Below are 57,529 nucleotides of genomic sequence, written 5' to 3'. Positions count from 1 at the left end.
CTCTCGCGAAGGCGATCGTCCGCGCCGCCGCCGCGAAGAACCTGTCCGTTCCGGAGAGCCGCGACTTCACGTCGTCACCGGCGGTCGGGGTCACGGCGACCGTCGAAGGGACGACTGTGCGCGTCGGCGGCCCGCATCTGCTCGCCGAGGAGCACGCGGATGAGCTCGCCGTCGCCGAGGGGTGGCGCGGGGACGGGGCCATCATCCTGCACGTGGTTCAGGACGGTCACGTCATCGGGGCGTTGAAACTCGCCGACGAGGTGCGGCCGGAGTCCCGCGAGGCCGTCGACGCACTGCACGCACTCGGTGTGCAGGTCGTCATGATCACGGGCGACGCCGAGGCCGTCGCGCAGACGGTCGCGGCAGATCTCGGTATCGACCGATTCTTCGCCGGCGTGCGCCCCGAGGACAAGGCAGCGAAGGTGCAGGAGCTGCAGCACGAGGGGCGCAAGGTCGCGATGGTCGGTGACGGCGTCAACGATGCACCCGCGCTCGCGCAGGCCGACGTGGGTCTGGCGATCGGTGCCGGCACCGATGTCGCGATCGCCTCGGCCGGGGTGATCCTCGCCGGCGACGACCCGCGTTCCGTGCTCTCGGTGATCGAACTCTCACGCGCCGCATACCGCAAGATGAAGCAGAATCTGTGGTGGGCGGCGGGGTACAACCTGCTCTCGGTGCCGCTCGCGGCCGGCGTTCTGGCACCCATCGGCTTCGTGCTGCCGATGTCGGTCGGAGCGGTCCTGATGTCGCTGTCGACCATCGTCGTGGCGCTCAACGCCCAGCTGCTGCGGCGCCTGGACCTGCGCCCGGAGGTGACGACCCGCGCCATCCTCGATCGGTGACGCGGGCACGATACGAGTCTTACCGACCTCCTCGGAGCAGGGTGAGAATGAGATAGGCGCCTCCGATCGTGACGGTCACCGCGCCGACGGGGAGTTGGGTCGGAGCGAAGGTGTGTGCTGCGATCCAGTCCGCACCGCTGAGGAGCAGCGCGCCCGTCAACGCAGAGGCGAGCACGGGGCGTTCGCGCGGGAGCGTCGCTCGGGCGAGGTGCGGTGCGGCGAGGGCGATGAACATGATCGGGCCCGCCGAGGCCGTGGTGATGGCCGTGAAGGCGACGGCGCCGACGATGAGGGCGAAGCGGCTCGTGCGGACTCGCAGTCCCAGAGCGGTGGCGAGATCGTCTCCGAGCGCCAGGAAGCGTAATCGGGTGGCGGCGACGACCACGGGTAGCGCGAGGAGCGCGAGCGCCGCCAGCGCTGGAGCGAGGTTGACCCAGCGTGTGTTGTCGAGCGTGCCTGCCGCCCACAATGAGCCCGCCGTGGCAGTCGCCGTGTCGGTCTTGTAGACGAGCCAGGTGTTGACCGAGGCGAGAAGAGCGCTGACGGCGATACCGGTGAGGATGAATGTGCGCCCCGCCATTCCCGAGCGGGCGGTGAGCGCGATGACGACAGCAGCCGTCGCCAGCCCTCCGAGAAGCGAGGCCGCAGCGAGCGGAAGGAACCCCACGGCAGGGACGGCGAGAAGCGTGAGGAGAACGCCGGAGTAGGCGCCCGTGTTGAATCCGATCACATCGGGGCTGCCGAGAGGGTTGCGGGTCAGGCTCTGGAAGATGGCTCCAGCGGCGCCCAGCGCAGCCCCGAAGGCGATCCCAGCTATGGCGCGGGGGAGACGCCACGACAGGACGACGGTCGTGGTGAAGTCCGACGCCCGACCTGAGAGAACTGCCCAGACCTCGGCAGGTGAGAGCAGGAGGTCGCCGGCGAGCAGGGAAGCGACGAGGATGCCCAGGAGTACGGCGAACGCGACGCTCCAACGGAAGAACGGCGATGTGAAGGCCGGACGTCGGACGACGGACAGCGGCGCGGTGTCGGTCGTCGTCATCGGCCTCTCCTGATCAACATCAGCAGGACGGGGGCGCCGAGGGCGGCGGTGACGACGCCCACGGGGATCTCTCCCGGCCAGAGCGCCACGCGCGCGATGACGTCGGCGCCGAGAAGGAGCACGGGCCCTGCCACGGCGCTGGCGAGCAGGATGCGTCTGGTGTCCGGGCCGGTGAAGGGGCGGACGAGGTGCGGGATCATGAGGCCTGCGAATCCGATCGGGCCGGCGATCGCGGTTGCGGCACCGACCAGCAGTGCGGCGGCGACCGCCACTCCGGCACGCGTGCGAAGCGGGTGCGAGCCGAGGCCACGAGCGGCATCGTCTCCGAGGGCGAGTGCGTTCAGCGGTCGGGTGAGCAGCAGCGAGAGGATGAGGGCTCCCCCGATCAGGGGGAGGACCGCGCTCACCACGTCGGCATCCGGGGTTGCGAGGGAGCCGGCCGACCAGGCACGCATCGCATCGAGCGCCCGAGGGTTGAGCAGCGTGATGCTCGTCTGGATGCCGCCGACGGACATGCTGAAGGCGACACCGGCGAGGATGAGCCGCGAGTCGTTCCCGCTGCCGCGCAGACCGAGCGTCAGCACGAGTACGGTCATGACGGCGGCGCCGATCACCGATGCTGTGGCCACTCCCAAGGCGCTGCGCACGCCCAGCCAGCTGAGGGCGATGGTCACGGCGAACGCCGCTCCCGAGCTGACCCCCAGGAGGCCGGGATCGGCGAGCGGGTTCCTTGTCATGCCCTGCATGAGTGCGCCGGCCCAGGCGAGGGTGATGCCCACGAGCACCGCGGCGAACGTGCGGGGAACCCGCACATCTCGCAGGAGGGTGAGAAGGTCGGGGTCGCCCTCACCGCCGAGGAGCGCGAGGAGCGCGGTGGGCGAGACCGGGCGTGAGCCGATCAGGATGCTGGCGACGAGCAGCGCGCAGAGCAGGACGAGCAGGACCAGACCGACCACCGGGAGGCGTCGCGGACCTCGGAGTCGGGTGACGTCGGCATCCGCACGCACCTCCCGGAGGCTGGTCGTCACGGCGCGGGGATGAGCGCGAGGCCCGGACGGAGCTTGTCGAGCAGCCACGGCACGGCCGCGATGTTCGGGTCCTGCAGAGCGGTCGCGGTCTCGAGGTCGACGGGCACGTACCGGGTGCCCATGATGGCCTGAGAAGACACGACCGGGTCCTTCTCGAACGATTCCTGGAGCGCGCCGGACTGGTAGGTCATGAACAGCACTCCCGCATCGTCGAACAGCGGAGCCTGCTCGAAGCTGACGTCGACGGCACCGGGGACTGAGCCCGTGCCCTGGAGATCGGCGACGGCCGGAAGCGCGACGAGCCCGAGTCGTTGCATGAAGCGGGCGGTGACGTTCCGCTCGTCGACGAGCATCACCACGACGCCGTCACGTGCCTGCCCGTACAGGAACGTTCCACCGTCGAGGTGGGGCAGTTCCGTCGTGAGGTCGGCGATCGCCTCGTCGGCGCGGGCGATGAGCTTCTCGGCAGCCTCCGTCTCGCCGAGCGCGGTGGCGATGCGGCGTGCGGAGTCCTCGCTCGTCGCCGCGTAGAGCTGCTCCTCGAAGGTGATCACGGGGGCGATGTCGCTCAGCTGGTCGTAGAGCGCCTCGTCCAGGGTGAAGCCCGCTGTGGCCAGGATGAGATCGGGCCGTGCCGCGGCGACCTGCTCGACGTTGATGCTCATCGGGTTGACCCAGGTCGTGTCGTTGGCGAGCGCGTCGACGTAGGGCAGGTTGGGATCGTCCCCCTCTCCGGCGATGACCGAGAACGACTCCGGTGCGAGGACGACGTTCGCTCCGAGCGCCGAGGCGAGAGCGACATCGGCGTACCCGAGCGTGGCGACGCGGGTGGGCTTGTCGTCGATGGTCGCGTCGCCGAAGGCGTTGTGGATCGTGACGGGGAAGGATGCATCCGTCGAACCGGCGGCGGGCTTCGTCGTGCTGTCGGTCGGCGTGCCCGCGCACCCGGAGAGAAGTGAGAGTCCGGTGGCGATGGCGATCATCGGCACGAATGCGCGCCGGTGCGGACGGGAAACAGGCATGGAGGTCTCCTTGTGTTCGGGTGGGGGAGCGTTCGGGGTCGGAAAGTCAGGAGGCGGGAAGGAGCGCCGCGGCGGTGGTGAAGACCGTCGTCGGTGTCGCCGCAGCATCGAGCTCGGGCCAGCGATCCGAGAGCGAGGCCACGAGTGGCAGGGCGCCGACCACCGGCTCCGTCGGGAGCGTTCCGGTGCCTTCTCGCTGTCCTCGCGCTGATGTCATGGTCGCCTGGCCGAGGACCGTGGCGAACATCATCCGGTAGAAGACGAAGCCCGCGGTGTCGTCGAGCCCGGCATCACGCGCGCAGGTGAGGAATCCCTCGGGGAACTGCAACCCGGCGGGACTGGCCAGGCGCCCTGTGGAGATCAGCCGGATCATCCACGGGTGAGTGACGAGGAAGTCATGCAGGCAGAGGGCGAGCGCGGCGGCCGTGTCGCGCGGTGTCTCACCAGGAGCGGGGATGACGATCTCCTCTGACACCTTCTCGACGAGCGCGAGCAGCAGCGCATCCCGGTCGGTGAAATGGCGGTACAGGGCCATCGGGGTGACGCCGAGACGGGCTGCGAGGGGACGCATCGCGACAGCGGACTCGCCGTCGGCGACGATCAGTTCGAGTGCCGTCGTCACGATCTGCTCGCGATCGATCTTGCTCATGTCTTCCTCCTGAGGATAGGCATGCCTAAGTATACGCGTATACTTTTTGCGTGAGCAAGTCATCCCGCCCTCGTGATTCCCTCCTCGGTTCCGAACTGTCTCCTGCCATGCCCGCACTCTCCGCGGCCGTCCTCCTCGCCGTCCTCGCGGGTGTCGGGCAGCTCGCAGCCCTGTGGTGCATCATCCGGGCGCTCGGCGACTCAGGCGGAGGATGGGTGTTCGTCGCCTGCGGGGCGTGGGTGGCGACGGCGGCGCTCGCCGCCGTGGCATCCTGGCTCGCGCACGCGGCGGAGGCGCAGTTCGAGGCGCGGGTGCGACGTCGTGTGGCCGGGCACATCCTGCGTCTCCCCGCCGACCGGCTCAGCGTCTACTCGGCCGACCGACTGCGTCGCCTCGTCTCAGAGGATGTCGCTGCGCTGCACCACATGATCGCCCACCTGCCCTCCGAGCTCGCGACGCTCGTGGTCGTCCCCGTCGTCGCCACGGTGATGCTGGTGACCATCGCCGGACCGATGGCGCTGCTCGCCCTGCTCCCCGGATTGCTCGCCGGAATCGTGTATCTGAGCGTGATACCGCGGCTCTCGGCCAGACACGGAGCGCAGCGCGCGCGAGTGATGACGGAGATCACGAGCGCGGTCGACGACTATGCGCGGGGGATCGAGGTGCTGCGTCTGAGCGGCTCCGTATCCGGGGCGTTGTCGGAGTACACGGCCGCGACCGACAGGTTCTCGCACGGCATGGTCCTGTGGGTGCGACGGATCGCCACTCCCGCAGCGATCGCGGTCGGGTTGCTGCAGGCCGCGGCGAGCTTCGCCATCGCGTACGCCGTGGGTGCGGAGTGGGATGCGTCTCGACTCGCCGCGGTCGTGCTTCTGAGCCTCGCCCTCGTGGCCCCGGCCCTCCGGCTCGGTCACGGTCTGGACTACGTCTCCGCCGGACGGGCCGCTGTCGATCGGATCGAGGAGCTGTTGCGCGAGAGGCCGATCGGGGCGGGAGCGTGCCCTGCCCCGACGACGGCTGTAGAGGTGGAAATCGATCACGCCAGCGTCGTCGTCGAAGGACGCGCGGTGCTCGATACGATCTCGTTCCGCGCGTCGCCCCGGTCGGTGACGGTGGTCACGGGAGAGAGCGGGGCGGGGAAGTCCACGCTCCTGCGATCGATCGCCGGTCTCCAACCTCTCACCACCGGTGCTGTCCGCCTCGGCGGCGTGCCGGTGGAGAGTATCCGTGAAGACGCGCGTCCTCACGCAGCGCTGCTCGTTCCTCAGGGTGGTGATGTGCTCGCCGGCACCGTCAGGGAGAACCTGCAGCTCGTCGCGTCCGCCGATGACGAGGATCTTCGGGGTGCCCTCGATCAGGTCGGGCTCATGGTTCCGCTCGATGCCGAGGCTCCCGCACTCTCCGGCGGGGAGCGACAGCGGATCGGGTTGGCTCGTGCCCTCCTCGCCCCCGCGCCGGTGATCCTCCTGGATGAGCCGACGAGCGCTCTCGACCGCCGATCCACCGATCGCTTCTGGGGCCGGATGCAGCGGGTCGCACACGACGAGGGGAAGACCGTGATCGTGGTGACGCACGACCCCGAGCTCGCCGCACGCGCCGACCTCCACATCACCGTGGCACGCGCCGAGCGTGCACAGGAAGGAATCGAACGATGACCGCACGCATTCCCTCGGGCGTTCCGATGGTCTCCGCGTTCCCCGCGTCCGCGCGACGACTCCTCCTCTCGGTCGGTCTCGGGTGGGTGCTGGTCGGCGCGGTCGAGGCCGTCGCATACACCGGTCTGGCGCTCGCCATCGTGAACCGGGGCGGACCGCAGGGGGTGCTGGCACTCGCAGCCGCCTCGCTCGTCATCACGGTTCTTTGCTCGCGTGCGGGCTACCTCGCGGGGGCCCGGCTCGCGGGGGACCTCTACCGTGCACTCGGCACGGCGCTGTCGCGGACCAAGCTCGCCTGGTTCACCCCCGAGCATCGCGCGCTCGTCACCCATGCCGCCGGCGTCGGGATCCCGTCACTGATGGGGGTGCCCGCTCATCAACTTCAGACACTCATCCTCGCGCCGATCGTGCCCCTTCTGCTCGTCGTGGGTATAGCCGTGGTGAGCGGGCCGGCACCGGCATCGACGGCTGCGGCGCTGCTCGCCGCTGCGCTGAGCGCACAAGTGCTCGCACAACGGCGGCTCGCGAGAGCGGATGCTGCCCGGCACATAGCTGATCGACGAGCGACCGCCGCGACGCTCGAGCTCGTGGACCACCTCGAGCTTCTGCAGACCGTGGCCGGTCCGGTCGGCGCTGCGGCCCGCACGGAGGAGCACTGGCTGATCCAGGAGGCCGCGATGCGACGCACGAATCGGGCTGCGGTCCCGGCGACACTGGTGTCCGGACTCGCCAGCGCGCTCCCTCTGGGCGGCATCCTGCTGTTCCTCGCTGCGACCGGAGGATTCGCGGACCCGCTCGCGGCTCTCGCGCTGATCGTCCTCGTCGGCAGGGCGAGCGCGCCGCTCGATGAACTCGCCCTCGCCGGCATCGCCGTGAGCGAGCTGCGGGCGACCACCGCCGGGTATCGGGACGTGGTCACCGCTCCGACACTGTCCGTCCCCGATACCAGCGCCGCGCTGACGCCGCGGAACAACCGGATCGAACTCCGCTCCGTGGCGATGCCCCCCGCGATCGAGAGCATCACCGCGACCATCTCCGAGCGCAGTCGCACCCACATCGCGGGCCCCTCGGGTTCGGGGAAGAGCACGCTGCTCGGACTGCTCCTGCGTTTCGATGACCCGGACTTCGGTGAGATCGTGCTCGGCGGGGTTCCACTCACGGCGCTCACGGAAGAAGAACTCGCTTCGCGCGTCGCTTACGTCCCGCAGGATCCGGTGGTCTTCACCGGCACCATCGCGTCGAACATCCGCATCGGCCGTCCGGATGCCACCGACGAGCAGGTCTTCGCCGCGGCGCAGCAGGCAGGACTGGGTGCGGTGCTAGTGCGGGATCCGTCCGGCGTCTATCAGTCGGTCGGCAGACGCGGTGCGGCATTGTCGGGAGGCGAGCGCCAACGACTCGCAATCGCCCGTGCTCTCATCAAGGACGCGTCGGTGATCGTGTTGGATGAGGCGACCTCGGCGCTCGACGAGACGACGGAACGCCTCGTCGTCGCCGCGGTCACGGGCGCCGACGCCACGATCGTCTTCGTCACGCACCGCTCGCCGGATATCTGGGCGCCCGACCAGAGCATCGTGCTGGGCGAGGACCGCGGGTGACGCGCCCATGCTGAGGCGCCGGTTCCCCCCGGGGCCGGGGTCGTCGGCGGCGGCGAAGCACCGCTGAGCCGCTGGTCTCTGGGGGTGACCCGAGCATGGGAGCGGTGGCTCGTCAGTCCGCGCGCTGCGGAGCCACCGCCTCGGTCCTCGTGCTCGGGCGGGCCGGCGCTGCGGGAAGCACCGTGGAGGGGCCGCTCAGGGCGCGGAGCGCGTAGAGGATCGTCGCGAGATCGACGAGCTCCTGGACGAGCGCACCGACGACGGCGGGGATGAGTCCGGTCATCGCCACGATCATGAGTCCGATGCTCAGTCCTATGCCGATCCAGATCGCGGTGAGCGCGACCCGCAGGGTGTGACGGCCGATCGCGACGGCGTCGACGAGCTTCGCCAGCGAGTCGACGAGGATCACGACATCAGCGGCGTCCCCGGCCGCGGTCGCGCCCTTCGCCCCCATGGCCACGCCGATGTCGGCGGCGGCGAGCACGGGGGCGTCGTTGACGCCGTCGCCGACCATCATGACCGGGCGCGGTTGCAGCTCAGCGGCGAGCGCGACCTTCTCTGGCGGGAGCAGCTCGGCGTGGATCTCGGAGATGCCCACCTGGTGGGCCACCGACTCCGCCGTCGGGCCGACGTCGCCCGTGAGCATGACCACGCGGTCCACCTCGTGCGTGCGCAGCCACGAGACGACGGCCGCGGCTTCGGGCCTCGGGTGGTCGGCGAGCACCAGCACCCCGGCGAAGCGTCCGTCCACCGCGACGTAGGCCGCGGCCTGGCTCAGCTCCAGCGTCGCCCGCACGGTGTCGGGCGCGAGTGCGGCCACGTAGGCCGGTTTGCCGACCACGACCGATCGGCCGTCGATCTCGGCGACGACGCCGTTCGTGGCCTCCTCCCGGGCTTCGGAAGCACTGCGGAGCGCGAGTCCGCGCGCGTGCGCAGCGCGACGGATGCCTTCGGCGAGCACGTGCGTCGAGTACTGCTCCGCAGAGGCGGCGAGCTGCAGGATCTCATCCTCGTCGAAGCCCTCCGCCGGGCGGACGGCGACGAGTTCCGGTCGTCCCTGCGTGAGCGTGCCGGTCTTGTCGAACGCGGCCGAGCGCACGCGGGCGATCTGTTCGATCACGGCGCCACCCTTCATGATCACCCCGGTCTTCGCCGCGCGGGAGAGGCCGCCGAGGAACGCGACCGGTGCGGCGATCAGGAGTGGGCACGGCGTGGCGAGCACGAGTACCTCGGCGAAGCGCGTCGCATCCCCGGAAAGGGCCCAGGCGGTTCCGGCCAGCACGAGCGAGACCGCGGTGAACGGGATGGCGAAGCGGTCCGCGAGTCGTACGACGGGGGCATGGGAGTCTTCCGCCGCATGCACGAGCGCGACGATCTGCTGGTACTGACTGTTCGAACTCGTGCGCACGGCTCTGATCCGCACGGCCCGACTTCCGTTGATAGCGCCGGAGAGCACCTCGCCCCCGGACTCGCGGGTCACGGGCATGCTCTCGCCGGTCAGCGAGGACTCATCGAAAGTCCCGGTCTCGGTGAGCAGCTCGCCGTCGACGGGCACGATCTCCGCCGGACGCACGAGCAGAACGTCGCCGATGGCCACCTCGTCGACGGGCAGATCCCTGACCTCATCCGAATCCGCGGACTGCGGGCGCAGGAGCACGTGCGCGATGCGCGGAGAGCGATCCAGCAGGGCGGACAGGTCACGCGTCGCGCGGCGGCCGGCGAAGTCCTCGAGAGCCTCTCCGCCGGAGAGCATCAGCACGATGATGAGCGAGGCGATGTACTCCCCGACGGCGAGAGTCGCCACCATCGCCACCACGGCGAGGATGTCGAGCCCGACGTGACCGCGGAGCACATCGCGGACCATCCCGACGAGGGTCCAGACGACGAACGCCGCCACGTAGCCGGTGGCGATCCATCGACCGGCGACCGTGGCGTCGACGGCGTGGAGGACCAGCACGCCGACGAACACGAGAACGGTGGTGGTGATGGCCGGATAGCGCCACAGCAGGCGGAGAAACCTCATGCCCCAGCTTCCCGCGAATCGGTACGCAGTACCAGCGGGAGACGGCGTGCCCCGAAGGGACCCGCGGCGCGACGATGGTCCCGCTAGACCTTTGCTGCCGTGCTCTCATGCTCGCGGCGTCCCCGTGCGTTGCGTCGGGCGAGGATCACTCCACCCAGGATCGCGGCGACGAAGGATCCGACGAGCACCCCGATCTTCACATGCTCGTCCGCCACGGAACTCGACCCGTAGGCGAGTTCTCCCACGAGCAGGGAGACGGTGAAGCCGATTCCGGCGAGGAAGGCCATACCGGTCAGATCCGGCCAGCGCAGCGTCTCGTCGAGCCGCAGTGCGGGGAATCGGCTCAGCAGGAAGGTCGTGACAAGGATGCCGATCGGCTTGCCGGCGACGAGTCCGACGACGATCCCGATCGTGATCGGGTCGGAGAACGCGGAGACGAGTCCGTCCCACCCGCCGACCGTGACGCCGGCGGCGAAGAAAGCGAAGACGGGAACGGCGAACAGCGTGGCCACGACGCTCCAGCGGTCGGCGAAGTGGGCGGCCATGCCGTCGTAGACGGGGAGGCCCTCATCGTCGCTGCCGGTGCGGACCCTGGCGCGTTCGGTCGCCGTGACGGGGACGACGAAACCGAGCAGCACACCCGCGACGGTCGCGTGCACACCGGATGCGTGGATGCACACCCACACGGCGATGGCGAGCGGGAGCAGCAGCCACCATGCGCGGACACCCTTCGCGACGAGCGCGGCGAACCCGGCCAGCGGCAGCAGGGCGAGGATCAGCCACGGGAAGCTGATCGAGTCGGTGTAGAACGTCGCGATGATGGTGATCGCGATCAGGTCGTCGATGATCGCCAGGGTCAGCAGGAACACACGCAGCGCCGGGGGGAGGAACTTGCCGACCACGGCGATCACCGCGACCGCGAACGCGATGTCGGTCGCGGTGGGGATCGCCCACCCGCGCAGCGCATCGGCTCCGCTGCCCGCGTTGATCAGGACGAAGATGAGCGCGGGCACCACGACGCCGCCCACGGCTGCGGCGATCGGCAGGGCGGCCCGGCGCGGGTCGCGCAGCCGCCCGGCGACGAACTCCTCCTTCAGCTCGAGGCCGACGACGAAGAAGAAGATCGCCAGAAGCCCATCGGCCGCCCACGCGCCGATGCTGAGCTCGAGGTGCAGCTCGGGGATGCCGAACGTGAAGTCGCGCACGGACTCGTACCAGGAGGCGGCAGGACTGTTGGCCAGGATCAGGGCCGCGAACGTCGCCGCCAGCAGGAGGGAGCCGCCCAGGACGTCGCTGCGGGCGTTGGAGCGGATGCCTTGCCACAGCGCATGCGGGGCGAGGGAGAAACGGGCAGGTGATGAATTCGGGGACACGGAAAGACCTCACGCGAGAAGGGGTGAATGGCGCAGAAGACCACCGCCCCGTTCGAGGCGTGGTCTAGTTCCGTGGCGGCGGGCAGCCGGCGATCTCGCCGTGCGAGAGCGTGCCCCACACACTGGTCCACCCGTTCGTGCCCGGGTGCAGGATGACCCGCATCCATTCCCTCATCGGGGTCGCCGAGCGAAGACGGTGCGGGGCACGCGTCGAGCCGGCGATCGAGAGGAGGGGCACGCGTCCAGCCTAGCCGTGCGCTGCTGAGATCTATCTGCGCTCCGCGGAGACCACACCTACCCGAATCCCATTTAGCTAACTAAGCTAGCGATCATGGAACGGTACGTGCGCCTGCGGTGGCTCGGGCTCGTCTTCATCAGCATCGCGGTCTCGCTGATCATCGTCGACTCGACGATCGTCAACGTGGCGATCCCTGCGATCGTGGAGGACCTCGGCATCACCTCGACCGAGGTGCAGTGGGTGCAGGAGTCGTACACCCTCGTCTTCGCCTCCCTGCTGCTCGTGTTCGGCAGCCTCGCCGATCGCTTCGGCCGGCGGCGGGTGATGCTCATCGGCGTCGTCGTGTTCGCCCTGTCGTCGGTGTTCGCTGCGCTGTCGCCGGACGGGGGGATGCTGATCCTCGCGCGTCTGGCCCAGGGCGTCGGTGGAGCGATGATCCTGCCCACGACGCTCTCGATCATCAATGCGACCTTCCGAGGACGCGAGCGAGGGATCGCCTTCGCCGTGTGGGGGTCGACGATCGGTGGTATGGCTGCTGTCGGCCCTCTCCTGGGCGGGTGGCTCACGACTGCGTATTCGTGGCGGTGGGCGTTCGGGATCAACATCCCCCTCGGCATCATCATCGTGATCGGCGTGCTGCTGACGGTGGCGGAATCTCGCAGCGATCGCATCAGCAGAGTCGATGTCGTCGGTGCCGCGCTCTCCATCGTGGCGATGGGGAGCCTCGTGTTCGGCCTCATCGAGGGGCGGACATACGGCTGGTGGCTCATCGATACGCGTCCGCAGATCGGCGACTGGGCGTGGCCGTGGGAGCTGTCGCCGATACCCCTGCTCTTCGCGGTCGCCGTCATCGCCGTCATCGGGTTCATCCTCTGGGGCCGCTACCGCGAGCGCACGGGAAAGTCGACGCTGCTGGCGCTGCGGCTGTTCTCGATCTCCTCCTTCCGCAACGGCAACATCGCGGCGGCCGTGGTGTCGTTGGGCGAGTTCGGCATCATCCTCGCACTCCCGCTCTGGCTGCAGTTCGTCCTCGGATTCGAAGCGGTGCAGACCGGGTTGCTCCTGCTGGCGCTGGCGGGTGGCTCGTTCCTCGCCAGCGGTGTCGCCGGCGCCGCGAGCGGGAAGATCGCTCCGGTGTGGGTGGTACGTGTGGGCCTCATTGCAGAGATCGTCGGTGTCGCGGGGGTGGGGTTCGTGATCGGGCCCGACGCCTCGTGGGGACCGCTCATCCCGTTCCTGTTCGTCTACGGGCTCGGCGTGGGCCTTGCCACCGCCCAGCTGACAGGAGTCGTGCTCGCCGAGGTCCCGGTCGCGGACAGTGGGGCCGCATCCGGCACGCAGTCCACCTCGAGGCAGATCGGCGCCGCTCTCGGCGTCGCGTTGCTCGGCACGGTGCTGTTCACCAGCACGGCTGGAATCCTCGCTTCCTCGCTCGACGAGCGGGGCGTGCCCGCCGCGCAGCGTGACCAGATCGTCTCGGCCGTCGTGGACAGCGCGGGAGCGGCGATCAGCGGGCTCGAGGCGAACGCTGCGACGGCCGACGCGGCTGAGGATGCGAAGGCGGCCTTCTCCGAGGGCACGCGCTATGCGGCGTGGACGGCCGCGGGGTTCCTCGCGCTCGGGCTGCTGGCGACCGTGTCCCTCGGATCGGCCACGGTGCGCGCCCGCCCCGAAGAGGCCGAGGTCTGAGGGACGCGACGGAGTTTCCTCTCCGTTCGACTTCGGGCGCTACATTCCATGCAGGTGCATTCCGACGTGTGCGCCGGTGAGGAAGCCATGGTCATCTCCCGCCCTGATCTCAGCGTGCTCGCTCGTGTGCGTGCCTCGTCGTCCCTGCTCGGGCCCAGTGAGTCGCGAGTCGCGGCGCTGATACTGGAGCGGCCGGCGGAGGTCGTCATGTGGTCGACGGCCGAACTCGCCCAGGCCGCGGGAACGTCGACGGCAACCGTGATCCGCGCATGCCAGAGCCTGGGCTTCCGAGGTTTCCAGCACCTCCGTCTGGAACTCGCTCGCTCGACGCCCCTGCGTCCCCGGGAAGACGATGTCACCTCCGACACCTTCGATGACGCCGTGGAAGCGGTGCGCCTCGCCCAAGACAGCGTGAATCCGGTGCTCCTTCAGGAGGCCGCGACGGCGCTGCGTCATGCCCGCCGCGTGGTGCTGGTCAGCAACGGGTTCTCCGGGCCGCCGCTGCAGGACTTCGCGATGCGTCTCAGCATCCTGGGGCGTCCGGTGGAGGCGCCCGTCGACCCGCTCGCCCAGCAGTTCGCCGTCAACAGCCTGACCGAGGACGACCTGTGCTTCGGGCTGAGCTACTCCGGTGCGAACGTCCAGACGCTCCGTGCCTGCGCTGCCGCTGCGGACCGCGGAGCACGCGTCGCCGTCGTCACCAGCTTCGCTCGTTCGCCCATCGGGCGCACCGCCGACATCGTCGTCGCGACGGGCCCTGCAGCCCTGACGCACGATGTCGACCCTTTCCTCGCGCGAATCGGACACACCGTCGTGCTGCATGCGCTGCACTCGGCCCTCGCCAGCGATGTGGCCCCGTCGGACGCTGCGGGTATGCGTCACGTCGTCGCTGAAGCGATCGCCGAGGAGTAGCGCACCCGACCGTTCACCTCCCGGCCAGCCGGGCGTCATCGCCGGGTCAGCAGACGGTGACGTACCCCGACTGTAATGACGTTTCGTGTGGTTCGAAATACATGTAACGGCGGGACGGTCTCATGCTGGCGATTGATGTGGACGGGCTCTTCAACGTCCGGGCGAGTGACACCAGGAGGCCATGGCTGGTCCGCTCCGGTGCGCCCGAAGCGCTGAGCGAAGCGGGGGAGAAGCTCCTGATCGCGCTCGGGGTGAGTGTGATCGTCGACCTGCGCGAGCCCGCGGAGAGCGAAGCCGTCGTCCACGGCATCCCTTCGGCGTCCGTCCCGGTCTACGGCACCGAGCCCCCGGCGACGGGCACCCTCGAGGAGATCTACGAGGGGTTGCTGCGAAGCCGAGGGCGCGCGCTGACCGCGGCGGTCGGAGCCATAGCGGATGCGGAGGGCGCAGCCCTGGTTCACTGCACCGCAGGCAAGGACCGCACCGGCCTCGTCGTCGCGCTGGCGCGCTTCGCCGCGGGGGCGAGCGAGGGCGACGTGGTCGCGGACTACGTGCTCTCCGCACCACAGGTGCGTCCGGTGCGAGGGGAGCATGCCGAGCGCATCGCCGCCTCTGTCGAAGCCCGGGAACGCGCCGATGTTCTGCGCCTGCACCTGGAGAGCCCCCCGGAGGCCATCGTGCACGCGCTGGCGGTCATCCGCGAGTTCGGCGGGGCGGAGGAGTACCTCCGCGCACACGGTCTCCGTTCCGATCAGCTCGCGGCGCTGCGCCGCAAGGAAGGGGTGTCGGCATGAGTCGCGCGACCGGTCGGTTGACGGTGCTGCACCTCAGCGATGTCCATGCCATGAGCAGCGGCCTTCTGTACGACACCGTGGACGGGTTCGCTCGCCTGCGCGCCGTCGGCGCGTACCTGCGCGACGCCGGGATCACACCGGAGGCGGTCGTGGTCACCGGCGACCTGGTGCAGCGGGGGAACGCGGATGCCTATCCGGCACTGCGCGAGGCGTTCGACGAGCTCGCTGAGATCGCCGGTGTCCCGGTGCTCACCGCGCTCGGCAATCACGATGAGCCGGAGGCCGCGCGGGTGCTGCGCGGCCACGAGCAGACCCACCACAGAGTGCACATCGTCGACGAGCTCCGCTTCATCATCCTGGATTCGTCTCGCGGCGAGCTCGGAGTCGACCAGCGGGCGTGGCTCCGCGACGTGCTGCGCACTCCGCACGGCCTCGGCACGGTCGTCGCTGTTCACCATGCGCCGCTGGGCTCTCCGCTGCCGACACTGGCGAAGGCGGGGCTGCGGGACGCGGACGACTTCCTCGACGCCATGGCCGGCTCGGACGTGCGGGCGGTTCTGGCCGGGCACTTCCATCACCCGCTGTCCGCGACCCTGCGCGGCATCCCCGTCTTCGTCGGTCCCTCGCTGGCCTATCACCAGGTGATGGACGCCGGCCCGAACCGCGTCAGCGGCCATGACCTGGCGATGTTCTCCCTCGTGCATCTGCTGCCGGGCGGCGTCGCCGTCACCAACGTCGGGCTCGACTCGCCCGCACCGATCTTCTCCTCCGTCATCTCCACCTGAACCCTGATTGGACACCATGTCATTCCTCCGCAAGACCGCTCCCGTGGCACTGTTCGGCGTCGCCGCACTCGCCCTCGCCAGCTGCTCCTCGACGCCGGCTCCCGCCGCGACGCCCGAGGAGTCCGCCGCAGCCCTGGAGCCGGCGACCATCACGCTGTACACCTCCGAGCCGCAGGAGAAGGCCGATGAACTTGTCGCCGCCTTCAACGAGGTCCACCCCGAGATCACCGTCGAGGTGTTCCGCGCCGGCACCGGCGACCTGACCACTCGAGTCGCGACCGAGCAGGAGTCCGGTGGTATCCAGGCCGACGTGTTCCTCGCCGCCGACGCCGGCACCTTCGAGGGGTACGCCGCCGACGACCTTCTGCTGAAGTACACGCCGACGGACGTAGACGCCCTGAATCCCGACGTCGTCGACCCCGAGGGCTTCTACACCGGCACCAGGATCATCCCGACCGTCATCGCGTACAACACCGGCATCATCACCGAGGCACCCGAGTCGTGGAAGGACCTCACCGACGCCGAGTACGCCGACAAGATCGTGATGCCGAACCCCGACGTGTCCGGGGCAGCGGCGTACAACGCCGCCGTGTGGCTGGACGACGACCAACTGGGTGAGAAGTGGATGACGGCCCTGGCCGAGAACCGCCCGGTCATCGCCGACAGCAACGGCCCCGTGTCTCAGGCCGTCGCCACGGGCGCGCAGCCCGTCGGCATCGTGGTGGACTACCTGGTCCGCGAGCTCGCCGCACAGGGGTCGCCCATCGCCGTGTCGTACCCGAGCGAGGGCGTGCCGTACGTGTCCCAGCCGGTCGGTATCTTCGCCGACACCGACGAAGAGGCAGCATCCAAGGCCTTCGTCGACTTCCTGGTGAGCGCCGCCGGCCAGGAGCTCGCCGTCGAGCAGTCGTACCTGCCGGTGCGCTCCGACGTCGGCACGCCCGAGGGCGCCCCGTCGATGGACGACATCGAGATCCTCTCCCCGGACCTCGAGACCATCCGCAGCACGCAGGACGCTGCGGTCGAGACCTTCCGCTCGCTGTTCCTCTAAATGACCGAGATCTCCACTCTCGCCGCGGGTCCGGCATCGCGCCGGGCCCGCGGTGGCGGGCGCCGGAGGCTCGACGGCGTCAGCATCCTCACCCTCGTCCTGTGGCTGGCGTGCGGCGCGTTCATCCTGCTCCCCATCGGCGCGATCCTCGTGCTGGCGAGCCGCGGGCAGCAGGCGGAGGTGCTCCTCCAGGGCGACGTCCTCGAAGCCGGAGCGAACAGCCTGCTCTCCGCCGGAGTGTCGGCGGTGCTGGCCGTCGTGGTCGGCACTGTCTTCGCCGTGCTCCTGGATCGCACCGACCTGCCGGGGCGGTCGGCGCTTCGCCTGCTCGCTCTGAGCCCACTGCTCATGCCCCCGTTCGTCGGCGCCATCGCATGGCTCGGAGTCGCCGGCCCCACGAGTCCGCTGAACCTGTGGTGGCGAGACATCTTCGGCGGACCGCTCTGGTCGATCTACGGGGCGGACGGCGTCATCGCGCTGCTCACGATCCACAGCTATCCCATCGCCATGCTCATCGTCTCCGCGGCGTTGCGCCGTATCCCCACCGACCTGGAGCAGGCCGCGCGGGTCGGAGGCGCAGGTCCCGTGCGAGCGCTCACCTCGGTGACGATCCCTCTGCTACGGCCGGCGCTGCTGTCATCGTTCGTATTGATCGCCGTCGGGAACCTCGCCGACTTCGGAATCCCGTCGATCATCGGGCTCCCTGAACGCTTCACCACCCTCGCAACCCTCGTCTACCGCTACCTGCAGTCGGGCACCGTCGAGGACCCGCTGGCCGTGGTCGCGACGATCGGCGTCGTCCTGTTGATCCTGGCGGTCCTCGCCCTCGTCGCCGACGCCATGGTCGGTCGGCGCGGGTGGGAGCTGGATTCGTCGAGCGCCGTGGTCGAACGCGTCTCCCTGGGCCGCGCCCGTGGGGGACTGGGGGTGGCGATGTGGCTCGTGGTGCTCCTCATCACGGTCCTCCCGCTCTTCGCCCTGCTCACGCAGACGCTGCTGAGTGCTCCCGGCGTGCCGCTCACCTGGGACAACCTCACCCTCGACCACCTCGTCCGCGCGCTCACCACGCGCAACGCGCTGGAGGGGGCGGCGAACTCCGTGATGCTCGCCATCATGGCGGCCGTGATCTGCGGCGTCGTGGGTCTGGCCATCGGGCTGCTCGTGGCGCGGGTGCCGAGCCGAGCCAACCGAGCGCTGGGGGCCGTCGCCGTGGTGCCGCAGGCCGTCCCCGGCATCGTCATCGCGGTCGCATGGCTGGTGCTCGCACCCGCGTTGGGGCTGTTCAACACGCCGTGGCTTATCCTCGCCGCCTACGTCACCTCGTTCACAGCGCTCGTCGTGCAGGCCGTCGCCGCTCCGCTCTCCTCGACACCGACCAGTGCGGAAGAGGCGGCGCGGATCGGCGGCGCGACACGGGTGCGCGCCCTGATCGACATCTCCTGTCGGATGGCGGCACCGGCCGCGCTCTCCGGCGCGGTGATCGTCGCGGTCACCGCCGTGCGCGAGCTCACGCTCTCGGTACTCCTGCTGTCGCCAGGGGCGCAGACCCTCGGCGTCGCGATCTTCAGCTTTCAGCAGGCGGGTGCCTTCAGCACCGCCGCCGCATGGTCGCTCATCGTGGCCGTGCTCGGACTCGCTGTCATCGGGTTCGCGATCCCGAAGACGAAGTAACAGAAAGGGTGCCCATGGCCTCCGTCACACTTGAACACGTCTCTCTGCGATACCGCTCCGGTGCCGTCGGCCTCGCCGACGTCGACCTGCAGGTCGCGGACGGGGAGTTCCTCGCTCTCGTCGGCCCTTCGGGATCCGGGAAGACGACGCTGCTGCGCAGTATCGCCGGGTTCCTGACTCCCACAGCAGGCCGTGTCCTGCTCGATGACCGCGTCATCGCCGGTCCCGGTGTCGCCGTGCCGCCGGAGCAGCGCCAGCTGGGGATGGTGTTCCAGCAGCATGCGGTCTGGCCGCACTGGGACGTGGGTCGCAACGTCGAATATCCGTTGCGACGCGCCAAGGTGCCCCTCGCCGAGCGCCGCACCCGTGTCGGCGAAGCGCTCGACCTCGTGGGACTCGCCGGTTACGAGCGCCGGGACCCGGCGACCCTCTCCGGCGGGCAGCGGCAGCGTGTCGCCCTGGCCCGGGCGCTGGTCGCCCGCCCCCGGGTGCTCCTGCTGGACGAAGCGCTCTCCGCCCTCGACGAGCCGCTGCGTGACCGGCTTCGCCTCGAGCTGCACACCCTCACCCGGGAGATGGGGCTGACCGTCGTGCACGTGACCCACGACCGCTCCGAGGCTCTCGCACTCGCCGACAGGGTCGCGGTGCTGGATGGGGGCCGTATCCAGCAGGTCGACACCCCGTCGAACCTGCTCGCCCGCCCCGACAGTCCGTTCGTCGCGAAGTTCCTCTCCGACGCGACGCTGGTCGACGGGCGCGTCACCGAGGGCCTGTTCTCCGCCGGCGACCACCCGCTGACCGTGCCCTGCCCTGGAGTGGCGAATGCCGCGCGGGCTACCGCTGCCGTGCTTCCGGCCGCCGTCACCCTCACTCCCGGCGGTGATGCCACCGTCCGCTCCTCGCTTTTCACACCGGACGGCAGCGACGTCGTCGTGGACTGGCACGGCACGCATCTGCGCGTGCGCACCCACGGCAGCCGGCACCGGGTCGGAGACGCCGTCTCCGTCCACATCACGGATGCGGTGGTCTACCCGCAGGCTGTGGAAGACGCGCCCGAGCGCGAGGCGGTGATGTCGGCATGACCCTCGCACTGGTCAGGCACGGCCGCACCGCATGGAACCGCGAGCGCAGAATGCAGGGGCAGTCCGACATCGCTCTCGATCCGGTCGGCGAAGCCCAAGCCGAAGCGGCCGGTCGTCTGCTGGCGACGGCGGTCTGGACACGGATCGTCTCGTCTCCGCTGCGACGTGCCTCGCAGTCGGCCGAGATCATCCGTAGGCACATGCCCCATGCGGAGTACCGCGTGCATGACGGCCTCGTCGAACGTCACTACGGTGAGGCCGACGGTCTGCAGGTCACCGAAGCGTGGGAGCGATGGCCCGACCAGAACTATCCCGACGCAGAATCCGTCGCTGCCACCGCCGACCGCGCCGCCAGCGCGCTGAGAGAGCTTCTCCGCGACGACGCGGACACCGTCGTCGTGGCTCACGGGACCCTGTTGCGGCTCGGCATCGAAGCCGTGACGGGGCACCAGTGCTCACGGCTTTCGAACGGAGACGTCGTGTTGCTCGAGGGGAGTGAAGCTCTCGGATACACCGCACGGTGGTTGACGGAGTAGCCCCCCGCACCACGGAGCACGAACGACAGAAGCCGCCTGGAATCAGGCGGCTTCTCTCGTGATGAAGAACTTCATGTACGGGCTCACGGACGTGACCCGTACGACCTTTGTGGGTTGTACGCATAAGGTGTTTTGCCGCGTGATCTCGGCGGAATTGGCGTGGCTTGCGGATGTCAATCCTCCACAACCTCCGGCGTAATCCTCCAGCTCCGTAATGCTTGTGCGGCGACGACTCCCGATTCCGGTCCGGTCGATGCTCTTAGCGTGGTCGTTGCCGGAATGCTAAGGGAAGTGGGTTCCCGTACGCGTCACCCGATACTCCATCGTCGGCGACTTGAGGTCCTTCACCAGACCCATCAAGTCCGGGTATATTGTCGCCGTTGAGAGCCCTGCCGTCTGCTCCAGATAGTCGCGAAGCGTCGGCTTGAAGCTCGGGGGGATGTGGATGGTGACGAACGGCACGAAGCGGCTAAGGTCCTCGGGGATTGCGGCGTGCTGTGACGGGCGTCGGTCGTAGGGGACCGGCACGCCGAGGAATGACGTGGCGTTGGCGATCTCGGTGGTGTTCCAGTGCTCACCGAAGTACTCAGAGTACAGGTCCGCGACAGGCGTCGTGACGATGCTGGATGCCCCGATAAGGAACCCCGCGCGTTGCGCCCGCATGCGGTCGTTCCCGGCCGCCGGCGGGAACCACGGCCACATCGAGGTTCCTGTTCCCCAGTCGAGCTTTCGGCGGAGGTCTTCCGAGTCCCATTCGTGCCAGAACGGCGTTGCATCTTCCGTCGGGAAGTCAGGGGCCGGCTTCTTGAGGGCCCATACGACGACGCGTGCGGCCTTCGACTCGAGCTTTGGGCCAGGCTCGACAGCAAACCAGCTGGCGACGTTCGGGTCGACGCTGACGTCCAGCAGACGCGTTGGCGCACCGTTGTGCTGCAGAAGCGACAGGAAGCTCATCGCGGGTGTCGTCGGAATGCCCCACTGGGATGCGACGGCGAATGCGCGCTGCTCGTAATCGACGAGGTGCTCTTCGGATCCATCGCTGCCCTCCATCTCGACGAGATGACGGTGCAGGGAACTCTGCACGGGCCATGCGGCATTCTGCTGTCCACGCCAGACGAGGCGCCGGCCACTGTAGTTGCTCTGTATTGTCGCGATGACATGCAGGAACTGGTCGATGCTACGCACGGTCACCGCGTGCTTGCCGAAGAATGCTCGAGGGCTGTTCTCTTTCCGTGCCGCGGGCCCTGCGGGCTTCTCCCCGCCGTCCAGTTCTGGTGGCGGGTAGAGCTTCTCATCGGACGATGCGTTGGCCGCGGCCCGGGCGGAGAAATCCAATAGTGATGCCCACTGTCCGCCGGGTGCGATGCTCTTGCGCAGCACCTCATCCATGCGCTCGCGTACTTCGGCGAGTGCCGGGGAGCTCGCAATGATCCGGTCGCCCATCTCGTCGAGCTGCTCTCGAAGAGAATGGCGTTGAAGGATGCCGTGCATGAGATCATCCATGGCCGGAGAGATCTTCCGGAGGATCTCAGCCGAGTCGCCCGAGTACATCTGGGAAGCTGCTCGCTCTGCGAAACGGCGGATCTGCTGTTCGGTCTCAGGCGGCAGGACGATGTCGTCGGAGTCCTCTGGTTCTGGCACGTTCGTCATGCTACTGGTGCGTGCGGCTACCGGCGGATCTCGCCCTCAATCCAATTCCAGGAACGGGACGCCAGCCTCTTCGAGCTCGTTGTACAGATCGCGGACCTTCCGGCGAGAGACTCCATGGGTCGTATGGGTGAAGACGATTCGTTCCGCAGCGCGGGAGACCCCGACGAAGAACGTCATCGTGGATTCGATGGAGTTGTTGGCGTGCGACCACCACTGGTCGTCGTCGAGACCGACGATGAACACCGTGTGATACTCGAGGCCTTTGCTGCGGTGGATCGTCATGAGGGGCACCGCGTCGTCCTGACGGAATACGTCCGCCACCTCGTTCCAGGCCGAGGCCTCCTCCAGCACTGAAGCCAAACGAATCCCGAAAGCGGCGAGCTTGGTAGTCACCTCGTCACGGTTCTCCGCGAATCGGCGGGAGCCGCTGAGCTCCTCCATGCTGATGAAGCTCGTCACTCGGTCGAGGACGGCTGACGCAAGCTCCGTCCCACCGGTCGTTGCCGGCAGCGACTCGTTCGTCTCTCGGAACCACGTCCGCAGGTCGGTGAGGAACACGCTCAACCGGTCCTCCCACGAGTCCCGTCGACGCCGCGTCTGCTCGGGCAGCGCCTCCAACGTGGAGGTGACGTTCATCCAGGCATCGGGTTCACCACCGATAGAAGCTCCGAGCCGGATCACGTCCATGAGGAGGGCCGCGAGCTCGTCGCTGAGAAGGTCTTGCAGCCGGATCACGCCGACGAGGAGGTCATCGTTGCGGACACGAAGGTCGTGTTCTTCGAACGCTGCCCGGAATCGCGGTTCCATCTGTGCGACGTGTTGGCGAGCGAGGATCGCGTAGTCGGACGCCGTCCGGCCCGAATCGTCCATGTCCTGCCGAATCCATTCACCGATCTTTGAGGCTTCGGAGTCCTCGTCCGCGAACGACCAGACCTGCGCGGGTGTATCACCCGTCTCACTCAGCACGTGGGAGGTCTGCTTGCTCGCCTCCGGGCTTAGGATCTTCGCGAAGCGATGCTGTAGCTCCACAAGCTCCGGCGAGGAGCGATAGTTGGCGGTCAGAACGAAAGGTTCGGCAGTGAAGTCCACTTCGAACTCCGAGAACGCGTCGTCGAGCGCGCCCGCCCAGCCCATGATGCGTTGGTTTCGGTCACCGACGGCGGTGACCTGCGCGCCAGAACCTGCGAAGACCTCTTTGAGGAACGAGTACTGCGCGAAAGTGGTGTCTTGGAACTCGTCCACGAAAACGAACGGGTAGGTCGCGGCCAGGGCCGTTCGTAGCTGAGGGCTCGTGCGGATGATGAGTTCCGCGAGCCGGTTAAGCATCACGAAGTCCACGGTCGGACGTGCGCGCCCAATGTAGTTCTGCGTCCACCATGCGTGTACCGCATAGGCTTCGGCCGTCTGCGGAGACAGAAGATCGTCATCCAGAGAGGTTGCGCCGACGTACTTGGCCAGGAAATCGAATGCGCGGATGGCCAGGATGTCGTCTTCCAAGTGCGGGGGCGCGGAGCCGGCGATGCCGTCGAGGAAGCTCTTGATCTCACGCTCGTTGGAGAACCCGATCTGGTACTCGGTCAGCGCCCACGGTGCCGGCAATAGTGCGGAGAACCGGTCGACAATCATCTTCGTGAATGCGTCGAACGTCATCGAGGTGAACCTGGGCGCGTACTCCGGCAGCCTCTTCTGCACGCGGTCTCGAAGGTTCGAAGCGGCAGACTTCTTGAAGGAGATCGCGAGGATCTCCTGCGGGTGTGGGCAGCGGCCGGTCTGGAACAGAAATCCTGCGCGTTGTGCAAGGAACTCCGATTTGCCCGAGCCTGGCCCCGCCGCGACGGACGCGGACCCTGCCTTCAGGGCCGCCCAGGCCGATTCTTCGAGATCGTCGATGCCTTCGCCGAGGGGTTCCCAGTCGTCCTCGCTCACCAGCATCAGTCGCCGACCGCCTTGCCGATGCGGTCCAACAGCTTCCCGAGGCCTCCGTCAAGACTCGCGAGATCGGCTTCGGGCACTCGAGCGAGCGCCCGGAGGTGGCTGCTGGGCTTGGAGTTGGTCAGGAATAGGTATCGGTACCAGCGAAGATCCGATATCCGGGCGGCACGATCCCACAGAGCGACGTTGGGCCTAACGTCCGCAGCGCCGAGGACAGCAGACCGCGGGATCGTCTTTGACATCGGGCCGCGGCCTCCGGGGACCTTGACGCGGTAGGCGTCCGGGAACTCCATGAGCAGACGCATGTCCAGGTCGAGGGGAGCTGAAAAATACACCCCGTACCTCCGGAGATGCGTGAGCCACGGTGCGATCTTCTGGATGGTGTCGAGACCCTTGAGGTCGGCAACCGACGTTGCCCCTCCGGGTGCTCCATCGAACGGGTCGTAGCCGATCTTCTCCAGCTCGTTGCACACGTCCTTCAAGCGGTCTCCGCCACCGCCTGCCCGACCGAAGTCGAGGTCCAGGAGCGTCGCGTACGGGATACCGAGGCCGTCGAGGAGCCGCCAGAAGTAGTTGGTGTGACGCCCGCCCAGCGGGACGACAGCGACGAACGACTGGTCGATGTGGATGCCGCGGGCGGCGGCGAGGATGGGGAGAACGACGGATTCTGATTCTCCCTCGCCGAGGACCACGAAGCGCGCGAAGTACAGCTCGGGGTAGGAACGTACTGCCTGGCGCAAGTACTTGCCCGCGTCGGTGTTGGGCGCAGGCAGGGGGACTTCCCGCACCTTCGTCGTCAGCTTCTTGCGGCGTAGGCGGAAATGGCGGATCTGGTCGGGTTCGATCCGGGACACGACGCTCGCCGAGTGGCTGGAGATGATGGTCTGGGACCTGCCGCGCTCCGCGACATTCAGCAGCTGCTGGACGACGCGGGACAGGAAGAACGGAGAGAGGTTGTTCTCCGGCTCTTCGAGGATGAGCAGCGTGAGGACCGGTAGCGACGACGGTGTGAGGTCGAATGTGTCCGGATGCTTGCCGCCCACGATCTCACGTTCGATGTCCAATGTTGCTGCGGTCAGAGCGATATGCAGGAGCGAGCGTTGACCATCGCTGAGCTCCCCGGCCGACCGAGTACGCCCGGTAGGGGACGGCTCGAACAGCATCTCCGCGTTGGAGACCATCACGCGCAGCACACGGTTGATTGGCTCGAAGGTGGGGTTTGTCTCGGACTTCAGATGGTGCAGTTGCTGCCACCTGGTCGTGATGGCTTCTGTCACGGATTTGACGACCAGCTCATCCTTGAACTTCGTGGAGAGCTCATCGGCCGCGGTGGTGAGGTGGTCTCGGAACGTGTCGGACCACTGGCTGGCCCTCCAGAGCCTGCCGCGGAGGAAGCCCGTCACCTCGCGCGCCCCGTCGCGGGTCGCCGGGACGTAGATGGCCTGAATCTTCTCGCGTGCAGCTTCATCGAAGCGAGCGGTGCGACCTTCGACGTCATCGTCGAATGTGTAGACGATCTTCCGCTCGGTGCGAATCGTGCCGGAGGCGGGGCCTTCATCTGTCCACGTTGACTCCAACACGATGCGCAGCTTCAGTTGCCCGTCGTCGTCGGCGGTCATGTGTCGGAAGAATTCCGGTACCGTCTGCGCAGCATCCGAGTCGGGGTCGTCCAGTTCGGGGAACGCGAAGACCGCTTCGATGCGCATCTCGCGTGAAACCGGCGCTTCCTCCTCATCGGCGGGAACGTGAAAGTCGGACAACCGGATGGCGCGCTGCTCGGCAACGACACTGAACAGGCGCAGCAGTGCTTGGCTGGCGGCTGTCTTGCCGGTCGCGTTGCCGCCGAGGAACGCTGTGAGTTTCTCGTCGAACGAGATAGATGTCGGTGTCGGCCCGAAGCTCTGAAAGTTCAGCAGCGTAAGTCGTTCAAGGAACATTGCGCGGTCCTTCTCGTTTCAGCGCCGCTCTTGCCTAATATGCCAGCATGCGACGACGTCGTCGACACCTACCGTAGCTGTCGACGCTCGCTAACAAGGCCAAGCGAGGGCGCGGTGGGGAGCCTGGATGGCGAGTCTCATCGCCATAGCTTCTGCGCGTAGGGCCTCTCAGCCTAGGGTGAGCAACCCAGCTGTCGGAGAACGATGGGAGTACAGGGCGCCGTCGAAGCCGTCGAGAGTACATTCGCCACGAACGTGCTGGTGAGTCGCGCGGAGGCCTCCTAGTCAGCATCCCCATACTGGATAGATCATCTGGCAGAAATTGCCGCAGCCGCTCTTGGCACCCGTCATAGGATTCAGCTGTGCCATCTACGTTCTTCCTGCGAACCGACACCCGCTACTTCGCTGCTGCTCTCGCGGAAAACACGACGCACTCTGGAATCGACACTTTCGAGATGTCTCTTGGTCTCGCCACGGCCGGCAACAAGGGGGAACGGGCGAACCAGATCGTCGCGTTCATGTTCGGTGAGTCAGACACTGATGCTCTCGTGATCTCGATGCTGAACTACCTCTACGTAGAGAACCCGTACGCAGATACGACTATGAGGAGCCAGTCCTATCTGAACCTCAAGCAGTACGTTCTTGACCGCCGTGGGGTCGAGATGACGGACAACGGCTTCGCTCTCCCGGACGGTCGAGATGCTGATGCCCTCGAGCGAGTGGAACGTGAGCCCGCTGCGCGGCCCGACTCCGCGGACTCGACGAGCGATATGTCATGGCTGTCCGCGACATCGTCACCTTCCGAGCTAGCGCGTCCAGTAATGCGAGACTCGACGAAGGTCTTCGTGGTCCACGGTCGCGATCTACGGCCAGTGACAGTGGTGAGGCAGTTCCTCCAACATCTTGGGCTACACATGCTGACCTGGTCGGAAGCTGTGGCACTCACGGGGCAGACTCAGCCTCACACTTACGACATCGTGCGGGCGGGGATGGACGGCGCCGCCGCTATCGTGGTGATCTTTTCACCGGATGACCTCGCCCGCGTCAAGGATGACTACTCCGAGGTGGGCGACGCAGATCGCGTTCCGACCGGGCAACCGAGACAGAATGTGCTCCTTGAAGCGGGGCTCGCGTTTGGGATTGGCCGCGAGCGAACCATATTCGTCAAGAGTGCATCGACACGAGACATCTCGGATATCGACGGGTTCAACTGGGTGAAACTCAATGGCGCGTACGAAAGCCGACTCGACTTGAAGGGTCGTCTCCAGCGCACGGGCGCAGCGGTGCGCGCTGGGGAGTACGATCTCGCCGATCCGATTGCTGGCCCATTCGCCGTCGCGGGCGGGACAGCCTAGGAGCAGGTCGGGCGACTCCGCCAGCGTGCTCACAGTGACGGTCTCGGTAGGTTGGCCAACTCCGCGTCCACCTAACCTTTCCGGGCTACATACGAAAGCCGCGACCCTCTCCAGTCGGCGTCCGGAGAATCGCTCTGTCGAGCCTGTGCGGAACGCGAATCAGGCCCTCCCGGGCGGATTTGGGTGGTCCATGGATCGACTCTGTCGGCGCGAGAGAACGGCGGTCGGTCCGCGACTTGACTGTGCGCTACGTTGAGCGAGTGACTGAACAGACTGTGCAGGCCGGTTGGCATCCAGATCCGTCTGGGCAGTTCGAGCAACGGTACTGGGACGGCGCGGTGTGGACGGAACACGTCTTCGCTGCCGGTGCGCAGACCGTTGCTCCGCTGGCGCGCAGCCGCGCAGAGGCTCGAGCGCTTGTATCGTCGCCCGCGGGCGGTTCGGCCCCGGCGCAGAACCCTCCCATCGTTGAACCGGTCTCGGTTGCGGCTGCTCCGGCAGCTGGAAGACAGAACGCGCTCGTCCTCGAGAGCATCCCGCTCGTCGGTGCACGCAAGCACGCCGAGAAGCTCCGCTCGGAGGTCGCCCGGCTTCAAGGGCTCATCGACCAGTACGGGCTGCAGGAGGTGGCCGCTCTCGATGACCTGAAGCGCCACCTGAACCAGGAAGTCGATGGCGTGCGCGGGCAGGTCGCAGCCGCCTCGGCGGAGCTCGCATCGCGTCAAGCGGACATCGCTTCGACGCAAGCCTCGCTCCTGGACCTGCGCGGAGCCGTCGAGGTCCAGGAGCTCGGTCTCTATGACTACGAGCATCCCGCCGAGGACTCGGTCGCCTTGGCCACGCAGCTCGAAGCACTGCGCGCAGACATCAAGACGGCGGTCCGCTCCGGCCGGGCCACGCAGGCGACGAGCAACTTCACCTTCAACAACAGCACGGCCAAGGGTGCGAAGTTTGTCCGCGACATGTCGAAGCTCATGCTCCGCTCCTACAACGCCGAGGCCGAGAACTGCGTCAAGGCTGTCCGCGCCGGGAACCTGGCCACCGCTCAGAAGCGCCTCACCACGGCGCAGGAGCAGATCGCTCGTCTCGGCACGATGATCGACCTGAGCATCACGTCGTACTTCCACCAGCTTCGTCTCCGCGAGCTCGAACTCGCCAACCGGCATCTCCGTGCCGTCCAAGAGGAGAAGGAAGCGGAGCGCGCGCACCGCGAAGAGCTTCGGGAGCAGCGCAAGGCTGAGAAGGAACTCGCCGCCGAGAAGGCGCGCCTCGAGAAGGAACGCGGGCACTACGCGAACACTATCGCTGCCCTAGAAGCTAACGGTGACCTCGAAGGTGCGGAGCGCATGCGGGCACGCCTCGCCGATGTCGAACACGCCATCGAGAACGTCGACTACCGTGCCGCGAACATCCGCGCCGGGTACGTGTACGTCATCAGCAATGTCGGCTCCTTCGGACCAGACGTTGTGAAGATCGGCCTCACCCGGCGTCTCGAACCGATGGACCGCGTCAACGAACTCGGGGATGCCTCCGTGCCCTTCCGGTTCGACGTCCATGCCCTGTTCTTCGCCGACGATGCGGTCAGCATCGAAGCGATGCTGCATCAGCACTTTGCCGACCGGCGCATCAACCAGATCAACCTGCGTCGCGAGTATTTCCGCACAACGCCAACTGAGGTGCGCGAGGTGTTGAAGGCGCACTCTGTCGAACTGCTCGACTTCAAGCTGGAGCCCGCAGCGGAGGAGTACCTGGCGACTCGTGCGCTGCAGGGTAGTTAGTAGCGTCGCGCCTCGGCACGCAGGAAACAGAAGAGGGACCGTCCACCTGGACGGTCCCTCTTGCTCGTATACCTTTGTGCCCCCGACAGGAGTCGAACCTGCGACCTACGGTACCGGAAACCGGCGCTCTATCCACTGAGCTACGGAGGCGTACCGATCGACAATATCACTCGTCGGGGGTGGACTCCGACCCACCGGCCTCGGTGACCGGGGCGGTGCGCAGTTCATCGAGGGCGGCCGCGAGTCTCTCCGCCAGGTAGCGGTGCCCGTTCGTGGAGGGATGCCTGCGCCCCACCTCCACGTCGATCACGTCGAGGTAGTTCTGTGCGGTGATCCACTCCTGGGCGATGGGGGAGATGTACCACCAGCCGCGTGCGGCGGCGAGCGCGGAGAGATCGGTGTCGATGCGTGCGGTGGCCGCTCCGACGGGGAGCTCGTGCGGAGCGGGACCGAGCACCACGATCGTCGCCTGCGGGTACGTGGCGGCCAACGTGTCCCACGCGGCGTTCACGGCGTCGCGGTAGCCGGCGACGCCCTGTGCACGGTCGTTGATCGATCCCTGGATGATGACCAGGTCGGGCGTGGCGGACGGGTCGAGCGCGGCGATGCGCTCTCCGAAGGTGGGGCCGTCGAGTCCGGGCTTGAGATATCCGCTCCCGCGGACGCCGTCCACAATCGTCTCGCCGCCGAGGAGGTCGGCGAGGAGGTAGGCGTAGCCGAGGGTCGGGACGGTCGCGGCAGAGCCGTAGGTCCACGAGTCCCCGAAGACGAGCACCGTGGGCTTCTCCGGCAGCACGAGCGGTGCCGGTGCGATGACCGTGGACGTCTCGGATGCGCCATCGGCGGCGGCGCTGATCGGGGTCGTCGCCGGTGCGGGGATCCACGGACGCCACACCCCGAGAACCACGGCTGCGACGGCGAGCAGAAGCCCGGCGACGATGCCAGCCGCACCCACACGGCGTCGGGCGGTGGGCGGCTTCATGGCATGAGAGTAGATCACCGGAGGCCGAACGCAAATTCGTCGTCGTCCGCGCCGTCGGCCGAGGTCTTCCGGCCCCGTAAACTGGGGAGGCTATGAACCCCGAAACCCTCGCCGCAGCCCTCCTCGCCGTCCTCGCACCGATCGCCGAGGAACGACGTCCCGGCGAGCCGCTGGAGCTCTCCGCATCCGACATCGTGCTGGAGCGCCCCCGCAACCGCGACCACGGCGACTGGTCCTCGAACATCGCCATGCGCCTGGCCAAGCCGCTCGGTACGAACCCGCGCGAGCTCGCACAGCAGATCGTCGACGGCCTCGCCGCCGTCGACGGCATCGCGAGCGCCGAGGTCGCAGGCCCGGGGTTCATCAACGTCCGCCTCGATGCCGCTGCCGCCGGTGCACTGGCGAAGGTCATCGTCGATGCCGGCTCCGCGTACGGCACGAACACCTCTCAGGCCGGCGTCAGCGTGAACGTCGAGTTCGTCTCGGCGAACCCGACCGGACCCCTGCACATCGCCCACACGCGCTGGGCAGCTCTCGGCGACTCGATCGTGCGCCTGCTCCTCGCCAGCGGTGCGAACGCCGTCCGCGAGTACTACATCAACGACGCGGGCGCGCAGATGGAGCGCTTCGCCGTCTCGGTCCTGGCCGCGGCCAAGGGCGAGCCGACACCCGAGGGCGGCTATCCGGGGGAGTACATCACGACCCTCGCCGGTCGCGTTCTCGAAGCGCGTCCCGACTTGCTGTCACTCCCCGACGCCGAGCAGTCGAGCGTCGCACTCGAACTCGCCTACGGGTTCCAGCTCGCCGAGATCAAGAGCTCGCTCGATCGCTTCAACGTGCCGTTCGACGTCTGGTTCTCCGAGCGCACGCTGCACGCGAAGGATGCTTCCGGAACGAGCCTGATCGATCAGGCCGTCGATCGCCTCCGCGAGCAGGGCCACGTGTTCGATGACGAGGGCGCCGTCTGGGTGCGCACCACCGACTTCGGCGACGACAAAGACCGCGTCATCCGCCGCTCGAACGGCGAGTACACGTACTTCGCCGCCGACGCCGCCTACTACCTGAACAAGGGCGACCGCGGCTTCCAGAACAAGATCTACCTGCTCGGCGCCGATCACCACGGCTACGTGCACCGCCTCAAGGCCATCGCCGGTGCGGCGGGGGAGGACCCGGAGAAGAACGTCGAGGTGCTGATCGGCCAGATGGTCTCGATCAACGGGGCCCGTCTCAGCAAGCGCGCGGGCAACATCATCGAGATGGACGACCTGCTCGACTGGCTCGGCACCGATGCGCTGCGGTACTCGCTGGAGCGCTCACCTGCGGACTCTCCGCTCGATCTCGACCCCGAGCTGCTGCAGAAGCGCACGAACGACAACCCGGTGTTCTACGTGCAGTACGCCCACGCGCGCACGTACAACGTCGCCCGCAACGCCGGTCAATCGGGCATCGATCGCTCCGAGTTCGCGCCGGAGACGCTGACGCACGAGAGCGAGAGCGCCTTGCTCGGCGCGTTGCAGGAGTTCCCGCGCATCGTGGCGTTCGCCGCCGAGGTGCGCGAACCCCACCGCGTCGCCCGCTATCTCGAGGAGCTCGCCGGCCTGTACCACCGCTGGTACGACAACTGCCGCGTGATCCCGCTGAGCGACGACCCGATCGAGAGCGTGCACCGCACCCGCCTGTGGCTCAACGACGCCACCGGCCAGGTGCTGCGCAACGGGCTCGACCTCCTCGGAGTCTCGGCGCCGGAGCGCATGTAGCGCACGCACGCCTCCTGCTCGGTACGGCAGGATGGCAGTCATGAGCGACGACAACCAGACCCTGCCGTATCCGGATGCCGCGGCGGAGCATCCGACGCTCGTGATCCCGGGTTCCGCGCCTGACGCTGCGGACGCCGCACCGCGGACACGGCCGCGGTGGCCCTGGGTGCTGCTCGTCGTGGTCGTGGTCCTCGCCGCTCTCGTGGTCGCCGCGGAGTTCATCGCACGAGCCGTGCTGCCAGGAGTCGTGCGGTCGATCGTCGTGGAACAGCTCGATCTGCCCTCCGACCAGCAACTCGATGTGCAGACGGAGGGTCTGCTGCTGCCGCAGTTGATCGGCGGCACACTCGACACTCTGCGTCTGTCCACGGATTCCGTGACGCTGGAGGGCATCACCGGAGCTGCCGATGTGACCGCGACGGGCGTCCCGCTGCGCGGGGGAGATCTCGGTGGTGCCACCGGGACGATCCGCATCGATCAGGAGCAGTTCACCGCACTGCTCGCTGGCACCGATCTGCCCGTGGAATCGGTGGAGTTCGCGGCCCCGAACGCCACGGTGAGCGGGTCGATCAGCGTGCTCGGAGCGGCGGTGCCGCTCTCGCTGACCCTCACGCCCGGCACGGTCGACGGTGACCTCGAGCTCACACCCGTCGGGGCGAGCATCGGCGGACTCGACATCGATCTCGACCGGGTCGCCTCCACTCTCGGCTCCCTCGGCGAAGGCCTGACCCAGCCCCAGCGGGTGTGCATCGCCGATCAGCTGCCGGCCGGGCTCACCCTCACGGGGCTCGAGATCATCGATGGCGCGGCCGTGATCGACGTCGACGTGAACGGAGCGATCGTCACCGACACGACGCTCCAGGACAAGGGCGTCTGCCCCAGCTGACCCTCAGTGCCCCGGAGGCTCAGCGACGTCGGGACGGTCGCCGAACGTCGCGGCGATGTGGCGTGCGAGCCAGGCGGGCCGCTGCAGCGGGATACCGTGTCCGCACCCCTCGACGACTTCCAGGTCGCTGTGGGGGAGCGACGCATGCAGGAGTGCGGCCGACCGCTTCATGAGCGACCTCTCCTTCGCGCCGACGAGGATGGACGCGGCGCCGGGGTAGGACCGCCAGGTGTCCGGAGGTGCGAAGCGGAGGTTCTCCTCGACGGAGCGCAGCAGTGTCTCTCGGGAGATCGTGCTCGATGCCTGCAGGTAGTCGTCCAGCAGCTCATCCGGGACGAACAGCTGCCGTGCCTGCATCCTCGCGAACCACTCCCGTTTCGCCAGTCCCGCCGTCGCGGACAGGAGCGCGAGGGTGGGGCGGGTCGCCCGCATCGGCACGGCCTGCGCGCTGATGACGACGGCATTCCTCACGCGGTCGGGGTGCAGTGCGGCGAGCTGGACGGTCAGCTGCGCCCCGAGCGAGAACCCGACGATGGTCGCCGTTCGGCCCTCCTGCTCCAACACACGGGCGAGTCCCGTGGTCGTCGCCGTGTGAGAGACATAGGTCTCGTCTGCGCTGCGTCCGTGACCGGGCAGGTCGGGGACGATGACGCGTACGCCCTCGCCGAGATGGGTGCGCAACGGCTCCCACATCCATCCGGCGACGCCTCCGCCGTGCAGGAGCAGCAGCGGATGCCCGTCGCGGGCGCCGAAGGTCTCGACGTGCATGGTCAGTTCCTCTCGAAGGTCTCGGCCATGCGGCCGATCGTGTCGATGGCCCGTTCGAGGTGGGCGGGCTCGAACGGGCCGAGCAGTCGCGCCGCGGAGAGCAGCCCGATCGAGGCGCTCGACAGCGCCAGGGCGAGCGCCTCGACGTCCACGTCCGCCACGATCTCCCCCCGGTCCTGCAGCGCGCGGAGCCACTCGATCACGCGTCGCTGCCGATCGCGATACCGGCCGTCGGTGACCTCCACCACGTGTTCCCCGAGGATGCCGTGATCGTCGAGGAAAGCCGCCGTCATCAGCGCGTCGTCGCTCAGAGCGCGGGCGCTCGCGCGATACGCCGCACTCAGTCGCGGTCGGTCACCCAGCTCACGGCTCACACGGTCGTTCATACGCGTCGTCCCGCGCTGCAGGAGCGCATCCAGGATCTCGCGCTTGCCGGCGAACTCCAGATAGACCGCGCCTTTGCCGATCCCTGCACGGTCGGCGATCGACGCCACGCTCATGGCGTCGAACCCGTGGGCGAGCACGAGTTCCTCCGCGGCATCGAGGATGCGGTCGCGACGGTCAGGGACGCGGGGGCGGGGCATCGGTGGTCCTCTCCAGGTGGTCGAGCATCGCGGGGATGACGACGTCCGGACGATCGCGCTGCACCCAGTGGCCGGCACCGGGAACGGTCACCAGCGACACCGCGGGCAGCAGCTCGGCGGCGGTGCGGATGCGCGCGAGCGGGACTCCCGAGTCGCGATCACCGTGCACGAGGAGCGTGGGCGTCGTGATCGATGGCAGGTGCGGGGTGTAGAGCGTGCGCAGTCGATTCCAGAGCACCTGCTCGTGCTGCCACTGTGCGAAGGTCTCCAGACCGGTGCCGACGGCGGCCTCGGTGAGCACGGCCTCGACGAGTTCAGGAGTCCGTGCCTGCGGAGTGCGCACCAGGTCGCCGAGGCCGCGTTCCATCGCGGAGCGGTTGCGCGCGTAGGAGCGGGTCATCGCGGCGAGCAGCCCGGTGCGCAACAGCACGAAGGTGCCGAAATGGGTGATCCGGCCGACGAGGCCATCGGCCAGCCGCGGCATCAGCCCATAGCATCCGAGCAGCACGGCGGATCGCGCGCGCCCGGGCTGATCCAGGAGATGCCCGAGCGTCATCCCGCCGCCGAGGGAGAGGCCCGCGATCGCGTAGTCGTGCAGACCGAGCCCGTCGACGAGTTCCCCCACATGCCGCACGAGTCGCTCCTGCGTGAGCGGCCACTCCGCGCGGGCGCTGCGTCCGAAACCGGGATGGTCGGGCGCGAAGACACGGTGTCCGGCTGCGGCGAGGGCTGCTCCGACCGCGCCCCAGGAGAGCTCGGCACTGTCGGCGCCGCCTCCGTGCAGGAGCAGCACCGGCACTGCGGACTCGCACTCGGGTCGCCATTCCAGGGTCGAGACCGTGGAATGGGGGAGGGTGATGCTCGTGCGTCGGGGATCCATGATGCCCTCTCGTTGTGACCAATCTAGACGATCTGGTCACAACCAGGAGCGCGGATCAGGAACCCGCGTCGGCGGCCGCCGCCTTCTGCGCCGCGCGGAGCTCGGCCGTCGCGATCCGCACCTCGACCTCCGCGCGCTGCAGACGTCGCTCGGGGAACGTGGTCGCCGCGTATCTCGCGTGCACCCGGTCGGTGCTCTCCTCCTCGGCGGTCACGATGTAGGCGCAGGCGAACAGCATCACCTGAGCGGAGAAGTTCAGCCAGATCAGCAGCGCGAGCAGCGAGGCGAAGGAGGCCAGGAGCGGGTTGCTGGTGGCGCCGCCCACGAAGAGGCTCGACAGCTCCTGCAAGGCCAGCAGACCCAGCGCACCCAGCAGCGCGCCGGACCAGAGCGACCGTGCTGACGGGCGGACACCGGAGAGCAGGAGGAACACGCCGATGATGATCACCGCGTCGAGCGCGAACACGACGAGGAGCGACACCAGGCGCACCGTCCACGTGGCCACCGGAGAGTCCTCGGGGAGTCCGAGCAGGCCGGTGATCCACACGATGCCGAGCTGGCCGGCGAAGGTGAGGAAAGCCGAGGCGACGAAGGCGAGACCGATTCCGATCGCGAGCGCGAGGTTGCGCAAGATCACCCAGATCCAGAGGATGTCGTCCTGCAGGGTCCCCGCCAGCACGCGCACGGCTGCGCGCAGGGAGCCGATGGCTCCGAGCGCCGCGCCCACGAGCGCGACGAGCGAGATGATGCCGGCGATCGACAGCGAGGCCGGTGCGCGCAGGTCCTCGGTCTTGATCACACCGTCCTCGCCGATCAGCCCCGGCACCGCCGACTGCACCGCGTCGATGATCGCCTGCCACGCGACCGGGTTCCCGGCGAGCCAGAGTGCAGCGATCGAGAAGCCCAGCAGCACGCCGGCGAACACGCTGAAGAGCGCGCGGTACGTGACGCTGTCGGCGAGCATGGGGCCGCGGCGTTCGATGTACAGCAGCGCAGCGCGCACCGGGCGACGTGCGAGCGCCCAGGCGATCAGCGGCCCGGTGATGCGCGCGATGAGACCCGGACGCGCCGGGGAGTCTGTTCGTGTTTCGCTGTTCGTCACGACCCCACCCTAAGAGGCGACGATGACAGGATGCAGGGGCTTGACGCCGCGCGTCGCCGTGACGAAGGTGGCGGGGCCGGTGCCCTAGAATCGGGTCAACCTCGATGTGCGCGCCCTGCCCGAGATCCTTCCCACGATTGGTGATCAGTGCTTCTCCCTGCCGATTCGCTCGCTCCGGAATGGCTTGCCGTCCCTGAAGACGCGAACGATCTCGCCGACGGCGTCTGGCCGGCCTCCGCGACGCGCGACGCCGATGGTGCGATCGATATCGCGGGCGTCAGCGCCACCACGCTCGCCCGCACCTACGGCACCCCGCTGCTCGTGCTCGACGAGGACGAGGTGCGCGGCCGTGCGCGGCGGTTCCGGCTCGCCTTCGACCAGGCGGCTGCCGAGAACGGCACCACGGCGCAGGTGTACTACGCGGGCAAGGCCTTCCTCTGCACCACGGTCGCGCGCTGGGTAGTCGACGAGGGACTGCGCGTCGACGTGTGCACCGGGGGAGAGCTCGCCGTCGCCCTCGCCGCCGGAGTCGCACCGGCCTCTCTCGGTTTCCACGGCAACAACAAGTCGGTGGCCGAGCTCGAGCGGGCGGTCGAGGTGGGCGTGGGCACGATCATCGTCGACAGCGCCATCGAGATCGAGCGGCTCGCGGCCATCGTCGCCCGCACCGGAGCGACGCAGCGTGTGCTGGTGCGCGTGATCAGCGGCGTCCACGCCGAGACCCACGACTTCCTCGCCACGGCGCACGAGGACCAGAAGTTCGGCTTCCCCTTCCCGGACGCCGAGCGGGCGGTGGCACGCATCCGCGAGATCCCCGGCCTGGTGTTCGCGGGCCTGCACTGCCACATCGGCTCGCAGATCTTCGGCGTCGCAGGTTTCCGCGAATCGGCGTCCCGCGTGCTCGACCTGCACGCGTCCCTGCTCGCGGACGGACCGGTGCCGCAGCTCAACCTCGGCGGCGGGTTCGGTATCGCCTACACGCGGGTCGACGACCCGACTCCGATCGAGGGACTGGCGGCCGCCATCGTCACCGCGGTGGCCGAGGACTGCGCGGCCAGGGGCATCCCCGTCCCGGCATTGTCGTTCGAACCGGGGCGCGCCATCGTCGGCACGGCCGGTGTGACGATCTACGAGGTCGGCACCACGAAGGACGTGACGATCGATTCCGGAGCCGTGCGCCGTTACATCAGCGTCGACGGCGGAATGAGCGACAACGCGCGTCCGGCCCTCTACGGCGCGCAGTACTCGGCTCGCCTCGCCTCGCGCGTCGGAGAGGGCGAGCCCTGCCTCAGCCGCGTGGTGGGCAAGCACTGCGAGTCCGGTGACATCGTCGTCGATCACGAGTACCTGCCCGAAGACCTCGTGCCGGGCGATCTGCTCGCTGTGCCGGCCACCGGTGCGTACTGCGTCTCGCTCGCGAGCAACTACAACCATGTCCCGCGTCCTCCTGTCGTCGCCGTACGCGGCGGGCGCTCGGCGGTCATCGTCCGTGGCGAGACCATCGATGACGTGCTGGCCCGCGACGCGGGCATCGACGGGGCGATCGCCCCCGAGGGAGACCAATGACCCACCTCCGAAGGAGTAACCATGACTGACTACCGACGACTTCGTGTGGCGCTGCTGGGTGCCGGAGCCGTCGGCTCTCAGGTCGCGGCGCTCCTGCTGCGCCACGGCGATGAGCTCGCCGACCGTGCCGGTGCTGAGCTGGAGCTCGCCGGCATCGCCGTGCGCGACGTCGACGCTCCGCGTGACGTGGACCTGCCCAAGGAGCTCTTCACCACCGACGCCGAGTCGCTGATCCTGGGCGCCGATATCGTGATCGAGCTCATCGGCGGCATCGAGCCGGCGCGCACGAGCATCCTGCAGGCGATCGGCTCCGGCGCCGATGTCGTCACCGCCAACAAGGCGCTGTTGGCAACGCACGGCCCCGAGCTGTTCGAGGCCGCCGACCGCGTCGGTGCCTCCGTGTACTACGAGGCTGCAGCCGCCGGCGCGATCCCGATCATCCGTCCGCTGCGCGACTCGCTCGCCGGTGACCGCGTGGTGCGCATCATGGGCATCGTGAACGGCACCACCAACTACATCCTCGACCGGATGGACACCGAGGGCGCCGACTTCGCCGACGTGCTCGCGGACGCGCAGCGTCTGGGTTACGCCGAAGCCGATCCGACGGCGGATGTCGAGGGCTACGACGCCGCGCAGAAGGCGGCGATCCTCGCGAGCCTCGCGTTCCACACCGCTGTCCCGCTGGAAGCCGTCTACCGCGAGGGCATCACCTCGATCACGGCATCCATGATCGAAGAGGCACGCGCCGCCGGTTTCGTGATCAAGCTGCTCGCCGTGTGCGAGCGGATCGAGGCGAACGGTGCCGAGTCGATCTCGGTGCGGGTATACCCGGCCCTCGTGCCCGCGTCGCACCCGCTCGCCTCCGTGCACGGCGCGAACAATGCGGTGTTCGTCGAGGCCGAGGCCGCCGGATCCCTCATGTTCTACGGAGCTGGGGCCGGTGGTGTGCAGACCGCATCCGCCGTGCTCGGCGACGTCGTCTCCGCCGCCCGCCGTCACATCGCCGGCGGTGTCGGGGTGGGGGAGTCGACCCGCGCGAACCTCCCCGTCGTGCCGATCGGCCACGTCACGACCCGCTACCAGATCACTCTCGAGGTCGCGGACGCGCCCGGTGTGCTCGCCACGGTCGCCGGCATCCTCAGCGACGGCGGCGTCTCGGTCGCGACGGTCGTGCAGACCGTCGAGGGAGAGGACGAGCCGACGGCACGCCTCATCATCGGCACCCACCGCGCCACCGAGCAGGCGCTCAGCGCCACGGTCGATGCTCTCGCCGACAGCGAGGTCGTCGCCCGTGTGGTCTCGGTGCTCCGGGTGGAAGGCGAGTGACGATGGCGGCAGCCTCCGCGACCGCGTCGGACGGTGCGGTCGAAGGCCGCACGGTCGAGGTGCGGGTTCCCGCGACCAGCGCGAACCTCGGCCCCGGTTTCGACACGCTGGGCCTTGCTCTCAGCGTCTACGACACCCTTCTCGTGACGGCGCTGCCCGCGGGCCGGCTCGAGATCGAGGTGACGGGCTCCGGCGCGAGCGAGATCCCGCGTGACGAGTCGAACCTGATCGTGCGCACCATCGCGTACGTCTTCGCCGACGCCGGGCGTCCGGTCCCCGGGCTGCGCATCGTCGCCGAGAACGCCGTGCCGCACGGGCGGGGGCTCGGCTCCTCCGGCGCCGCCGTCGCCGCAGGAGTCCTCGCCGCGAAGGGGCTGCTCGAGGGCGATGTCGAGATCGGCGACACCGACCTCCTCCGCCTCGCGACCGAGCTCGAAGGCCACCCCGACAACGTCGCGCCGGCTCTCTTCGGCGGTCTCACGATCGCGTGGATGTCGGAGCGCGGACCGCAGCACAAGAAGCTGCTCGTCCACCGTGGCGTCTCGCCCCTCGTGCTCGTTCCCGCGTACACGATGTCGACATCGCAGGCGCGGTCGCTGCAGCCGCCGCAGGTCTCCACCGCGGATGCCGTGTTCAACGTCTCGCGCTCCGCGCTGCTGATCGCCGCGCTCATGCAGAGCCCCGAGCTGCTCCTTGACGCCACCGCCGACCGGCTCCATCAGGACTACCGGGCAGGAGCCATGCCCGAGACGCAGCGTCTGGTGCAGGCGCTGCGCGCAGCGGGTTTCGCCGCCGTCGTCTCGGGAGCGGGGCCCAGCGTGCTCGTGCTCGCAGACGGGCCGGGCAGCCGCCAGGACGCGGTCGAGCTGGCCGATCGAGTCACCGACACCCCGTGGGAGGCGCTCCTGCTCGCAGTCGACGTCCGTGGTGGTACAGTGGGGACTCGAGCGGAGGGCTCCACGTAACTGCGTGAATCTGGCCCCATTGCAAATCTTGCAAGACCCGCACGCAAATCCCTGTGGCACAAGTGCCGAGGCTGGCTGGCGCCGAGCGTCAGCCCGTGCGATCGCGCGCAGCACCCGTTGTGTGCGTTCAACGCTCATTCCCCATGACATATAAGGGAGTACTCGTGGAGAACCTCTCCGAGACCCAGAACGACCAGTCGGCGCCTACCGCCGAAGCACCCGCGGCATCCGCGGAGTCGGCCACCGAGTCCGCACCGGCGCGTAAGCGCGCACCGCGTCGCGCCAGCACCGCCACGGCGGCAGCCAAGGCCGAGAAGGCCGAAGCGGCGAAGGCCGAGAAGGCCGCGAAGTCGGATGCTGCGCCCGAAGCCGCCGCCCCCGAGACGGCATCCGCAGGTGCGGAGCCCACCGAGGCCGCGCCCAAGGCGAAGGCGCCGCGTCGCAGCCGTGCCAAGAAGGCCGATGCCGAGGCTCCGGCCGCCGACGCCGCTGCTGCGGAAGCACCCGCCCCCGAGGCGGCACCCGCCGAGGCTCCTGCCGAGCCCGCCCCCAAGACGACCGGGCGTGGACGCCGCGGTGCGCAGAAGCCGGCCGCCGATGCCGAGGCACCCGCCGCGGAGCAGGCAGCGGAGTCCGCCTCCGAAGCCGCTCCCGTGGAGACCTCGCAGAACAACGACTCCGACTCCTCCGATGGTGGCGAGGAGCAGGGCGGTCGCGGCCGCAACCGCAGCCGTAGCCGCAATCGCGGACGCGGGCAGAACGGCGCCGCGCAGGAACAGCAGCAGCAGCAGGCGCAGCCGGCGGCTGACGATGACCAGGCCGGCGGCAACAACCGCAACCGTCAGCGCAACAAGCGCCGCAGCGGTACCCCGACCGACGAGTTCGACACCGAGATCGGCGAGGACGACGTCCTGATCCCGATCGCCGGCATCCTCGATGTGCTCGACAACTACGCTTTCGTCCGCACGACCGGCTACCTCGCCGGCCCCAGCGACGTGTACGTGTCCCTCGGACAGGTGAAGAAGTACAACCTGCGCAAGGGCGACGCCGTCGTCGGCTCGATCAAGCAGCCCCGCGAGGGCGAGCAGCAGGGTCGCCAGAAGTACAACGCGCTGGTCAAGGTCGACTCGATCAACGGCCTCTCGGTCGACGACGCCGCCACCCGCGTGGAGTTCGGCAAGCTCACGCCGCTCTACCCGCAGGAGCGTCTGCGTCTGGAGACGGCCCCCGAGAAGCTGACCCAGCGCATCATCGACCTGGTAGCCCCGATCGGCAAGGGCCAGCGCGGCCTCATCGTCGCGCCGCCCAAGGCGGGCAAGACCATCGTGCTGCAGCAGATCGCGAACGCGATCGCGCAGAACAACCCCGAGGTCCACCTCATGGTCGTGCTCGTCGACGAGCGCCCCGAAGAGGTCACCGACATGGAGCGCACGGTGAAGGGAGAGGTCATCGCCTCGACCTTCGATCGCCCCGCTGAGGACCACACCACGGTCGCCGAGCTCGCGATCGAGCGCGCCAAGCGCCTGGTCGAGCTGGGCCGCGACGTCGTCGTGCTGCTCGACTCGATCACCCGCCTCGGCCGCGCGTACAACCTCGCCGCCCCGGCCTCGGGTCGTGTGCTGACCGGTGGCGTCGACGCCTCGGCGCTGTACCCGCCCAAGCGCTTCTTCGGTGCCGCGCGCAACATCGAGAACGGTGGATCGCTCACCATCCTCGCGACCGCGCTCGTCGAGACCGGTTCCAAGATGGACGAGGTCATCTTCGAGGAGTTCAAGGGCACCGGCAACAGCGAGCTGCGCCTGTCGCGCTCGCTCGCCGACAAGCGCATCTTCCCGGCCGTCGACGTCAACGCGTCGAGCACCCGCCGCGAAGAGATGCTGCTCTCGGCCGACGAGGTCAAGATCACGTGGAAGCTGCGTCGCGCCCTCGCCGGCCTCGACCAGCAGCAGGCCCTCGAGGTCGTGCTCGGCAAGCTCAAGGAGACCAACTCCAACGTCGAGTTCCTCGTGCAGATGCAGAAGTCGATCCCGACGCTCCCCTCGGGCGCGCACGGGCACGACAACAACATCCGCTGAGCGGCTGAGCCGTGTTCGAGTCCGTCCAGACTCTGATCGACGAGCATCGCCGGGTGCAGGAGGAACTCTCCGACCCGGCGGTGCACGCCGACGCCGCCCGAGCGAAGCGCGTCAACCGCCGCTACGCCGAGCTGTCGCGCATCGTCGCCGCCTACGAAGCGTGGGTCGCTGCGACCGACGATCTGGAGACCGCTCGTGAGTTCGCTCGCGAGGACGAGTCGATCGCCGCGGAGATCCCGGCGATGGAGGAGGAGCTGCAGGCCTCGCAGGAGCGTCTGCGGCGTCTGCTGATCCCGCGTGACCCGGACGACGCCCGCGACGTGATCATGGAGATCAAGGCGGGGGAGGGCGGCGCGGAGTCCGCGCTGTTCGCCGCGGATCTCCTGCGCATGTACATCCAGTACGCGGCCTCCAAGGGCTGGAAGACGGAGCTGCTCGAACGCAACGAGTCCGACCTCGGCGGCTACAAGGATGTCCAGGTCGCGATCAAGGGCTCGTCGTCCGATCCCGCTCAGGGCGTCTGGGCGCACCTGAAGTACGAGGGCGGCGTGCATCGCGTGCAGCGTGTGCCGGCGACCGAGTCGCAGGGGCGCATCCACACGTCGACCACCGGCGTGCTCGTCTTTCCCGAGGTCGATGAGCCGGAGGAGATCCACATCGACCAGAACGATCTCAAGATCGACGTGTTCCGCTCCTCCGGTCCCGGTGGGCAGTCCGTGAACACGACGGACTCCGCGGTGCGCATCACGCACGTGCCGACGGGCATCGTCGTCTCGATGCAGAACGAGAAGTCTCAGCTGCAGAACCGCGAGGCGGGCATGCGCGTGCTGCGTGCCCGACTGCTCGCGCGTCAGCAGGAGGAACTCGACGCTGCGGCATCCGACGCCCGCCGATCGCAGATCCGGGGCATGGACCGCTCGGAGCGCATCCGCACGTACAACTTCCCTGAGAACCGGATCGCGGATCACCGCACCGGGTTCAAGGCCTACAACCTCGATCAGGTCATGGATGGAGCTCTCGATCCACTGATCGAGAGCGCCATCACCGCCGACGAGGAAGCACGGCTCGCCGCGGTCGGCTCCGACTCCTGACGAACGCTCTCACACGTCGTCCGCTCAGGTGCGGGCGGCGTACCGATGCTCGGGGCGTCCGGTCGAGCCGTAGTTGAGGCGCACCTCCACGACGGTCCTGGCGGCCAGCGCCGCCAAGTGCCGCTGCGCGGTCGCGCGGGAGATCCCGACGCGTTCGCCGACCTCCGCGGCCGAGGCCTCACCGTCGCCGAGCGCGGCAAGCACGAGCTGCTCCGTCGCCGAGCGCGAGATCGACACGGGCTCACCCGCACCGTGCAGGATCGCCAGAGCGCGGTCCACGTCCTCCTGGCGCAGTGCGCGGTCACCGCTGAGGAGATTGCGGTAGCGGATGTAGCGATCGAGAAGGCTCGACAGTGCTCGTCTTTCGAACGGCTTCACGAGATAGCCCACCGCCCCGGAGCGCAGTGCTCTGCGCACCGTGGCGGCGTCGTCGGCCGCGGAGATGAGGATCGCGTCGATCCCGGATTCCCGCACGAGCGCGATGCCGTCCCCGTCGGGAAGGAAGACGTCGGCGATCAGGAGATCGGGGCGAGACGCGCGCACGCTGTCGCGGGCCTCGGCGAGAGAGCGCACCGTTCCCGTCACGGCGAAGCCGGGATGATCGTCCACGATGCCCTGGTGCAGCTGGGCCACCCGGAAATCATCGTCGAGGATGAGCACGCGTACAGGCTCGGTCATGTGTTCTCCTTCTCGTCGGGTGAGGTCCGTGTCACGGCTCCGCCGATGCGCGCGGCGAACACCGCACCGCTGTCGGCACCGCCCTGATCGATGACCCAGAGGTCCCCGCCGCTGCGACGGGCGATCTCGGTGGAGAGGGGGAGGCCGATCCCATGCCCGTGCACGTCGTCGTCCGTGGTCCCCTCCCTCGGCTGGGCAGGCGACGGCTCGATGCCTCCGAGGCCGGGCCCGGAGTCGGAGACGGTGAACACGAGGGCATCGCCGTCATCCAGCAGCGCCACCTCGACCCAGCGCGGGGCCCTCTCGCCCGAGACGGCGGCGGTCACCGCGTTGTCGATCAGGTTGCCGAGCACGGCCGCGACGTCCTCCGCCTCCTGCACAGTGCCGATCAGCTGGGTGTCCTCCGCTATCCGGAGGGCGACGCCGCGCTCTCCGGCCTCCACACCTTTGGCTCCGAGGAACGAGTGCAGGAAGGGGTCGCCCACGAGGTCGAGTCCCACGACGGGAAACGACACGGGGCCGCGGTCCACGAGCTCGCCCAGGAACGCCCGGGCCTGCGGCACCCGGTCGGCGTCGATGAGCCCGGCGGCCACGTGCATGCGGTTGGCGAACTCGTGCCGCTGCACGCGCAGCGCCGCCGTCATCGTCCTGACGGTCTCCAGGCGCTCGGTCAGGGCGACCAGATCCGTGCGATCGCGCACGATCAGCACGTCTCCGAGCGCGTGGCCGTCGCGCACCACAGGGCGCGAGTCGAGGTAGAGCATCCGGTCTCCGACGATGGCACTCGAGCGAGTGCGGGCGCCGGTCGCTGCATCGAGGACAGCCGGGGCGAGCCCGAGATCGTCGATGGACCGCCCGACAGGTTCTTCCAGGCCGAGCAGGCGATCGGCGGCGGCGTTGCTCACGCGCACCACACCTCGTGTGTCGACCGCGAGCACCCCGTCGTCCACGCCGTCGAGCACGGCGGTCTGATTCTGCACGAGCGCGATGAGCTCCTCCGGTTGGACACCGAGGGTCAGCCGCTCCCAGCGCCGCCGGAGCAGGTGGAATGCGAGGACCGCCAGCGCGAGCGCCCCGGCGGCGGTGCCCGCGATGACCGCCAGAAGCGGTGGCAGGTCGTCGAAGACGCCTGCGCGCTCGAACCCGACGCTGACCTCGCCTACGGGGGAGCCGGCGGCGTCACGGACCGGCACCTTCGCGCGCGCGGATTCCCCGAGCGTCCCGGTCTGCCAGTCGACCACCTCGGCGCCGGCGAGCACGGCCTCGTACGGCGTGCTGACCTCTTCGCCGATGCGGGAGGGGGTGGGATGAGCGAGACGGATGCCGTTGTCGTCCGTGATCACGACGAACAGGGCTCCGGTGCGGGCGGTGACCTCGGACGCGAGGCGCTGCAGTTCGCCGTCGCGGAGTTCTTCTGCGTCGGGCGCTCCTTCGGCGAGCGAGATGCGGGCGACCTCGGCGCGAACCTGCGGGTCCTCCGCCAGCGTGCGGGCGATGCCCAGAGCGGTCGATTCGGCCTCCGCGCGAAGCTGCTGCAGGGTGAGGAGCAGATACACGCCGGTGCACAGGGCGACGACGAGGGTCACCGTGGCGAGCTGGAGCAGCAGGGCGCGCGTGGCGAACCGTGGTCTGGTCGACGTTGTCCTCGGCACCGCGCTTCTCCCGTAGCTCTGCGCGCAATATGCGCAGAACCCACGCTACGCGCACAACGCAAGGGAATGCGGGATACCGCTCCCTGAGCGCGCGGATTCCCTAGTCTCATCGGGATCCGTCACGGACGACGGAGCCACGACGAAGGAGTCAACGCAATGCCCGAGGCACTCACCGGCCTGTTCGCGGCCGCCGAAGAGGCGCCAACCTACGACGTGGCCTTCGTGCCACCCGAGTGGGTGCTGGTGCTCCTCGGATTCACGATGGTGCTCGCGTTCATGACGCTCATCATGACCAAGCGCCTCACTCCGATGGTCGCGCTGATCCTCGTTCCGACCGTCTTCGGCCTCTTCGCGGGAGCAGGCCTCGGCCTCGGCGACATGATCCTCGACTCGATCGGCGCGATGGCACCGACCGCGGCCCTGCTGATGTTCGCGATCATGTTCTTCGGCATCATGATCGACGTGGGGTTGTTCGACCCGCTCATCCGGCTGATCACGCGCCTGCTCGGTGACGACCCGGCCAAGGTGGTGCTCGGCACCGCGATCCTCGCCGGAGCGGTGTCGCTCGACGGCGACGGTTCGACGACCTTCATCATCACGACTTCGGCGATGCTGCCCATCTACCTGCGTCTGGGGATGAGTCCCGTCGTGCTGACCTGCGTGGCCGGCCTCATGAACGGCACGCTGAACATCGTGCCGTGGGGCGGACCCACCGTGCGGGCCGCGACGGCCCTGGGGTTGCAGCCGACAGACATCTTCGTGCCGATGCTGCCGGCGCTCGGAGCGGGGATCGTCGTGACCCTCGGCTTCGCATGGATCCTGGGCCTGCAGGAGCGCCGGCGACTCGGTCGCCTGGATTCCGAGGGGCTGCTGGTCGGTGCCGACGGCGGGACGCTCTCCACGGTGCCGAAGATCTTCCGCGGGGCAGAGCCGAAGCCGGGTGCGCGCGCCTCGCTGCGCACCGGCAACCTCGTGGTCGTCGCCGGCGGACACGCTCCCGTCTCCGCCGCGAGCGTCGATCCCGCGGACACGGCCATGGCCGACACGATGCTGGACCCTGAACGGCCCACCCTCCGGCCCAAGCTCATCTGGTTCAACCTCGCTCTCACCGTCGCGGTCATGGTGCTGCTGGTGCTCGACATCCTGCCGCTGCCGTACGTGTTCATGGTGGGAGCGGGCCTCGCGCTCGTCATCAACTTCCGTGGCATCAAGGAACAGGCCTCGGAGATCGTCGCGCACGCACCGAGCATCGTGGGCGTGGTCTCCATGGTGATCGCCGCAGGAGTCCTGGTCGGCGTGCTCACCGGCACCGGGATGGTCGATGCGATGGCCACGTGGATCACCGACGTGCTCCCGCCGGTGCTCGGTCCGTTCCTCGCGCCGATCACCGGTGTGCTCTCGATCCCGTTCACGTTCTTCATGTCGAACGATGCGTTCTACTTCGGCATCCTCCCGGTGCTCGCCCAGAGCGCCGCGAACTTCGGCATCGATCCCGTGGAGATGGCGCGGGCGTCGATCACCGGCCAGCCCGTGCACCTGCAGAGTCCGCTGGTACCCGCCATCCTGCTGCTCGTGTCGCTCGCGAGCGTGAACCTGGGTGACCACCACCGCAAGGTGCTGTGGCGCGCCACGATCGTCTCGCTGGTCATGCTCGGCGTCGGCATCCTGACCGGAGCCGTCCCGTTCTTCGTGGCGCAGTGACGCTCCGGTGGAGGGGAGCGCGGACGCCGTGCTCCCCACCATCGTGCGTGCACAGCGCTATGCTCGGCCCGTGATCACTTTCCTGTTCCGCGGCCTGCTCTACGTGGTGTCCGCCGGTCTCGGCCTGATCGCCGCTGACCTCCTCCTCGACGGCTTCACGATCGAATGGGACAAGTGGTGGGGCTTCGTCATCTGCATCCTGATCTTCGCGATCCTGCAGAGCGTGCTCGCGCCCTGGGTCGGCAAGATGGCCAACCGCTACGCGCCGGTGCTGATGGGCGGTATCGGGATCTTCTCGACGCTGATCTCCCTCGTCGTCGTCGTGCTGCTGCCCATCGGCGGGCTGCGGATCACCGATCTGACCGGGTGGCTGCTCGGTGCGGTCATCGTCTGGCTGATCACGGCGCTCGGCAGCGTGCTGCTCCCGCTCCTCTTCCTGCGTAAGAAGGTCGCGGCGGTCAAGGGCCAACGCCGCTAGGGCGTCCGCCGTTCTCGTCTACTCAGATCGCGTAGTGGTCCGGCGCGGTGAGCAGAGCCCTGGTGTCCTCGCCGACCGTGCGATGACGCGGCTTCGCCGGCACTCCGACGAGGACGCTGTCGGCGGGGGCGTCACGAGTGACCACGGCGTTCGCACCGACCACGGAGCCGGCCCCGATCGTCACGGGGCCGAGGATCTTGGCGCCGGCGCCGACGGCCACTCCGTCTCCGAGCGTGGGGTGCCTCTTCCCGGAAGCGCGTGTGCGTCCGCCGAGCGTGACGCCGTGGTAGAGCATCACGTCGTCGCCCACCACGGCGGTCTCGCCGATGACCACGCCCATGCCGTGGTCGATGAAGAAGCGACGGCCGATGTTCGCGCCGGGGTGGATCTCGATCCCGGTCAGCCAGCGCGACACCTGGGAGCCGGCGCGTGCGAGCAGACGCAGGCGGCGCCGCCAGAGCGCATGCGAGACGCGGTGCGCCCAGACGGCGTGCAGCCCGGGGTAGAGCAGAGCGACCTCGACGGCGCTGCGCGCGGCCGGATCCCGAAGGCGTGCGGCCGCGATGTCCTCGCGCATCCGCCCGATCATGCCCATCGCCGGTCTCAGTCTTCGCGCAGATCCTCGAACAGCGCGGTGGAGATGTAACGCTCACCGGTGTCGGGGATCATGACGACGATCGTCTTGCCGGTGTTCTCCGGTCGGGCCGCGACCTTCAGCGCGGCGGCGACCGCGGCGCCGGATGACATGCCCACGAGGAGACCCTCCTTGGCCGCGAGCTCACGGGCGACGCGGATGGACTCGTCGAACTCGGCGGTGAGGATTTCGTCGAGCACCTCGCGATCGAGCACACCGGGGACGAAGTTCGGGCCGATGCCCTGGATCTTGTGCGGGCCGGGGTGTCCCTCGGTGAGCACCGGGGAATCCTTGGGCTCGACCGCGATCACCTGGACGCCGGGCTTCGCCGCCTTGAGCGCCTGTCCGGTCCCGGTGACGGTTCCACCGGTGCCGACGCCCGCGACGAGGATGTCGACCGCGCCGTCGGTGTCGCGGAGGATCTCCTGCGCCGTGGTCTCGCGGTGGATCTGGGGGTTCGCGGCATTCTCGAACTGGCGGATCCAGATGGCTCCGGGAGTCTCGGCGACGATGCGCTTGGTCTCCTCGATCGCACCGCTCATGCCCTTGGTGGGGTCGGTGAGCACGATCTGCGCGCCGAACGCCTTCAGCAGGACCCGGCGCTCCTTCGACATGGAGGCGGGCATCGTCAGGATCACGCGGTAGCCGCGCGCGGCGCCGACCATCGCGAGAGCGATGCCGGTGTTGCCGCTCGTGGACTCCACGATTGTGCCGCCCGGCGTGAGCTCACCCGATGCCTCGGCGGCGTTGACCATGGCGATCCCGATGCGATCCTTCACGCTCGAGGCGGGGTTGTAGTACTCGAGCTTGGCGAGGACGGTCGCACCCAGTCCCTCGGTCACCCGGTTCAGGCGGACGAGCGGTGTGTTGCCGAACGCGGTCGTGATGTCGGAGTGGATGCCGGGCATGATGAACCTTCCTGTGCGGGGTCGCTGCGGACCAGCCTAGGGGAGGGGTCCTATGGGGAGGCCTTTGTGACGGCCGCTCGCACTCTACGCTGGAAGGCATGTCTGACACCTCTCTCGCTGCGGTCGTCCGCACGGCGGCCCAGCGTCTGGCCGATGTCGGAGTGCCCGACCCTCTCGTCGACGCAGAGCTTCTCGCCGGCCACATCCTCGGACGACGACGCGGCGAGGTGCAGGCGGCGATCGTCCGTGGCGACGGCATCGATGACGCAGCGGTGTCGGCGCTCGATGAGGCCGTGACGCGTCGTGCAGCCAGGGAGCCGCTGCAGCACATCACCGGAACCGCGCCGTTCCGTCACCTCGAGCTCGCCGTCGGCCCCGGCGTCTTCGTACCCCGTCCGGAGACGGAGACCGTCGTGCAGTACGCGATCGACGCCCTGCTGAGCTCCCCGGAGTCCGCACCGGTCGGCATCGACCTCGGCACCGGCAGCGGGGCGATCGCCCTCGCGATGGCCACCGAGGTGCCGCACGCGCGCATCTTCGCCGCCGAGCTCTCCGAGGACGCGCATGCCTGGGCGAGCCGCAACGTCGCGGGAGTCGACAACCTCACGCTGGTGCTGTCCGACCTGGGGGAAGCCTTCCCGGAGCTCGACGGCACGGCCTCCGTGGTCATCTCGAATCCGCCGTATGTGCCCGATGCCGCCATTCCCCGCGATCCGGAGGTGCGGCTGTTCGACCCGGCCATGGCGCTGTACGGGGGAGAGGACGGTCTCGACATCGTGCGTGTGCTCAGCTCACGGGCCCTGCGGCTGCTGCGCCCCGGCGGTCTCCTCGTCATCGAACACGGCGAACTGCAGGGCGAGTCGATCAGGGACCTCCTCACGGTCGACGGATGGCGCGCACCGGCGACGCACCGGGACCTGACGCTCCGGGATCGCACCACCACCGCGCTCCGACCCTGATCAGCAACCTCCGAGCGTGCTCACTGGCCGCGCCGCATAGAATCGAACCGTCATGTCAACCATCTTCGACTGCAGCGACGAGTCGCAGCTCCTCGCCGGCATGCGCCACGCGCGCCAGGCGATCGGCCGTGGCGACCTCATCGTCATCCCCACAGACACGGTGTACGGCGTCGCCGCCGATGCCTTCTCCCCGGCCGCCGTCCAGCGCCTCCTCGATGCGAAGGGGCGCGGGCGGGATCAGCCGCCGCCCGTGCTGATCGGCACGAAAGAGACGCTCGCCGCCTTGGCCGAGTCCGTTCCGGAGCCGGTCGAGCGCCTCGTCGAGGCATTCTGGCCCGGCGGACTGACGATCGTGCTGCCCGCGCAGCCGTCGCTGGTGTGGGACCTGGGAGAGACTCTCGGCACGGTCGCGGTGCGCATGCCGGAGGGCCGGGTCGCCCTCGAACTGCTCGCGGAGACCGGCCCGCTGGCCGTCTCCAGCGCGAACCTCACGGGCGAAGCCGCGGCCATCTCGGCGTACGACGCCGAGAAGATGCTGGGTGACAGCGTCGCGGTCTATCTCGCAGACGGCCTGAGCAAGGACGGCATCGCGTCCACCATCGTGGATGCCACCTCGCTGGTGCGCCGCGGCGCGGATTCCGAACCCGGGACCGTACGCATCCTCCGTGACGGCGCCGTGACCAGGGAGCAGCTCCAGGAAGTCCTCGGCGACCTCCTCGAGCCCGAGGATCACGCCGGACACGAGCATGACCCTGAGCACGCGCAGGAGCAGGACAGGGATTCGTGAAGCAGTACCTCTTCACGATCATCCTCACCGCCGCGATCACGTTCGCGCTGACCTGGGCGGTGTGGAAGCTGAGCCTCCGGTTCAAGCTGTACCCCGCCATCCGCGACCGGGACGTGCACACCACCCCCAAGCCACGACTGGGCGGCGTCGCGATCTTCCTCGCCATCGCCGCGGCGTTCGGCTTCTCCGCGGTGAACCCGTTCTTCCAGAGCATCTGGGTGCCGCCGCAGACCATGTGGTCGATCCTCGGCGCGTCCCTGCTGATCGCGATCATCGGGGTCGTCGACGACCTCTGGGACATCGACTGGATGATCAAGCTCGGCGCGCAGTTCCTCGCTGCCGGCGTCATCACGGTCGGTGGGGGACTGCAGATCCTGTCTCTGCCGTTCGGTGACCTCATCGTGGTGTCGAGCTGGCTGAGCATCACGATCACGATGTTCGCGATCGTCATCGTGATGAATGCGGTGAACTTCATCGACGGACTCGACGGGCTCGTCGCCGGTGTGTGTCTCATCTCGAACGGCGTGTTCTTCGCCTACTCCTACATCTTCACGCGCGACTCCGGCGCCTCCAGCTACTTCAACCTCTCGACCTTCATCGCCGCCGTCCTCATCGGAGCCTGCCTCGGCTTCCTGCCGCTGAACTGGAGCCCCGCGAAGATCTTCATGGGCGACTCCGGTGCACTGGTGATCGGCCTCCTGATGGCCACATCGGCGATCGCGATCACCGGGCAGATGGATCCGTCCGCCCTCGACCCCGAGCGGCTCGGGCGTTCCCAGCTGGTCGGAGCCTTCCTGCCGATCCTGCTCCCGCTGCTGGTGGTCCTGCTGCCGCTGCTGGACTTCGGACTCGCCGTGCTCCGACGCATGAGCGCGGGACGATCGCCGTTCTCGCCCGACCGGAAGCACCTGCATCACCGCATGCTCGATCTGGGTCACCGCGACCGTGACGCCGTGCTCATCTTCTACGCCTGGACGGCCGTGGTCTCCCTCGCCGTCCTGCTCATGTACGTCGGTGCCCGAGAGGACTGGCCCGGCCAGTACCTGCCGGGTGTCGGCTTCGGCATCGTGGGCATCGCCGCCTGCCTCGTCGTCACGCTGAGTCCCACCCGCCGCAGGAAGAGCGCAGCGGGCGCCGAACCCGATCCGACACCCGTGGAGTCCTGATGAGCCCGAGTCCTGTTTCCAGCACGCCGATCCTGCGTCGCACCCTCATCTGGTCGGCGGTCGCCACCGTCGTGCTCGCGATCATCGCCGGGGGCATCGGCTACCTCGTCGCTCAGGGGGAGGGGCTCGTCAGCGGTCTGCTCGGCGTGCTCCTGGCCGCCGTCTTCCTGGCGATCACCGGCATCAGCATCCTGATCGCGAACCGCTGGTACGGCGACCCGATCTACGTGCAGTTGTTCTTCGCCATCGTCCTGGGCGGCTGGCTGCTCAAGCTCGGGCTCTTCGTCGTCGCGATGATCATGCTCGCCGGTCAGCCGTGGCTGCAGCCGATGGTGTTCTTCCTGTCGATCGTGGCCGGCGTGCTGATGTCGCTCGCGATCGACGTCATCGTCCTCACGAGCATGCGGCTGCCCAACGTCAGCGACACGAACCTGCCGACGGAGGTTCCCGAAGACCGTGCGCCCGGCTCGGCGAATCACATCGGAGACGGACCCGTCGAGGGTGGCCAGCGGTCTTAGGAGACCCTCAGATTCTGATACTGTTGATACGTGCCCGCCGCTCGCCCGCGAGCGCTTGCGCTGTGTAGCACACCGACCATCGTCGCCCCGGTTTAGACCGGTGCCCCGAAGCTGGAGCCCGCGCTGTTTAATCTTGCTGCGACCCTGACCCCCCGACTCGCCTCCGACGGCGAGTTCCACGGCCCTTCGATCGACGATTTCTTTCCGGAGATCCTCTTCCACGTAGGCCCCATCCCCGTCAACCGGATCCACCTGGTCCAGTTGCTCGCGGTGATCGCCGTGGTTCTGATCCTCTGGCTCGGCACTCGCCGTATGAAGGTCGTCCCCGGCCGCTTCCAGAGCCTCGTGGAGATGGGGCTCGGCTTCGTCCGGACCAACGTCGCCCACGACATGCTCGGTCGCAAGGACGGTGACCGCTTCCTGCCGATCCTGACCACGATCTTCTTCATGGTCCTGTTCATGAACATCACGGGCATCATCCCGTTCCTGAACATGCCGGGAACGGCGATCGTCGCGGTGCCGCTCACGCTGGCCGTCGTCAGCTACGTGACCTTCATCTACGCCGGTATCAAGCGACACGGCTTCAAGTTCTTCAAGAACTCCCTGTTCCCGCAGGGTGTGCCGGTCGCCGCGATGCCGATCGTCGCGATCATCGAGCTCATCTCGACGTTCATCCTGCGCCCCGTCACGCTGACGCTGCGTCTTCTCATGAACCTCGTCGTGGGGCACATGATCCTGGTCCTCGCGTTCTCCGCGACCCAGTTCTTCTTCTTCACCGCAGGTGGCGGCTGGGCCGCACTCGGTGTCGGAACCCTCGCCTTCGGTGGCGCCTTCACTCTCTTCGAGATGCTGGTCGCCGTCCTCCAGGCATACGTCTTCACCGTCCTCACCGCGGTCTACATCCAGCTCGCGGTCGCAGAAGAGCACTGAGCGGGCAGGCATCAGCCTTCCCACCCAACGAAAGGAAAAACCCGTGGACGCTACTACGGTTCTCGCTGAAATCAACGGTCACCTCGGAGCGGTCGGCTACGGCCTCGCAGCCATCGGCCCGGCCATCGGCGTCGGCATCGTCGTCGGCAAGACCATCGAGGGTGTCGCTCGTCAGCCCGAGCTGGCCGGTCGTCTCCAGGTCCTCATGTGGATCGGTATCGCCTTCACCGAGGCACTTGCGTTCGTCGGCATCGCCGTCGCATTCATCCCCTTCCCGTAATCCTCACCGACTTCTGAAGGAGACAGGATGCTGAACGCTCTTGTCACGAACCTCGCAGCAGAGGGTGAGCCGAACAACCCCCTCATCCCTGCGTGGTACGACATCATCTGGTCGGGCCTCTGGTTCATCGTCATCCTCGTCGTCGTCTGGAAGGTCGCCCTTCCCCGTCTGACGAAGATGCTCGACGAGCGGTCCGCCGCCATCGAGGGCAACATCGCCAAGGCCGACGAGGCGCAGAAGCAGGCGGAGGCGGCACTCGAGGAGTACACGCGTCAGCTCGCTGAGGCGCGCACCGAGGCCGGTGAGATCCGCGAAGCCGCCCGTGAGGACGGCAAGAAGATCGTCGCCGAGGCGAAGGAGTCTGCGACCACCGAGGCCGCACGCATCACCGCCACCGCGCACACGCAGATCGAAGCGGAGCGTCAGACCGCTCTCGTCTCGCTGCGTAGCGAGGTCGGAACCCTCGCGATCGACCTCGCCGGTGGCGTGGTCGGCGAGACGCTCTCCGACGACGCGCGTGCGACGGCTGTCGTCGATCGCTTCCTCGCCGAGCTCGAGGCATCCGAGAAGGCGGCTCAGTAATGGGCAGCGCGACCACTCAGGCACTCGCGGCATCCATCAAGACGCTTGCCGCAGCGAAGGACGTCACTCTCGACACCGCACGGGAGCTGTTCGCTGCCGCGCATGCCGTGAGTGCATCGTCCCAGCTGAGCGGCGCGCTTGCTGATCCTTCCGCTCCCGCCGCGGCACGACAGAATGTCGTCGCCGCGGTGTTCGGCGGGTTCTCCGCAGGTGCCCAGGGCGTCCTGAAGACCGTCGTCGCAGAACGCTGGTCCAACGCGGGCGAGCTCGTCGACGGTATCGAGGAGCTCGCGATCCGCGCGGCAGCGATCGCCGAGCCCGGAACGGACATCGAGGGGGAGCTCTTCGGCTTCTCCCGGGTGATCGCGGCCAACCCCGAGCTCGAACTCGCTCTGGGTAGCCGCGTCGGCGGAGAAGACGCCAAGAGTGCGCTCGTTGAGCGTCTCCTGGCCGAAGGCTCCACCGGCTCCGCGACGACGCTGATCATCACGTCGCTCGTGCGCGAGCCGCGCGGGCGTCGAGTCCGACGGCTGCTGAACCGGGCGATGAGCGTCGTCTCGAGCCAGCGCGGTCGAGTGGTCGCCACGGTGCACACTGCGGCCGCCCTCACAGACGCACAGCGCGCCCGTCTCAGCGACTCGCTCTCGCGTCGCTACGACGGTCAGGTATCGCTCAACGTCGTCATCGACCCTGCCGTCGTCGGAGGCCTGCGCGTGCAGATCGCCGATGACGTCATCGACGGCAGCATCTCCGCACGACTCGCCGACCTTCGCCAGAAGCTCGCGGGCTAACACGACTTCGCGCGGGGAACCGCGCACCCAGATACAAAGGGAAGACAATGGCAGAACTATCGATCAGCCCCGACGTCATCCGTGACGCGCTGAAGGACTTCGCCGCAGCATACGAGCCCTCCGGGGCCGGGGCGACCGAGGTCGGCACCGTCATCGACGCGGCCGACGGCATCGCGCACGTCGAGGGACTGCCCGGCGTCATGGCGAACGAGCTCGTCATCTTCGCCGACGGCACCAAGGGTCTCGCACAGAGCCTGAACGAGCACGAGATCGGTGTCGTCGTCCTCGGCGAGTTCACCGGTGTCGAGGCCGGTCAGGAAGTCACCCGCACCGGCGAGGTCCTCTCGGTTCCGGTCGGCGATGGCTACCTCGGCCGCGTGGTCGACCCGCTCGGCAACCCGATCGACGGACTCGGCGCGATCGAGACCGAGAGCGTCCGCGCCCTCGAGCTCCAGGCGCCCGGCGTCATGCAGCGCAAGTCGGTGCACGAGCCGATGCAGACCGGCATCAAGGCCATCGACGCGATGATCCCCGTCGGTCGTGGCCAGCGTCAGCTGATCATCGGCGACCGCCAGACCGGTAAGACGGCCATCGCGATCGACACGATCATCAACCAGAAGGCCAACTGGGAGTCGGGCGACGTCAACAAGCAGGTTCGCTGCATCTACGTCGCGATCGGTCAGAAGGGCTCGACCATCGCTTCGGTGAAGGGCGCCCTCGAAGAGGCCGGTGCGCTGGAGTACACCACGATCGTGGCCGCTCCCGCATCCGACCCCGCCGGCTTCAAGTACCTGGCTCCCTACACGGGTTCTGCCATCGGCCAGCACTGGATGTACGGCGGCAAGCACGTCCTCATCATCTTCGACGACCTGTCGAAGCAGGCTGAGGCCTACCGCGCCGTGTCGCTCCTCCTGCGCCGCCCGCCGGGCCGCGAGGCCTACCCGGGTGACGTCTTCTACCTGCACTCGCGTCTGCTCGAGCGTTGCGCGAAGCTGTCCGACGAGCTCGGCGCTGGTTCCATGACGGGTCTCCCGATCATCGAGACCAAGGCGAACGACGTCTCGGCCTACATCCCGACCAACGTGATCTCGATCACCGACGGCCAGATCTTCCTGCAGTCCGACCTCTTCAACGCGAACCAGCGTCCCGCGGTCGACGTGGGTATCTCGGTCTCGCGAGTCGGCGGTGACGCTCAGGTCAAGTCGATCAAGAAGGTCTCCGGAACGTTGAAGCTGGAGCTCGCGCAGTACCGCTCCCTCGAGGCTTTCGCGATGTTCGCGTCCGACCTCGACGCGGCTTCGCGTCGTCAGCTCTCCCGTGGTGCGCGTCTGACCGAGCTGCTCAAGCAGCCGCAGTACTCGCCGTACCCCGTCGAGGAGCAGGTCGTCTCGATCTGGGCCGGCACCAACGGCAAGCTCGACTCGATCGAGGTCTCGGACGTCCTGCGCTTCGAGCGCGAGCTCCTGGACTACCTGCGTCGCAACACCAAGGTTCTCGAGACGCTCCGCGACACCAACGTCCTCGATGACGCCACGGTCGCCGAGCTCGAGAAGCAGACGGATGCCTTCATCCTGGAGTTCCAGGGTGGCAAGGGACACGCCATCGGCGCCCCGGGTCACGAGGAGCACGCTGCAGCCGAGGCTGAGGACGTCAACCAGGAGAAGATCGTCAAGGGTCGTCGCGCGTAACCGCGTGAGGTACTGACATATGGGCGCTCAACTCAGGGTCTACAAGCAGAAGATCTCTTCTGCTCAGACGACCAAGAAGATCACGAAGGCGATGGAACTCATCGCGGCTTCGCGCATTCAGAAGGCGATGGCACGCGTCAAAGCGTCCACACCCTTCGCGCGTGCCGTGACGAGGGCCGTGTCGGCCGTCGCGACGCACTCGAACGTGGATCACCCGCTGACCCGCGAGTCCGAGAACATCACCCGCTCCGCGGTCGTGATCTTCTCCTCGGACCGCGGTCTCGCCGGAGCCTTCAACTCGCAGATCCTCCGTGAGGGTCTCGAGGTCGCAGAGCTCCTGCGCGAGCAGGGCAAGGAGCCGGTCTTCTACCTCATCGGTCGCAAGGCCGTCGGATACTTCCAGTTCCGACGCCTCGCCGCCGCTGCGGAGTGGACCGGCGACACGGACACCCCGTCGTTCCACACCGCGGAGGAGATCTCCGCGACGCTGCTCGAATCCTTCTCCCGCGGGGGACAGGATGGCGGCGTCGATGAGATCCACCTCGTGTACAACCGTTTCGTCAGCATGATGACGCAGTCGCCCGAATCCGTGCGTCTGCTCCCGCTGGAGATCACGGAAGCCGATGAGTCGGAAGCCGGTAACACCGTTTACCCGCTGTACGAGTTCGAGCCGGATGCCGAGACCGTTCTCGACGCGATCCTGCCGGTGTACATCCAGAGCCGCGTCTTCAACGCTCTCCTGCAGTCGTCTGCCGCGAAGCAGGCGGCGACGCAGAAGGCTATGAAGTCGGCCAGCGACAACGCCGACAAGCTCATCACCGACTACACCCGTCTGCGCAACAACGCGCGCCAGGCGGAGATCACGCAGCAGATCGCCGAGATCGTCGGCGGCGCCGACGCCCTCTCGAGCAAATAGACCATCAGGAAAGAGACGAAAATGACCCTCACCGCTCCGGCTGACCAGCCGGCGACCGCGGTCGTCGGGCGCGTCGCACGCGTCAACGGTCCGGTTGTCGACATCGAGTTCCCTCATGACTCGATCCCCGACATCTACAACGCGCTGAAGACCACGATCGCGATGGGCGAAGAGTCCACCGAGATCACGCTCGAGGTCGCTCAGCACCTCGGCGACGACCTCGTCCGCGCCATCGCC

General features: G+C 68.2%; 52 protein-coding genes and 1 tRNA gene (2 of these 53 running past the window's edge). 33 read left to right on the top strand and 20 right to left on the bottom strand.

The genetic code is table 11. The annotated features are described in order from the left end of the window. A protein-coding gene (locus ASD13_RS10535) for a heavy metal translocating P-type ATPase (protein WP_055869033.1) crosses the window boundary here: on the top strand, nt 1-842 show its end. It extends 1,276 nt beyond the left edge of the window; 842 of the gene's 2,118 nt are visible here — the last part of the coding sequence; its start codon lies beyond the left edge, outside the window; the stop codon is at nt 840-842. 19 nt (nt 843-861) lie between these two features. Here ASD13_RS10535 and ASD13_RS10530 read toward each other — a convergent pair whose 3' ends face one another. The 4 genes from ASD13_RS10530 to ASD13_RS10515 are packed head-to-tail and all read right to left on the bottom strand — an operon-like array spanning nt 862 to nt 4,583. Then, on the bottom strand, nt 862-1,884 hold the full coding sequence (locus ASD13_RS10530; RefSeq protein WP_082531464.1) for a FecCD family ABC transporter permease: 1,023 nt from the start codon (nt 1,882-1,884) through the stop codon (nt 862-864). Further along, a complete protein-coding gene (locus ASD13_RS10525; protein WP_200942476.1) occupies nt 1,881-2,912 on the bottom strand; it encodes a FecCD family ABC transporter permease in 1,032 nt (343 codons plus the stop codon). The genes ASD13_RS10530 and ASD13_RS10525 overlap by 4 nt, the downstream gene beginning before the upstream one ends. Beyond that, complete coding sequence (locus ASD13_RS10520) at nt 2,909-3,934, bottom strand: ABC transporter substrate-binding protein (RefSeq protein ID WP_200942475.1); 1,026 nt, start codon at nt 3,932-3,934, stop codon at nt 2,909-2,911. Before ASD13_RS10520 ends, ASD13_RS10525 begins: the two co-directional genes overlap by 4 nt. A gap of 46 nt (nt 3,935-3,980) precedes the next feature. Beyond that, the gene (locus tag ASD13_RS10515; RefSeq protein WP_055869031.1) at nt 3,981-4,583 is read right to left on the bottom strand and encodes a TetR/AcrR family transcriptional regulator; all 603 of its coding nucleotides are present in this window, start codon (nt 4,581-4,583) and stop codon (nt 3,981-3,983) included. Between the two features lie 50 nt (nt 4,584-4,633). Between ASD13_RS10515 and ASD13_RS10510 the strand changes: the two genes are divergently transcribed. Both ASD13_RS10510 and ASD13_RS10505 read left to right on the top strand, forming a co-directional pair. After that, the gene (locus tag ASD13_RS10510; RefSeq protein ID WP_200942474.1) at nt 4,634-6,238 is read left to right on the top strand and encodes an ATP-binding cassette domain-containing protein; all 1,605 of its coding nucleotides are present in this window, start codon (nt 4,634-4,636) and stop codon (nt 6,236-6,238) included. Then, nucleotides 6,235-7,836 carry an ATP-binding cassette domain-containing protein gene (locus ASD13_RS10505; protein ID WP_055869029.1) on the top strand — a complete coding sequence of 534 codons (1,602 nt, stop codon included), beginning with the start codon at nt 6,235-6,237 and terminating at the stop codon, nt 7,834-7,836. Before ASD13_RS10510 ends, ASD13_RS10505 begins: the two co-directional genes overlap by 4 nt. Nucleotides 7,837-7,948: 112 nt before the next feature. On the opposite strand, the gene ASD13_RS10500 is transcribed toward ASD13_RS10505, so the two are convergent. The 3 genes from ASD13_RS10500 to ASD13_RS17385 all read right to left on the bottom strand — a co-directional run bounded on the left by ASD13_RS10500 (nt 7,949) and on the right by ASD13_RS17385 (nt 11,470). Further along, nucleotides 7,949-9,859, bottom strand: coding sequence for a heavy metal translocating P-type ATPase (locus ASD13_RS10500; protein ID WP_055869028.1), 1,911 nt, complete (start codon nt 9,857-9,859; stop codon nt 7,949-7,951). 83 nt (nt 9,860-9,942) lie between these two features. Next, nucleotides 9,943-11,232 (bottom strand): Na+/H+ antiporter NhaA, encoded by a 1,290-nt coding sequence (gene nhaA, locus ASD13_RS10495; RefSeq protein WP_055869027.1) that lies wholly within the window; start codon nt 11,230-11,232, stop codon nt 9,943-9,945. A 64-nt stretch (nt 11,233-11,296) separates the two neighbouring features. After that, nucleotides 11,297-11,470: a hypothetical protein gene (locus tag ASD13_RS17385; RefSeq protein WP_017831028.1), complete on the bottom strand. Its 174-nt coding sequence runs from the start codon at nt 11,468-11,470 to the stop codon at nt 11,297-11,299. A gap of 93 nt (nt 11,471-11,563) precedes the next feature. Here ASD13_RS17385 and ASD13_RS10490 point away from each other — a divergent pair, with 93 nt between their 5' ends. The 8 genes from ASD13_RS10490 (at nt 11,564) to ASD13_RS10455 (ending at nt 19,990) form a co-directional block, all read left to right on the top strand. After that, on the top strand, nt 11,564-13,159 hold the full coding sequence (locus ASD13_RS10490) for a DHA2 family efflux MFS transporter permease subunit (RefSeq protein WP_055869026.1): 1,596 nt from the start codon (nt 11,564-11,566) through the stop codon (nt 13,157-13,159). 48 nt (nt 13,160-13,207) lie between these two features. After that, nucleotides 13,208-14,071 (top strand): MurR/RpiR family transcriptional regulator, encoded by an 864-nt coding sequence (locus tag ASD13_RS10485; protein ID WP_235562524.1) that lies wholly within the window; start codon nt 13,208-13,210, stop codon nt 14,069-14,071. A gap of 122 nt (nt 14,072-14,193) precedes the next feature. Further along, nucleotides 14,194-14,865 (top strand): tyrosine-protein phosphatase, encoded by a 672-nt coding sequence (locus ASD13_RS10480; protein ID WP_055869025.1) that lies wholly within the window; start codon nt 14,194-14,196, stop codon nt 14,863-14,865. Further along, a complete protein-coding gene (locus tag ASD13_RS10475) occupies nt 14,862-15,650 on the top strand; it encodes a metallophosphoesterase family protein (RefSeq protein ID WP_055869024.1) in 789 nt (262 codons plus the stop codon). The genes ASD13_RS10480 and ASD13_RS10475 overlap by 4 nt, the downstream gene beginning before the upstream one ends. 16 nt (nt 15,651-15,666) lie before the next feature. Next, nucleotides 15,667-16,701: an ABC transporter substrate-binding protein gene (locus ASD13_RS10470; RefSeq protein ID WP_055869023.1), complete on the top strand. Its 1,035-nt coding sequence runs from the start codon at nt 15,667-15,669 to the stop codon at nt 16,699-16,701. Then, entirely contained in the window at nt 16,702-18,372 is a 1,671-nt protein-coding gene (locus ASD13_RS10465) for an ABC transporter permease (RefSeq protein ID WP_200942473.1), read from the top strand. Between the two features lie 14 nt (nt 18,373-18,386). Beyond that, entirely contained in the window at nt 18,387-19,454 is a 1,068-nt protein-coding gene (locus ASD13_RS10460) for an ABC transporter ATP-binding protein (RefSeq protein WP_055869022.1), read from the top strand. After that, nucleotides 19,451-19,990 carry a histidine phosphatase family protein gene (locus tag ASD13_RS10455; protein WP_055869021.1) on the top strand — a complete coding sequence of 180 codons (540 nt, stop codon included), beginning with the start codon at nt 19,451-19,453 and terminating at the stop codon, nt 19,988-19,990. Before ASD13_RS10460 ends, ASD13_RS10455 begins: the two co-directional genes overlap by 4 nt. 282 nt (nt 19,991-20,272) lie before the next feature. Here the strand turns inward: ASD13_RS10455 and ASD13_RS10450 are convergent, their stop codons facing one another. The 3 genes from ASD13_RS10450 to ASD13_RS10440 all read right to left on the bottom strand — a co-directional run bounded on the left by ASD13_RS10450 (nt 20,273) and on the right by ASD13_RS10440 (nt 25,509). Then, nucleotides 20,273-21,493, bottom strand: a complete 1,221-nt coding sequence (locus ASD13_RS10450) for an FRG domain-containing protein (RefSeq protein WP_162246289.1) — start codon at nt 21,491-21,493, stop codon at nt 20,273-20,275. Nucleotides 21,494-21,676: 183 nt separating this feature from the next. Further along, nucleotides 21,677-23,566, bottom strand: a complete 1,890-nt coding sequence (locus ASD13_RS10445) for a UvrD-helicase domain-containing protein (protein WP_162246288.1) — start codon at nt 23,564-23,566, stop codon at nt 21,677-21,679. 5 nt (nt 23,567-23,571) lie between these two features. Further along, nucleotides 23,572-25,509 (bottom strand): ATP-dependent nuclease, encoded by a 1,938-nt coding sequence (locus tag ASD13_RS10440; RefSeq protein ID WP_055869018.1) that lies wholly within the window; start codon nt 25,507-25,509, stop codon nt 23,572-23,574. Nucleotides 25,510-25,871: 362 nt separating this feature from the next. On the opposite strand from ASD13_RS10440, the gene ASD13_RS10435 reads away from it, so the two are divergent. Both ASD13_RS10435 and ASD13_RS10430 read left to right on the top strand, forming a co-directional pair. Continuing rightward, nucleotides 25,872-26,864 carry a TIR domain-containing protein gene (locus tag ASD13_RS10435; RefSeq protein ID WP_055869017.1) on the top strand — a complete coding sequence of 331 codons (993 nt, stop codon included), beginning with the start codon at nt 25,872-25,874 and terminating at the stop codon, nt 26,862-26,864. A gap of 260 nt (nt 26,865-27,124) precedes the next feature. Continuing rightward, nucleotides 27,125-28,642, top strand: a complete 1,518-nt coding sequence (locus ASD13_RS10430; RefSeq protein WP_235562521.1) for a DUF4041 domain-containing protein — start codon at nt 27,125-27,127, stop codon at nt 28,640-28,642. 77 nt (nt 28,643-28,719) lie between these two features. Here ASD13_RS10430 and ASD13_RS10425 read toward each other — a convergent pair. Both ASD13_RS10425 and ASD13_RS10420 read right to left on the bottom strand, forming a co-directional pair. Then, nucleotides 28,720-28,792: transfer RNA gene (locus ASD13_RS10425), tRNA-Arg, on the bottom strand. Between the two features lie 16 nt (nt 28,793-28,808). Then, the gene (locus ASD13_RS10420) at nt 28,809-29,624 is read right to left on the bottom strand and encodes an SGNH/GDSL hydrolase family protein (RefSeq protein WP_055869180.1); all 816 of its coding nucleotides are present in this window, start codon (nt 29,622-29,624) and stop codon (nt 28,809-28,811) included. Between the two features lie 92 nt (nt 29,625-29,716). Here ASD13_RS10420 and argS point away from each other — a divergent pair, with 92 nt between their 5' ends. Then, complete coding sequence (gene argS, locus ASD13_RS10415) at nt 29,717-31,381, top strand: arginine--tRNA ligase (RefSeq protein ID WP_055869016.1); 1,665 nt, start codon at nt 29,717-29,719, stop codon at nt 31,379-31,381. A 40-nt stretch (nt 31,382-31,421) separates the two neighbouring features. Beyond that, the gene (locus ASD13_RS10410; protein ID WP_055869015.1) at nt 31,422-32,267 is read left to right on the top strand and encodes an LmeA family phospholipid-binding protein; all 846 of its coding nucleotides are present in this window, start codon (nt 31,422-31,424) and stop codon (nt 32,265-32,267) included. Between the two features lie 3 nt (nt 32,268-32,270). Here ASD13_RS10410 and ASD13_RS10405 read toward each other — a convergent pair whose 3' ends face one another. The 4 genes from ASD13_RS10405 to ASD13_RS10390 are packed head-to-tail and all read right to left on the bottom strand — an operon-like array spanning nt 32,271 to nt 35,601. Then, on the bottom strand, nt 32,271-33,035 hold the full coding sequence (locus ASD13_RS10405; protein WP_055869014.1) for an alpha/beta fold hydrolase: 765 nt from the start codon (nt 33,033-33,035) through the stop codon (nt 32,271-32,273). Nucleotides 33,036-33,037: 2 nt separating this feature from the next. Beyond that, the gene (locus ASD13_RS10400) at nt 33,038-33,619 is read right to left on the bottom strand and encodes a TetR/AcrR family transcriptional regulator (protein ID WP_055869013.1); all 582 of its coding nucleotides are present in this window, start codon (nt 33,617-33,619) and stop codon (nt 33,038-33,040) included. After that, nucleotides 33,597-34,499 carry an alpha/beta fold hydrolase gene (locus ASD13_RS10395; protein ID WP_055869012.1) on the bottom strand — a complete coding sequence of 301 codons (903 nt, stop codon included), beginning with the start codon at nt 34,497-34,499 and terminating at the stop codon, nt 33,597-33,599. Before ASD13_RS10395 ends, ASD13_RS10400 begins: the two co-directional genes overlap by 23 nt. Before the next feature lie 55 nt (nt 34,500-34,554). Next, nucleotides 34,555-35,601, bottom strand: coding sequence for a YihY/virulence factor BrkB family protein (locus ASD13_RS10390; RefSeq protein ID WP_082531462.1), 1,047 nt, complete (start codon nt 35,599-35,601; stop codon nt 34,555-34,557). Nucleotides 35,602-35,748: 147 nt separating this feature from the next. Between ASD13_RS10390 and lysA the strand changes: the two genes are divergently transcribed. The 5 genes from lysA (at nt 35,749) to prfA (ending at nt 42,624) form a co-directional block, all read left to right on the top strand. Next, nucleotides 35,749-37,167 (top strand): diaminopimelate decarboxylase, encoded by a 1,419-nt coding sequence (gene lysA, locus ASD13_RS10385; protein ID WP_055869011.1) that lies wholly within the window; start codon nt 35,749-35,751, stop codon nt 37,165-37,167. A gap of 21 nt (nt 37,168-37,188) precedes the next feature. Further along, nucleotides 37,189-38,493, top strand: coding sequence for a homoserine dehydrogenase (locus tag ASD13_RS10380; protein WP_055869010.1), 1,305 nt, complete (start codon nt 37,189-37,191; stop codon nt 38,491-38,493). 2 nt (nt 38,494-38,495) lie between these two features. Then, nucleotides 38,496-39,458: a homoserine kinase gene (gene thrB / locus ASD13_RS10375; protein ID WP_055869009.1), complete on the top strand. Its 963-nt coding sequence runs from the start codon at nt 38,496-38,498 to the stop codon at nt 39,456-39,458. Between the two features lie 164 nt (nt 39,459-39,622). Continuing rightward, nucleotides 39,623-41,533: a transcription termination factor Rho gene (gene rho / locus ASD13_RS10370; RefSeq protein ID WP_055869008.1), complete on the top strand. Its 1,911-nt coding sequence runs from the start codon at nt 39,623-39,625 to the stop codon at nt 41,531-41,533. Nucleotides 41,534-41,544: 11 nt separating this feature from the next. Then, on the top strand, nt 41,545-42,624 hold the full coding sequence (gene prfA / locus ASD13_RS10365; RefSeq protein ID WP_017831008.1) for a peptide chain release factor 1: 1,080 nt from the start codon (nt 41,545-41,547) through the stop codon (nt 42,622-42,624). A gap of 24 nt (nt 42,625-42,648) precedes the next feature. Here the strand turns inward: prfA and ASD13_RS10360 are convergent, their stop codons facing one another. Next, entirely contained in the window at nt 42,649-43,302 is a 654-nt protein-coding gene (locus ASD13_RS10360; protein ID WP_055869007.1) for a response regulator, read from the bottom strand. Then, entirely contained in the window at nt 43,299-44,954 is a 1,656-nt protein-coding gene (locus ASD13_RS10355; RefSeq protein WP_157535614.1) for a sensor histidine kinase, read from the bottom strand. The genes ASD13_RS10360 and ASD13_RS10355 overlap by 4 nt, the downstream gene beginning before the upstream one ends. A gap of 156 nt (nt 44,955-45,110) precedes the next feature. Between ASD13_RS10355 and ASD13_RS10350 the strand changes: the two genes are divergently transcribed. Beyond that, nucleotides 45,111-46,655, top strand: a complete 1,545-nt coding sequence (locus ASD13_RS10350) for a CitMHS family transporter (protein ID WP_055869006.1) — start codon at nt 45,111-45,113, stop codon at nt 46,653-46,655. Nucleotides 46,656-46,725: 70 nt separating this feature from the next. Next, the gene (locus ASD13_RS10345; protein ID WP_031206276.1) at nt 46,726-47,133 is read left to right on the top strand and encodes a phage holin family protein; all 408 of its coding nucleotides are present in this window, start codon (nt 46,726-46,728) and stop codon (nt 47,131-47,133) included. 22 nt (nt 47,134-47,155) lie between these two features. Here ASD13_RS10345 and epsC read toward each other — a convergent pair whose 3' ends face one another. Together epsC and cysK are read right to left on the bottom strand one after the other, a co-directional pair. Beyond that, nucleotides 47,156-47,728, bottom strand: a complete 573-nt coding sequence (epsC, locus tag ASD13_RS10340; protein ID WP_055869005.1) for a serine O-acetyltransferase EpsC — start codon at nt 47,726-47,728, stop codon at nt 47,156-47,158. 8 nt (nt 47,729-47,736) lie between these two features. Next, complete coding sequence (gene cysK / locus ASD13_RS10335; RefSeq protein WP_055869004.1) at nt 47,737-48,675, bottom strand: cysteine synthase A; 939 nt, start codon at nt 48,673-48,675, stop codon at nt 47,737-47,739. 98 nt (nt 48,676-48,773) lie between these two features. Between cysK and prmC the strand changes: the two genes are divergently transcribed. The 11 genes from prmC to atpD form a co-directional block, all read left to right on the top strand. Then, the gene (prmC, locus tag ASD13_RS10330; RefSeq protein ID WP_055869003.1) at nt 48,774-49,634 is read left to right on the top strand and encodes a peptide chain release factor N(5)-glutamine methyltransferase; all 861 of its coding nucleotides are present in this window, start codon (nt 48,774-48,776) and stop codon (nt 49,632-49,634) included. 52 nt (nt 49,635-49,686) lie between these two features. Further along, entirely contained in the window at nt 49,687-50,421 is a 735-nt protein-coding gene (locus ASD13_RS10325) for an L-threonylcarbamoyladenylate synthase (protein ID WP_055869002.1), read from the top strand. Continuing rightward, the gene (locus ASD13_RS10320; protein WP_017830997.1) at nt 50,418-51,587 is read left to right on the top strand and encodes an MraY family glycosyltransferase; all 1,170 of its coding nucleotides are present in this window, start codon (nt 50,418-50,420) and stop codon (nt 51,585-51,587) included. Before ASD13_RS10325 ends, ASD13_RS10320 begins: the two co-directional genes overlap by 4 nt. Then, entirely contained in the window at nt 51,587-52,105 is a 519-nt protein-coding gene (locus ASD13_RS10315; protein ID WP_017830996.1) for a hypothetical protein, read from the top strand. The genes ASD13_RS10320 and ASD13_RS10315 overlap by 1 nt, the downstream gene beginning before the upstream one ends. A gap of 261 nt (nt 52,106-52,366) precedes the next feature. Continuing rightward, on the top strand, nt 52,367-53,035 hold the full coding sequence (gene atpB / locus ASD13_RS10310; protein WP_017830995.1) for a F0F1 ATP synthase subunit A: 669 nt from the start codon (nt 52,367-52,369) through the stop codon (nt 53,033-53,035). A gap of 43 nt (nt 53,036-53,078) precedes the next feature. Continuing rightward, nucleotides 53,079-53,315, top strand: a complete 237-nt coding sequence (gene atpE / locus ASD13_RS10305) for an ATP synthase F0 subunit C (RefSeq protein ID WP_017830994.1) — start codon at nt 53,079-53,081, stop codon at nt 53,313-53,315. A gap of 27 nt (nt 53,316-53,342) precedes the next feature. After that, nucleotides 53,343-53,897: a F0F1 ATP synthase subunit B gene (locus ASD13_RS10300; RefSeq protein WP_017830993.1), complete on the top strand. Its 555-nt coding sequence runs from the start codon at nt 53,343-53,345 to the stop codon at nt 53,895-53,897. Next, nucleotides 53,897-54,688, top strand: coding sequence for a F0F1 ATP synthase subunit delta (locus tag ASD13_RS10295; RefSeq protein ID WP_055869001.1), 792 nt, complete (start codon nt 53,897-53,899; stop codon nt 54,686-54,688). Before ASD13_RS10300 ends, ASD13_RS10295 begins: the two co-directional genes overlap by 1 nt. A 47-nt stretch (nt 54,689-54,735) precedes the next feature. After that, nucleotides 54,736-56,376 (top strand): F0F1 ATP synthase subunit alpha, encoded by a 1,641-nt coding sequence (gene atpA, locus ASD13_RS10290; RefSeq protein WP_017830991.1) that lies wholly within the window; start codon nt 54,736-54,738, stop codon nt 56,374-56,376. A gap of 19 nt (nt 56,377-56,395) precedes the next feature. Then, the gene (locus ASD13_RS10285) at nt 56,396-57,292 is read left to right on the top strand and encodes a F0F1 ATP synthase subunit gamma (RefSeq protein ID WP_017830990.1); all 897 of its coding nucleotides are present in this window, start codon (nt 56,396-56,398) and stop codon (nt 57,290-57,292) included. A 21-nt stretch (nt 57,293-57,313) separates the two neighbouring features. Continuing rightward, nucleotides 57,314-57,529 carry the 5' end (the start) of a F0F1 ATP synthase subunit beta gene (atpD, locus tag ASD13_RS10280; RefSeq protein WP_017830989.1) on the top strand. It continues 1,239 nt past the right edge of the window, so only the first 216 of its 1,455 coding nucleotides appear in the window; its start codon is at nt 57,314-57,316; the stop codon falls past the right edge of the window.

Source organism: Microbacterium sp. Root1433D1, from assembly GCF_001426835.1.
Lineage (GTDB): Bacteria > Actinomycetota > Actinomycetes > Actinomycetales > Microbacteriaceae > Microbacterium > Microbacterium maritypicum.
The sequence above is the reverse complement of the archived record's forward strand: the minus strand, read 5'-3'. Positions and strand labels throughout refer to the sequence as shown.

Bases quoted from the DNA above. Each gene is read 5' to 3' on its own strand.
- ASD13_RS10530 (WP_082531464.1), bottom strand. From the start codon at position 1,884: ATGACGACGACCGACACCGCGCCGCTGTCCGTCGTCCGACGTCCGGCC.
- ASD13_RS10520 (WP_200942475.1), bottom strand. From the start codon at position 3,934: ATGCCTGTTTCCCGTCCGCACCGGCGCGCATTCGTGCCGATGATCGCC.
- ASD13_RS10515 (WP_055869031.1), bottom strand. From the start codon at position 4,583: ATGAGCAAGATCGATCGCGAGCAGATCGTGACGACGGCACTCGAACTG.
- ASD13_RS10505 (WP_055869029.1), top strand. From the start codon at position 6,235: ATGACCGCACGCATTCCCTCGGGCGTTCCGATGGTCTCCGCGTTCCCC.
- ASD13_RS10500 (WP_055869028.1), bottom strand. From the start codon at position 9,859: ATGAGGTTTCTCCGCCTGCTGTGGCGCTATCCGGCCATCACCACCACC.
- ASD13_RS10490 (WP_055869026.1), top strand. From the start codon at position 11,564: ATGGAACGGTACGTGCGCCTGCGGTGGCTCGGGCTCGTCTTCATCAGC.
- ASD13_RS10485 (WP_235562524.1), top strand. From the start codon at position 13,208: ATGCAGGTGCATTCCGACGTGTGCGCCGGTGAGGAAGCCATGGTCATC.
- ASD13_RS10480 (WP_055869025.1), top strand. From the start codon at position 14,194: ATGCTGGCGATTGATGTGGACGGGCTCTTCAACGTCCGGGCGAGTGAC.
- ASD13_RS10475 (WP_055869024.1), top strand. From the start codon at position 14,862: ATGAGTCGCGCGACCGGTCGGTTGACGGTGCTGCACCTCAGCGATGTC.
- ASD13_RS10470 (WP_055869023.1), top strand. From the start codon at position 15,667: ATGTCATTCCTCCGCAAGACCGCTCCCGTGGCACTGTTCGGCGTCGCC.
- ASD13_RS10465 (WP_200942473.1), top strand. From the start codon at position 16,702: ATGACCGAGATCTCCACTCTCGCCGCGGGTCCGGCATCGCGCCGGGCC.
- ASD13_RS10460 (WP_055869022.1), top strand. From the start codon at position 18,387: ATGGCCTCCGTCACACTTGAACACGTCTCTCTGCGATACCGCTCCGGT.
- ASD13_RS10455 (WP_055869021.1), top strand. From the start codon at position 19,451: ATGACCCTCGCACTGGTCAGGCACGGCCGCACCGCATGGAACCGCGAG.
- ASD13_RS10450 (WP_162246289.1), bottom strand. From the start codon at position 21,493: ATGGATGATCTCATGCACGGCATCCTTCAACGCCATTCTCTTCGAGAG.
- ASD13_RS10440 (WP_055869018.1), bottom strand. From the start codon at position 25,509: ATGTTCCTTGAACGACTTACGCTGCTGAACTTTCAGAGCTTCGGGCCG.
- ASD13_RS10420 (WP_055869180.1), bottom strand. From the start codon at position 29,624: ATGAAGCCGCCCACCGCCCGACGCCGTGTGGGTGCGGCTGGCATCGTC.
- argS (WP_055869016.1), top strand. From the start codon at position 29,717: ATGAACCCCGAAACCCTCGCCGCAGCCCTCCTCGCCGTCCTCGCACCG.
- ASD13_RS10410 (WP_055869015.1), top strand. From the start codon at position 31,422: ATGAGCGACGACAACCAGACCCTGCCGTATCCGGATGCCGCGGCGGAG.
- ASD13_RS10405 (WP_055869014.1), bottom strand. From the start codon at position 33,035: ATGCACGTCGAGACCTTCGGCGCCCGCGACGGGCATCCGCTGCTGCTC.
- ASD13_RS10400 (WP_055869013.1), bottom strand. From the start codon at position 33,619: ATGCCCCGCCCCCGCGTCCCTGACCGTCGCGACCGCATCCTCGATGCC.
- ASD13_RS10395 (WP_055869012.1), bottom strand. From the start codon at position 34,499: ATGGATCCCCGACGCACGAGCATCACCCTCCCCCATTCCACGGTCTCG.
- ASD13_RS10380 (WP_055869010.1), top strand. From the start codon at position 37,189: ATGACTGACTACCGACGACTTCGTGTGGCGCTGCTGGGTGCCGGAGCC.
- thrB (WP_055869009.1), top strand. From the start codon at position 38,496: ATGGCGGCAGCCTCCGCGACCGCGTCGGACGGTGCGGTCGAAGGCCGC.
- ASD13_RS10360 (WP_055869007.1), bottom strand. From the start codon at position 43,302: ATGACCGAGCCTGTACGCGTGCTCATCCTCGACGATGATTTCCGGGTG.
- ASD13_RS10350 (WP_055869006.1), top strand. From the start codon at position 45,111: ATGCCCGAGGCACTCACCGGCCTGTTCGCGGCCGCCGAAGAGGCGCCA.
- epsC (WP_055869005.1), bottom strand. From the start codon at position 47,728: ATGGGCATGATCGGGCGGATGCGCGAGGACATCGCGGCCGCACGCCTT.
- cysK (WP_055869004.1), bottom strand. From the start codon at position 48,675: ATGCCCGGCATCCACTCCGACATCACGACCGCGTTCGGCAACACACCG.
- prmC (WP_055869003.1), top strand. From the start codon at position 48,774: ATGTCTGACACCTCTCTCGCTGCGGTCGTCCGCACGGCGGCCCAGCGT.
- ASD13_RS10325 (WP_055869002.1), top strand. From the start codon at position 49,687: ATGTCAACCATCTTCGACTGCAGCGACGAGTCGCAGCTCCTCGCCGGC.
- ASD13_RS10315 (WP_017830996.1), top strand. From the start codon at position 51,587: ATGAGCCCGAGTCCTGTTTCCAGCACGCCGATCCTGCGTCGCACCCTC.
- ASD13_RS10300 (WP_017830993.1), top strand. From the start codon at position 53,343: ATGCTGAACGCTCTTGTCACGAACCTCGCAGCAGAGGGTGAGCCGAAC.
- ASD13_RS10295 (WP_055869001.1), top strand. From the start codon at position 53,897: ATGGGCAGCGCGACCACTCAGGCACTCGCGGCATCCATCAAGACGCTT.
- atpA (WP_017830991.1), top strand. From the start codon at position 54,736: ATGGCAGAACTATCGATCAGCCCCGACGTCATCCGTGACGCGCTGAAG.
- ASD13_RS10285 (WP_017830990.1), top strand. From the start codon at position 56,396: ATGGGCGCTCAACTCAGGGTCTACAAGCAGAAGATCTCTTCTGCTCAG.